33 protein-coding genes and 3 tRNA genes are annotated in these 43618 nt (G+C 69.2%); 27 read left to right on the top strand and 9 right to left on the bottom strand.

The genetic code is table 11. The features are described 5' to 3' along the window. Positions 1-149 precede the first annotated feature (149 nt). The gene (locus B8W67_RS15250; protein ID WP_085304812.1) at positions 150-1025 is read right to left on the bottom strand and encodes an LLM class F420-dependent oxidoreductase; all 876 of its coding nucleotides are present in this window, start codon (positions 1023-1025) and stop codon (positions 150-152) included. Between the two features lie 143 nt (positions 1026-1168). Beyond that, a tRNA-Arg gene (locus tag B8W67_RS15245) sits at positions 1169-1242 on the bottom strand. 241 nt (positions 1243-1483) lie between these two features. Between B8W67_RS15245 and B8W67_RS15240 the strand changes: the two genes are divergently transcribed. The 8 genes from B8W67_RS15240 to B8W67_RS15205 all read left to right on the top strand — a co-directional run bounded on the left by B8W67_RS15240 (position 1484) and on the right by B8W67_RS15205 (position 16819). Continuing rightward, positions 1484-2941, top strand: coding sequence for a wax ester/triacylglycerol synthase family O-acyltransferase (locus B8W67_RS15240; RefSeq protein ID WP_069393443.1), 1458 nt, complete (start codon positions 1484-1486; stop codon positions 2939-2941). Continuing rightward, positions 2938-4641: an HAD-IB family hydrolase/lysophospholipid acyltransferase family protein gene (locus B8W67_RS15235; protein ID WP_084229011.1), complete on the top strand. Its 1704-nt coding sequence runs from the start codon at positions 2938-2940 to the stop codon at positions 4639-4641. Before B8W67_RS15240 ends, B8W67_RS15235 begins: the two co-directional genes overlap by 4 nt. Next, on the top strand, positions 4638-7037 hold the full coding sequence (locus tag B8W67_RS15230; protein WP_085304810.1) for a glycerol-3-phosphate 1-O-acyltransferase: 2400 nt from the start codon (positions 4638-4640) through the stop codon (positions 7035-7037). The genes B8W67_RS15235 and B8W67_RS15230 overlap by 4 nt, the downstream gene beginning before the upstream one ends. Before the next feature lie 50 nt (positions 7038-7087). Next, a complete protein-coding gene (locus B8W67_RS15225) occupies positions 7088-9088 on the top strand; it encodes a bifunctional copper resistance protein CopD/cytochrome c oxidase assembly protein (RefSeq protein ID WP_069393441.1) in 2001 nt (666 codons plus the stop codon). Positions 9089-9227: 139 nt separating this feature from the next. Further along, positions 9228-9689 (top strand): single-stranded DNA-binding protein, encoded by a 462-nt coding sequence (locus B8W67_RS15220; RefSeq protein ID WP_085304808.1) that lies wholly within the window; start codon positions 9228-9230, stop codon positions 9687-9689. Positions 9690-9819: 130 nt separating this feature from the next. Beyond that, a complete protein-coding gene (ettA, locus tag B8W67_RS15215; RefSeq protein ID WP_069393439.1) occupies positions 9820-11496 on the top strand; it encodes an energy-dependent translational throttle protein EttA in 1677 nt (558 codons plus the stop codon). Positions 11497-11546: 50 nt separating this feature from the next. Then, complete coding sequence (locus tag B8W67_RS15210; RefSeq protein WP_372507477.1) at positions 11547-16406, top strand: NAD-glutamate dehydrogenase; 4860 nt, start codon at positions 11547-11549, stop codon at positions 16404-16406. Beyond that, positions 16403-16819 (top strand): acyl-CoA thioesterase, encoded by a 417-nt coding sequence (locus B8W67_RS15205; protein WP_069393438.1) that lies wholly within the window; start codon positions 16403-16405, stop codon positions 16817-16819. The genes B8W67_RS15210 and B8W67_RS15205 overlap by 4 nt, the downstream gene beginning before the upstream one ends. A 59-nt stretch (positions 16820-16878) precedes the next feature. Here the strand turns inward: B8W67_RS15205 and B8W67_RS15200 are convergent, their stop codons facing one another. Together B8W67_RS15200 and B8W67_RS15195 are read right to left on the bottom strand one after the other, a co-directional pair. Continuing rightward, a complete protein-coding gene (locus B8W67_RS15200) occupies positions 16879-18438 on the bottom strand; it encodes a glycoside hydrolase family 13 protein (RefSeq protein WP_085304806.1) in 1560 nt (519 codons plus the stop codon). Next, positions 18438-18842, bottom strand: a complete 405-nt coding sequence (locus tag B8W67_RS15195) for a globin (protein WP_069393436.1) — start codon at positions 18840-18842, stop codon at positions 18438-18440. Before B8W67_RS15195 ends, B8W67_RS15200 begins: the two co-directional genes overlap by 1 nt. Positions 18843-18942: 100 nt before the next feature. Here B8W67_RS15195 and B8W67_RS15190 point away from each other — a divergent pair, with 100 nt between their 5' ends. From B8W67_RS15190 to B8W67_RS15175, 4 genes are all read left to right on the top strand, one after another. Beyond that, on the top strand, positions 18943-19587 hold the full coding sequence (locus B8W67_RS15190; protein ID WP_085304804.1) for an HNH endonuclease: 645 nt from the start codon (positions 18943-18945) through the stop codon (positions 19585-19587). An 85-nt stretch (positions 19588-19672) separates the two neighbouring features. Continuing rightward, on the top strand, positions 19673-19903 hold the full coding sequence (gene ctaJ / locus B8W67_RS15185) for an aa3-type cytochrome oxidase subunit CtaJ (protein WP_069393434.1): 231 nt from the start codon (positions 19673-19675) through the stop codon (positions 19901-19903). Beyond that, positions 19890-20357 (top strand): DUF5130 family protein, encoded by a 468-nt coding sequence (locus tag B8W67_RS15180; protein ID WP_069393433.1) that lies wholly within the window; start codon positions 19890-19892, stop codon positions 20355-20357. The genes ctaJ and B8W67_RS15180 overlap by 14 nt, the downstream gene beginning before the upstream one ends. Positions 20358-20383: 26 nt before the next feature. Continuing rightward, the gene (locus tag B8W67_RS15175) at positions 20384-21163 is read left to right on the top strand and encodes a hypothetical protein (protein ID WP_234806778.1); all 780 of its coding nucleotides are present in this window, start codon (positions 20384-20386) and stop codon (positions 21161-21163) included. A 6-nt stretch (positions 21164-21169) separates the two neighbouring features. Here B8W67_RS15175 and pepN read toward each other — a convergent pair whose 3' ends face one another. Then, positions 21170-23728 carry an aminopeptidase N gene (gene pepN, locus B8W67_RS15170; RefSeq protein WP_085304817.1) on the bottom strand — a complete coding sequence of 853 codons (2559 nt, stop codon included), beginning with the start codon at positions 23726-23728 and terminating at the stop codon, positions 21170-21172. Positions 23729-23925: 197 nt separating this feature from the next. Between pepN and B8W67_RS15165 the strand changes: the two genes are divergently transcribed. The 3 genes from B8W67_RS15165 to B8W67_RS15155 are packed head-to-tail and all read left to right on the top strand — an operon-like array spanning position 23926 to position 25839. Continuing rightward, positions 23926-24549, top strand: coding sequence for a mycothiol-dependent nitroreductase Rv2466c family protein (locus B8W67_RS15165; protein WP_069393431.1), 624 nt, complete (start codon positions 23926-23928; stop codon positions 24547-24549). 13 nt (positions 24550-24562) lie between these two features. Continuing rightward, positions 24563-25042, top strand: a complete 480-nt coding sequence (locus B8W67_RS15160; RefSeq protein WP_085304815.1) for a ribose-5-phosphate isomerase — start codon at positions 24563-24565, stop codon at positions 25040-25042. 2 nt (positions 25043-25044) lie between these two features. Beyond that, a complete protein-coding gene (locus tag B8W67_RS15155; protein ID WP_085304800.1) occupies positions 25045-25839 on the top strand; it encodes an Fpg/Nei family DNA glycosylase in 795 nt (264 codons plus the stop codon). On the opposite strand, the gene B8W67_RS15150 is transcribed toward B8W67_RS15155, so the two are convergent. Together B8W67_RS15150 and B8W67_RS15145 are read right to left on the bottom strand one after the other, a co-directional pair. Next, on the bottom strand, positions 25840-27027 hold the full coding sequence (locus tag B8W67_RS15150) for a serine hydrolase domain-containing protein (protein WP_085304798.1): 1188 nt from the start codon (positions 27025-27027) through the stop codon (positions 25840-25842). Between the two features lie 33 nt (positions 27028-27060). Further along, a tRNA-Gly gene (locus B8W67_RS15145) sits at positions 27061-27131 on the bottom strand. 106 nt (positions 27132-27237) lie between these two features. On the opposite strand from B8W67_RS15145, the gene B8W67_RS15140 reads away from it, so the two are divergent. The 4 genes from B8W67_RS15140 to B8W67_RS15125 all read left to right on the top strand — a co-directional run bounded on the left by B8W67_RS15140 (position 27238) and on the right by B8W67_RS15125 (position 30113). After that, positions 27238-27314: transfer RNA gene (locus B8W67_RS15140), tRNA-Pro, on the top strand. Between the two features lie 48 nt (positions 27315-27362). Then, a complete protein-coding gene (gene tig, locus B8W67_RS15135; protein ID WP_085304796.1) occupies positions 27363-28775 on the top strand; it encodes a trigger factor in 1413 nt (470 codons plus the stop codon). Between the two features lie 94 nt (positions 28776-28869). Beyond that, positions 28870-29472 carry an ATP-dependent Clp protease proteolytic subunit gene (locus B8W67_RS15130; RefSeq protein WP_109470191.1) on the top strand — a complete coding sequence of 201 codons (603 nt, stop codon included), beginning with the start codon at positions 28870-28872 and terminating at the stop codon, positions 29470-29472. Between the two features lie 5 nt (positions 29473-29477). Then, entirely contained in the window at positions 29478-30113 is a 636-nt protein-coding gene (locus B8W67_RS15125) for an ATP-dependent Clp protease proteolytic subunit (RefSeq protein WP_069393426.1), read from the top strand. Positions 30114-30115: 2 nt separating this feature from the next. Here the strand turns inward: B8W67_RS15125 and mmuM are convergent, their stop codons facing one another. Continuing rightward, positions 30116-31018: a homocysteine S-methyltransferase gene (gene mmuM, locus B8W67_RS15120; RefSeq protein WP_069393425.1), complete on the bottom strand. Its 903-nt coding sequence runs from the start codon at positions 31016-31018 to the stop codon at positions 30116-30118. A 251-nt stretch (positions 31019-31269) separates the two neighbouring features. Here mmuM and clpX point away from each other — a divergent pair, with 251 nt between their 5' ends. Beyond that, the gene (clpX, locus tag B8W67_RS15115) at positions 31270-32553 is read left to right on the top strand and encodes an ATP-dependent Clp protease ATP-binding subunit ClpX (protein WP_069393424.1); all 1284 of its coding nucleotides are present in this window, start codon (positions 31270-31272) and stop codon (positions 32551-32553) included. Here clpX and fdhD read toward each other — a convergent pair. After that, entirely contained in the window at positions 32550-33413 is an 864-nt protein-coding gene (fdhD, locus tag B8W67_RS15110) for a formate dehydrogenase accessory sulfurtransferase FdhD (RefSeq protein ID WP_069393423.1), read from the bottom strand. The two genes, clpX and fdhD, sit on opposite strands and share 4 nt — an antisense overlap. 415 nt (positions 33414-33828) lie before the next feature. Here fdhD and B8W67_RS15105 point away from each other — a divergent pair, with 415 nt between their 5' ends. The 7 genes from B8W67_RS15105 to B8W67_RS15075 all read left to right on the top strand — a co-directional run bounded on the left by B8W67_RS15105 (position 33829) and on the right by B8W67_RS15075 (position 43589). Further along, positions 33829-35832: a 2-oxoacid:acceptor oxidoreductase subunit alpha gene (locus B8W67_RS15105; RefSeq protein ID WP_372507478.1), complete on the top strand. Its 2004-nt coding sequence runs from the start codon at positions 33829-33831 to the stop codon at positions 35830-35832. After that, a complete protein-coding gene (locus B8W67_RS15100; protein WP_069393422.1) occupies positions 35829-36896 on the top strand; it encodes a 2-oxoacid:ferredoxin oxidoreductase subunit beta in 1068 nt (355 codons plus the stop codon). Before B8W67_RS15105 ends, B8W67_RS15100 begins: the two co-directional genes overlap by 4 nt. An 8-nt stretch (positions 36897-36904) precedes the next feature. Beyond that, a complete protein-coding gene (gene mobA / locus B8W67_RS15095; protein ID WP_264033516.1) occupies positions 36905-37531 on the top strand; it encodes a molybdenum cofactor guanylyltransferase in 627 nt (208 codons plus the stop codon). Positions 37532-38491: 960 nt separating this feature from the next. After that, the gene (locus tag B8W67_RS15090; RefSeq protein ID WP_275080523.1) at positions 38492-38812 is read left to right on the top strand and encodes a transglycosylase family protein; all 321 of its coding nucleotides are present in this window, start codon (positions 38492-38494) and stop codon (positions 38810-38812) included. Between the two features lie 92 nt (positions 38813-38904). Further along, positions 38905-40161: a saccharopine dehydrogenase family protein gene (locus B8W67_RS15085; RefSeq protein WP_069393419.1), complete on the top strand. Its 1257-nt coding sequence runs from the start codon at positions 38905-38907 to the stop codon at positions 40159-40161. 74 nt (positions 40162-40235) lie between these two features. Further along, a complete protein-coding gene (locus B8W67_RS15080) occupies positions 40236-40814 on the top strand; it encodes a DUF937 domain-containing protein (protein ID WP_085304792.1) in 579 nt (192 codons plus the stop codon). A 54-nt stretch (positions 40815-40868) separates the two neighbouring features. Further along, positions 40869-43589 carry a valine--tRNA ligase gene (locus B8W67_RS15075; RefSeq protein WP_234806777.1) on the top strand — a complete coding sequence of 907 codons (2721 nt, stop codon included), beginning with the start codon at positions 40869-40871 and terminating at the stop codon, positions 43587-43589. Positions 43590-43618: the final 29 nt, after the last annotated feature.

The following is a 43618-nucleotide window of genomic DNA, read 5'->3' as shown; positions in this document are numbered from 1 at the left end:
GATCGCGTTGCGCTGCCCGGTCAGCTCCGACAGTTCAGCGAACAACGCCTCAAGACGCTCTCCCGGACGGGCATCCGGGCTGGTGGAGGTCGTGATCGAGGACATGCCACCAGCATCGCATCAGGGTCTGACAAAACCCGTTGGGCGGGTCAGCCCATCGTGGCCAACCGGGGCATCACCTCGTCGCCGAAGCGGCGGACGAACCCGGCCGGATCCGGATGTCCGGGCAGCGGGCCGACATGGATCAGGTCGATGCCCAGCGATGCGTAGCGCTCGACGGTGCGCAGGTACGCATCGAGGTCGGCGAACGGATCGTCGAACAGCCCGACGGTCTTGCGGATCTCCGCGGGATCACGCCCGATCGCGGCGCAGTGCTCACCGAGGACGGCGATCTTGTGCGCCAATCCGTCGGAGGCCAACACCGTGCCGTTACGGTTCCACACGTCGGCGTACCGCGCCGCCAGCCGCAGAGTCTTTTTCTCCCCACCGCCACCGATCACGATCGGCGGACGCCGCAGCGGCCGGGGCTCGCAGATGGTCTCGGCGAGCCGATAGTGCTTGCCCTCGAATGCGCCGTCATCGTCGCTCCACATCTGCAGGCAGATCTGCAGGGTCTCTTCCATCATCTCGAACCGGTCGCGCAGCGGCGGGAACGGCACCCCTAGCCCGGCGTGCTCGCGTTGATACCACGCGGTGCCCAGACCGAACATCGCCCGTCCCTGCGACAGCACATCCAAGGCAGCAACCGTTTTCGCCAGTACCCCGGGATAGCGGTAGGTCACGCCGGTGACCAGTGCCCCCAATGCGAGTCGCTGGGTCTGTCCTGCCACGAACCCCAGCGAGGTGTAGCACTCCAGGAACGGATCATCAGCAGGCCCGAGTTGTTCCATTTGGAAAAAATGGTCCTGCATCGTGAACATCGTCGCGCCGATCTCCTCGGCGGCCCGGGCGGTCGCCGCGAGCGAGGCGGCCATCCCCGCGGTATCGCCGCGCAGAAAGTCGACGAAGTGAATTCCCACATCCATCAGCGATGTCTCCCTGCCCGCGGCGCTGGCCCTGCATCGGGTCCGTGGCCATTCTACGAACCGCCGGCGGTCTGCCGACGTGCCGCGTGGGCAACGCCACAGCTCACGAACTCGCCGCCAGCCACGTCATACACCCTGGTGAGCGCCCCCGGGCGGACTCGAACCGCCGACCACGAGATTAGAAGTCACGTGCTCTATCCAGCTGAGCTACGGGGGCAATCGCGCAGGTCAGTGTAATCAACACCGTCGCACCTCGGGGGCATCGAGGCAGGGAGGCGATCCGGTGCGCCGCCGCCGACCCGGGACCGGCGTCGACAGGGTGGTCGCGGCGCGGCGAGGAGCACCCAATCGGCCAACGCGAGCGGCGTAACCCGACTAGCGTTATCGACACGGCAACGGCATGGATCGGAAGGGGTCGAGGGTGGCGGTGTATCGGACCGGCGGGGCGGGTGTGTGACGTGGGAAAGGATCTCAACGCCGCCGGCCTGCCCGTCGAATTGAGCGCTGTCGACTACTTACTGCACCGCGGCGAAGCCAACCCGCGGACACGGTCGGGCATCTTGAGTCTGGAGATCCTCGACACCACCCCGGACTGGGCACGGTTCCAGGCCACCTTCGAAGCGGCCTCCCGCAAGGCGTTGCGCCTCCGGGAGAAAGTGGTGGTGCCGACGTTGCCGACCGCGCCCGCCCGCTGGGTGGTCGACCCGGACTTCAACATCGACTACCACGTGCGACGGCTGCGGGTCGCCGAGCCGGGCACACTGCGTGAGCTTCTCGACTTGGCCGAGTTGATGTTGCAGGCGCCGATGGACACCTCCCGGCCGCTGTGGACGGCGACATTGGTCGAGGGACTCGCCGACGGGAAGGCGGCGGCCCTGCTGCACATGAGCCACGCGGTCACCGACGGCGTCGGCGGGATGGAGATGTTCGGTCAGCTCTACGATCTCGAACGCGACCCACCGGCGCGACGGGTCGCGCCCCTGCCGGTGCCCAAGGACCTGTCCCCGGAAGACCTCATGCGCGACGGGCTCAACCGGCTGCCGGGTTCGCTGCTCGGCGGCGTCCGCGAACTGGTCACCGGGTCGGCGCGGGCCGCGACACGGGTGGTGGGGGACCCGCTCGGCGCTGCCGCCGGCATCGTCGACTACGCCCGGTCCAGCCTGCGGATGATGCAGCAGGCCACCGAACCGTCACCGCTGCTGCGTCGCCGCAGCCTGTCCAGCCGTACCGAAACCCTCGACATCGACCTCGCGGACCTGCACCGGGCGGCCAAAGCGGCGCAGGGCTCGATCAACGACGCCTACCTGGCCGGGATGTGCGGTGCGCTACGGCGCTACCACGTCGCGCTCGGGGTGCCGATAGCGACACTGCCGATGGCGGTACCGGTCAACCTGCGCACCGGCACCGATCCCGCCGGGGGCAACCGGTTCACCGGCGTGAACCTGGCCGCACCGATCGGGGAGGCGGACCCGGCGACGCGGATCAGCAAGATCCGCGCCCAGATGACCCAGCGCCGTGAGGAACGGGCGCTCGGGCTCCTCGGCGTGATCGCCCCGCTGTTGAGCGTGCTTCCGACACCGGCGCTGGAGTCGCTGGAGGGATCGGTGATCGCCGCCGATGTGCAGGCCAGCAACATACCGATGTACCCGGGGGAGACCTACCTCGCCGGCGCGAAGGTGCTGTGCCAGTACGGGCTGGGGCCGTTGCCGGGCGTCGCGATGATGGCAGTATTGTTGTCGCGCAACGGTTTATGCACGATCAGCGTGCGCTATGACCGGGCGTCGATCACCGATGAGACGCTGTTCGCACGCTGCCTTCAGGAGGGATTCGACGAGGTGCTCGCACTGGCCGGCGATCCGGCACCTCGTTCGCGGCCCACGTCCTTCACCGCCTCGACCGGATCGGAGCGAGCATGACGACCCCACGGGATTTGCGGCTGCCAGGCTCGGTGGCCGAGGTCGCCGCCAGTCCGCCGGGCCCGAAGGTCGGCGCGTTCTTCGACCTGGACGGCACGCTGGTCGCCGGGTTCACCGGGGTGATCCTGACCCGCGAACGACTCCGTCACCGCGATATGGGTCTGGGTGAACTGGTCAGCACGATCGCCGCCGGGGTGAACCATCAACTGGGCCGCATCGAGTTCGAGGGGCTGATCAACACCGCCGCCGCCGCACTTGGCGGACGGCCGCTCAGCGACGTCACCGAAATCGGCGAACGGATGTTCACCCAGAAGATCGAGCCGCGGGTCTATCCGGAGATGCGGGAGTTGGTGCGCGCTCACCTCAACCGCGGCCACACCGTGGTACTCAGTTCTTCGGCCCTGACAATCCAGGTCGACCCGGTGGCCCGGTTTCTGGGCATCCCCAACACGTTGACCAACCGGTTCGAGACCGATGAGAACGGTGTGCTCACCGGCCGTGTGGTCGAACCGATCCTGTGGGGTCCGGGCAAAGCCGACGCGGTCCAACGGTTCGCGGCCGAGCACGACATCGACCTCAAGGACAGCTATTTCTACGCCGACGGCGATGAAGACGTGGCGCTGATGTACCTGGTCGGCAATCCGCGGCCCACCAACCCTGAGGGCAAGATGGCCGCGGTGGCCAAAAAGCGGGGTTGGCCGATCCTGCGATTCTCCAGTCGCAGCGGCATCGGGTTCACCGGTGCGGTACGCACCCTGGCCGGGGTCGGCTCCCTGGTGCCGATCGCCACCGGTGCGGTGTGGTGGGGACTGCTGACCGGCAGTCGCCGCCGCGGGGTGAACTTCTTCACCTCCAACTGGCAACGGTTGGTGCTGACAGCCGGTGGGGTCAGCCTCAACGTCCTCGGTGAGGAGAACCTCACCAAAAAGCGCCCGGCGGTGTTTATCTTCAACCACCGCAACCAGGTTGACCCACTGATCGCGGGCGCCTTGGTGCGCGACAACTACACCGGGGTGGGCAAGAAGGAGCTTGCCAACGATCCGGTGATCGGTGCGCTGGGGCGGGCGCTCGACGTCGCGTTCATCGACCGCGACGACAGCGCGGCGGCGGTGGAGGCACTGCACGAGGTCGAGGAACGCGCGCGCGACGGACTGTCGATCCTGATCGCACCGGAGGGGACCCGGCTGGACACCACCGCGGTGGGGCCGTTCAAAAAGGGAGCGTTCCGGATGGCGATGGCCACCGGGTTGCCGATCGTGCCGATCGTCATTCGCAACGCCGAGCAGGTCGCCTCCCGCGATTCGATCACCATGAATCCCGGCACCGTGGACGTCGCGGTCTTCCCGCCGATCTCGGTGGACGACTGGACGCTGACCAATCTCGATGACCGGATCGCGCGGGTGCGTCAACTGTATCTGGACACGATCGCCGACTGGCCGTCCGACGAACTTCCCGACGTCGACATCGGTGGACCCACCGCGCCGTCGGCCGCCAAACGTGCCGCCAAGAAATCACCGGCCAAGAAGTCACCGGCCAAGAAGGCGCCCGCCAAGCCCGGCGCGGCCAAGAAGACCGCCACCAAGTCCGGCGCCAAGAAGAGCGCCGCGACCCAGCGGAGCACGAAGAAATCCCCACCGAGATCCTCCGGCGAGCCCCCCGGTGGCCCGGCCGGCTCGGCGCGGCCGCGAGGCCGGCCATGAGCGCACCGCTGCCCAACCCGGCCGGGTTCACCACCGCCGACGACGCGTTGGTGCTCGCCTCGGTGACCTCCGAGGTGGAGGCGGACCTGATCGCCGAATGGCTGCGCCGTCAGCAGGCCAGCCATCCGGAGGCCCGTGTCGACGTGGTCACCCTGACCGGCGATGACGGCGAGTTCGGGCCCGGCGGTGACAACGCCGATATGGCTCGATTGGTCAACCAACTCGCCGCCGACGAGCAGCGCCCCGTCGTGCCGGTGCGGGTTTTTTGGATTCCGCGCGCCAACGCCTCGACCCTCAACCGGGTCGTGGCCTTGTTGCCGGGGCAGGACCCCTACCATCCCAGTGAGCGGGCCCAACGGCGGATCCTGCGCTCCGACGCGAGTCGCGCCCGCGTCGTCGCCGGCGAATCGGCGACGGTTGCCGAACTGCGTCAGCAGTGGCAGGAGACCACCGTCGGTGGCACCCCGCGCGACTTCGCGAATTTCGTGTATCGGCGCGCCGAATTGGCTTTGGAGCGAGCCGAATACCGCATCCTGGGACCGCAGTACAAGTCGCCGCGCCTGGTGACTCCGGAGATCCTGGCGTCAAGCCGGTTCCGCGCCGGGCTGGAGAAGATCCCCGGAGCCAGTCTCGACGAGGCCCGCAAGATGCTCGATGAGCTGTCGACCGGGTGGAGTCGGGTATCGGTCGACCTCGTCGGTGTGTTGACCAGGGCGCTCAGCCGGGGCTTCGACTCCGAAATCGACTATGACGAATACCAAGTGGCGGCATTGCGCGAGGCGCTGGAGACCCATCCGGCGGTGCTGCTGTTCTCGCACCGCTCCTACATCGACGGCGCGGTCATCCCGCTGGCGATGCAGGAGAACCGGCTGCCGCCGGTGCACGTGTTCGCCGGAGTCAACTTGTCATTCGGGGCGATGGGTCCGCTGCTGCGACGGTCCGGTGTCATCTTCATCCGCCGCAACATCGGCAACAACCCGCTGTACAAATACGTTCTGCGCCAATACGTCGGCTACGTGGTGGAGAAACGATTCAACCTGAGTTGGTCGATCGAGGGAACCCGGTCGCGGACCGGGAAGATGCTGCCACCCAAGCTGGGCCTGATGAGCTACGTCGCCGACGCATACCTCGACGGACGCAGCGACGATATTCTGTTGCAAGGAGTTTCGATCTCCTTCGACCAGCTACACGAGACCGACGAATACGCCGCATACGCGCGGGGAGCGGAGAAGACCCCCGAAGGGGTCAGCTGGCTGTACAACTTCATCAAGGCCCAGGGCGAGCGCAACTACGGCAAGATCTACGTCCGTTTCCCCGAAGCGGTGTCGATGCGCCAATACCTCGGACCGGCAGACGGCCCGATCGGGGCCGACCTCGACGCCAAACGGCTGGCGATGCACAAGATGGCCTTCGAGGTGGCCTGGCGGATCCAACGATGCACCCCGATCAACGCGACCGCGCTGGTCTCCGCGCTGCTGCTGACCACCCGAGGTCAGGCATTGACCCTGGGCCAACTGCACCACACCCTGCAGGACTCGCTGGATTACCTGGAACGCACCGACACCCCGATGACCAACAGCGCGTTGCGGTTGCGTAGCCGCGACGGGGTCCGCGCGGCCGTCGACGCGCTCTCCGGCGGGCACCCCATCACCCGCGTCGACGGCGGCTGGGAGCCGGTGTGGCGCATCGCCCCCGAGGACGAGCACGCCGCGGCGTTCTACCGCAATTCGGTGATCCACGCCTTCCTGGAGACCTGCATCGTGGAGTTGGCGCTGGCGCACGCCTGCGACGCCGACCCCGACGCCGGGGACCGGCTCACCGTGTTCTGGGACCAGGCGATGCGGGTACGCGACCTGTTGAAGTTCGAGTTCTACTTCGCCGACTCCGCGGCGTTTCGGGAACACGTCGCCGCCGAGATGGGATGGCAGGACGGCTGGGAGGACCGGGTGCGGGTCGGCGGTGACCAGGTCGAGGAGTTGCTGCGCGCCAAGCGGCCGCTGATGTCCAACGCCATGCTGCGGGTGTTCTTCGAGGCCTACGAGGTGGTCGCCGACGTGCTGCGCAACGCACCGACGGTCATCGACGCCGAGGAACTCACCACCCTCGCACTCGGGGTGGGACGCCAGTACATCGCCCAGGGGCGGGTGCGCAGCGCCGAACCGGTCTCGACGCTGCTGTTCGCCACCGCCTGTCAGGTGATGGGCGACCAGGGCCTGCTCGTCGGCGCCGACGAACAGGTTGACCCCGACGAGCTCAGCGAACGCCGGGTGGCGTTCCACCGTGAACTGCGCGGCATCCTGCGTGACATCGACCGTATCGAGCGGATCGCCCGGCAGCAGTTCATCGCCCGCGAAGCCCGGCGTCGGGCCGCCGCGGGTCACCAACCGCGCCCGTAGCGCCCGCTGCGGTGTGCGGGCCGAACCGGTGCGCGGCCTACCCTGGACGGGTGAGCGCCACCCGCACCTCAGCCCGTCCCCCCGTCGCCCCGCTGCTGCTCGGGGTCGCGGCGCTGGCCGGCGCGGTCGCCGCCGGGATCGGTGCCCTGTCGGTGGCCGCGGCGCTGACCGCGACCGGCCTGCCCGACCCAGGCACCGTCACCACCGTGGGGCTGCCGTTCGTGCGGGCGGCCGGTGAGGTGGCCGCCGCGGTGACCGTGGGGTCGTTCCTGCTGGCAGCGTTTCTGGTGCCGCCGCAGGCCAACGGGGTGCTCGACGCCGCCGGCTACCGGTCGCTGCGGATGGGCACCGTCGCCGCCGGCGTCTGGGCGGTGTGTGCGGCGTTGCTGGTGCCGTTGACGATCTCCGATGTCTCCGGTCGGCCGATCACCGAGCATCTCAACCCGGCGCAACTGTGGTCGGTGGCCGGTCTGGTCAACATCGCCTCGGCCTGGCGGTGGACGGCGATCCTCGCCGCGCTGCTCTGCCTGGCCAGCCTCGCGGTGCTGCGCTGGAACTGGACCCCGGCGCTGTTGGCGGGCTCGCTGATCACCCTGCTGCCGCTGGGGCTGACCGGGCACTCCGCCGCCGGCGGCTCCCACGACCTGGCCACCAACAGCCTGATCATCCATCTGCTGGCCGGTGCACTGTGGGCCGGTGGGCTGCTGGCGCTGCTGGTGCACGCGCTGCGCGGCGGTGAGCACGCCGATTTGGCCGCCCGACGGTTCTCCGCGGTGGCGCTGTGGTGCTTCGTCGCGATGGGACTCAGTGGTGTGGTCAACGCCGGGGTGCGGGTGCTGCCGTCGGACCTGCTCACCACCGACTACGGCCGGCTGGTGCTCGCCAAGGTGGCGGCGCTGGTGGCGCTGGGTTTCCTCGGCTGGCGACAGCGCCGCAGCGGGGTGGCCGCCCTGCAGGCCGACCCCGGCGCGCGCGGCGCACTGATCCGGCTGGCGTTGATCGAAGCCGTCATCTTCGGTGCCACGTTCGGCATCGCGGTCGGTCTGGGACGCACCCCGCCGCCCCCACCGCCGATCCTGAACCCGTCGATACCCGAGGTGCTGATCGGCTACGACTTCGCCGGGCCCCCCACGGTGGCCCGCATCCTGTTCGACTGGCGGTTCGACCTGGTGTTCGGCACCGCTTCGATCGTGTTCGCGGCGGTGTACCTGGTCGCGGTGAGGCGGTTGCGCCGCCGCGGCGACAGTTGGCCGCCGGGGCGCACCACCGCGTGGCTGCTGGGGTGTTTTTTCCTGCTGTTCGCGACGTCGTCGGGCCTGGGCCGCTACATGCCGGCGATGTTCAGCGTGCACATGGGCGCGCACATGCTGATGTCGATGCTGATCCCGATCCTGCTGGTGCTCGGCGCTCCGACGACCCTGGCGTTGCGGGCGCTGCCGGCCGCCGGACGCGGCCAACCGCCGGGGCCGCGGGAATGGCTGCTGGCCGGGCTGCACAGCAAGGTGTCGATCTTCTTCACCAACCCGATCGTCGCCGCGATCGTCTTCGTCGTCGGCTTCTACGGGCTGTACTTCGGCAGCCTCTTCGACGCGGTGGTGTCCAACCACGCCGGGCACGTCGCGATGAACCTGCACTTCCTGGCCAGCGGCTACCTGTTCTACTGGGTGGTGATCGGGGTCGATCCCACGCCGCGGCCGGTGTCGCACCTGACCAAACTGGTCGTGGTGTTCGCCTCACTGCCGATGCACGCCTTCTTCGGTGTGCTGCTGATGGGACGCCACACGGTCATCGGGGAGGCGTTCTACACCGCCCTGGGGCTGCCGTGGAACACCGACCTGCTCGCTGACCAGAGGTTGGGCGGGGGGATGGCGTGGGCGGCCGGCGAGCTGCCGTTGGTGATCGTGATGGTGGCGCTGCTCGCGCAGTGGCACCGCAGCGACGACCGCGCCGCCAAACGCATGGACCGCGCCGCCGACCGCGACGACGACGCCGAGCTGACCGCCTACAACGCGATGCTCGCCGAGTTGGCCCGCCGCGACGGCGGCGGCTGATCGGCGGGCGCGCCACCACGGTCCACAGTCGCCGGTTCATCCCCACCGTCTGTCGACTCACGTGCCCGGTGACGGCGCGGTGTCGGTGTCGCGGCGCTCAATGGGGTCACCCACCCGCATCGAGCCCAGGAGACACCTAATGTTCGAAACCCCGTTGACCGTGGTCGGCACCATCGTCGCCGACCTGCGCCGCCGCAACGCCGGCGACCAGGAAGTCATCAGCTTCCGGCTGGCCAGCAATTCCCGTCGGCGCACCCCGACCGGCGAGTGGGAGCCGGGCAACTCGCTGTTTCTCACCGTCAACTGCTGGGGCCGGCTGGTCACCGGGGTGGGCGCCACTCTGAGCCGCGGCGCGCCGGTGATCGCCGTCGGCCACGTCTACACCAGCGAGTACGACGACAAAGACGGCGTGCGCCGCTCCTCGCTGGAGATGCGTGCCACTGCCGTCGGCCTGGACCTGTCGCGGGCGATCGCGCGGATCGAGAAACCCGGCTACACCGGGGCCGCCGCGACCGGCGAACCGGCGCCGACCAGCGCCGCGCCGGCGCACACCGACGACGAAACCCCCGCCGAGGGCGACGGGCTGCCCATCAGCGCGTAGCGTCGCAGCTGCGCGCCGATCAGCGACGCCCACCGGCGACCCCACCGAGGGAGGCCCCGGGGTGAACCGGGGGCCACCTAGGATGGTGCGCGAGTACCCACCCCGCACGACCAGGAGGCAACACCGCGGCATGGCCGAATACATCTACACGATGAAGAAGGTCCGCAAGGCCCATGGCGACAAAGTCATCCTCGATGACGTCACCCTGAGCTTTCTGCCCGGCGCGAAGATCGGCGTGGTCGGCCCCAACGGGGCGGGGAAATCCAGCGTGCTGCGCATCATGGCGGGCCTGGACACCCCCAACAACGGTGAGGCGTTCCTGGCCAACGACGCCACCGTCGGCATCCTGCTGCAGGAGCCGCCGCTGAACGAGGAGAAGACCGTCCGCGGCAACGTCGAGGAGGGCCTCGGCGAGATCAAGGTCAAACTCGACCGGTTCAACGAGGTCGCCGAGTTGATGGCCACCGACTACACCGACGAGCTGATGGAGGAGATGGGCCGGCTGCAAGAGGAGCTCGACCACGCCAACGCGTGGGACATCGACTCCCAGCTCGAGCAGGCGATGGACGCCCTGCGCTGCCCGCCGCCGGAGGAGCCGGTGACCAAACTCTCCGGCGGGGAGCGCCGCCGGGTGGCGCTGTGCAAGCTGCTGCTGTCCAAACCGGATCTGCTGCTGCTCGACGAGCCCACCAACCACCTCGACGCCGAGAGTGTGCAGTGGCTCGAGCAGCACCTGGCCGCCTACGAAGGGGCGATCCTGGCGGTCACCCACGACCGGTACTTCCTGGACAACGTCGCCGAGTGGATCCTGGAGCTCGACCGCGGCCGCGCCTACCCGTATGAGGGCAACTACTCCACCTACCTGGAGAAGAAGGCCGAACGGCTCGCCGTGCAGGGCCGCAAGGACGCCAAACTGCACCGGCGGCTGCAGGAGGAGCTGGCCTGGGTGCGCTCCGGCGCCAAGGCCCGGCAGGCCAAGAACAAGGCCCGGCTGCAACGCTACGAAGAGATGGCCGCCGAGGCCGAGAAGACGCGCAAGCTGGACTTCGAGGAGATCCAGATCCCGGTCGGGCCGCGGCTGGGCAACGTCGTGGTCGAGGTGGAACACCTCGACAAGGGTTTCGGCGGACGCACCCTGATCAAGGACCTGTCGTTCACCCTGCCCCGCAACGGCATCGTCGGGGTGATCGGCCCCAACGGGGTCGGCAAGACCACGCTGTTCAAAACGATCGTCGGGCTCGAAGAACCCGACAGTGGCACCGTCAAGGTGGGGGAGACGGTCAAACTCTCCTACGTCGACCAGACCCGCGCCGGGATCGACCCGAAGAAGACGGTCTGGGAGGTCGTCTCCGAGGGACTCGACCACATCGTGGTGGGCCAGACCGAGGTGCCCTCGCGGGCGTATGTGTCGGCGTTCGGGTTCAAGGGCCCCGACCAGCAGAAACCGGCCGGTGTGCTCTCCGGTGGGGAACGCAACCGGCTCAACCTGGCGCTCACCCTCAAACAGGGCGGCAACCTGATCCTGCTCGACGAGCCCACCAACGACCTCGACGTCGAAACCCTCGGCTCGTTGGAGAACGCCTTGGACAAGTTCCCCGGCTGCGCGGTGGTCATCTCCCACGACCGCTGGTTTTTGGACCGCACCTGCACCCACATCCTGGCGTGGGAAGGCGACGCCGACAACGAAGCCAAATGGTTCTGGTTCGAGGGCAATTTCGGCGCGTACGAGGCCAACAAGATCGAACGTCTCGGTGAGGAAGCGGCGCGTCCGCACAGAGTGACCCACAGGCGGCTCACCCGCGATTAGAGTTGACTGCGTGACGGCGCCGAGTCGGCGCCGGGACAGGAGCAGTCGGCGTGCAGGACGATCCCGAAACCCGAAATGTCTGCAGCCTGAACGCTGATACCCGTCTCACCCGAGACGACGACATCCCGGACTGGATCACCGCCGCCTACACCGAGACCTATCGCGGTCCGCACACCGAAACCCCCGAACGCAACCACCCCGAGCGTCGCTGGGCGGGTCGCACCGTCAGCGCGGCGATGGTGGCTGCGCACTGCCGGCTCGGGCGACAGCGCCGCCCCGACGACATCCGCGTGGCGGTCTACGCCGCTGATGACCCGGTCGGATTCGGGCCGGCGCTGCAGGTGGTGACCAGTCACGGCACCATGCTGATGGATTCGGTTGCGGTGCTGTTGCATCGGCTCGGGGTGGGCTACAGCGGGATCATGAACCCGGTGTTCCGGGCGCGCCGCGACGCCGACGGGACGCTGCTGAGCATCGAAAAGCCCGCCCCGACCGCCGATGCCCCCTCCGGCGAGGACGAAACCTGGATCCACGTCCAACTCGTCCCCGACGTCGACGTGCGGGTGCTCACCGAAGCCGAGCACCTTCTGCCGGCGGTGCTGGCCGACGTGCGCCAGGTCAGCCTCGACTCCACCGCGATGACCGCCGCCCTCGAAGGGCTGGCGGTCAGCGTCGACACCGATTCGGCGGGTCGGTTCAGCGCCCCGGACCGCCACGACGTGGCGGCCCTGCTGCGCTGGCTGCTCGACGGCCACTTCATCGTGCTGGGCTATCAGCACGGGCTCGTCGACGGCGGGCGGGTGGCCGTCGACGCCGACAGTCGCCTCGGGGTGCTGCGGTTGCGTCAAGCCACCCGCACCCGGTTGGACCCCGATGGGGCGCTGCTGGCGTTGGCCCAGGCCACCGTGCCCAGTTATCTGCGGTTCGGCGCCTATCCCTACATCGTCGTGATCCGTGAGAGCGGCCCCGAACAGCTGATCGAGCACCGGTTCATCGGGCTGTTCACGGTGGCCGCGATGAACGCCAACGTGCTGGAGATCCCGGTGCTGGCGGGCAACGTGCGCCGTGCGTTGGAACTGTCCGAACGCGACCCGAGCCACCCGGGGCAGTTGCTGCTCGACATTTTGCAGACCGTCCCGCGCTCGGAACTGTTCGCGATGAACGCCGAGCAGTTGTTGACGATGGCGATGGCCGTGGTCGACCTGGGTACGCGGCGGCGAGTGCTGCTGTTCGCGCGCGCCGACCAGCGGGGACGTTTCGTGTCGTGCCTGGTCTATCTGCCGCGCGACCGCTACACCACCGCAGTCAGGCTGGCCATGCAGGACATCCTGGTGCGTGAATTCGGCGGCACCAGTCTGGAATACACCGCGCGGGTCAGTGAAGCCCCCTGGGCCCTGGTGCATTTCGTGGTGCGGCTGCCGGTCGGAGACTCGCCGTCCGCGGTGGACACGTCCGAGGCCAACCGGGCGCGCATCCAGGCTCTGCTCACCGAAACCGCCCGCACCTGGGCGGACCGGTTGCTGGCCGCCGCCGCGGAGGCGGGACTGCCGACGCCGGTCGCCGAGCACTATGCGGGCGCCTTTCCCGAGGTCTACAAACAGGCCATCGACCCCGAGGCGGCGATTGCGAACATCGCGGTCGTGGAGGAACTCGACGTCGATTCGGTCACCCTGATCGTCGGTGAGGACGACGACGGTTCTCCGCAACTCACCTGGTATCTGGGCGGGCACGGGGCCTCGCTGAGTGAACTGCTGCCGATGTTGCAGTCGATGGGCGTGGTGGTCTTCGAGGAACAACCGTTCACCGTCACCCGCGCGGACGGTCTGGTGGTCTGGATCTACCAGTTCAAATTCGAGCCGCACCCGACCATCGACCGCGCCCCGGACGGTCCGCAGCGCGAGATCGTCGCCACGCGGTTCGCCGATGCTGTCACCGCGATCTGGCGGGGCCGCGCCGAAGCCGACCGGTTCAACGAACTGGTTTTGCGCGCCGGGCTGACCTGGCAACAGGTCGCGGTGCTCAGAGCTTACGCGCGCTATCTGCGCCAGGCGCGCTTCCCTTACAGCCAGAGCCACATTGCCGCGGTCCTCAACGAAAACTCCGGCACCGCAGCCTCATTGGTGGCTTTGTTCGAAGCGTTGTTCGACCCGGAGGCCGGCCGGGTCGGTCGCGACGCCCACGCGGCAGCCGCAGCCGTCGCCGCTGATATCGATGCGCTGGTCAGTCTCGACACCGACCGGGTGTTGCGGGCGTTCGCCTCGCTGATCCAGGGAACGTTGCGCACCAACTACTTCGTCGACCGCTCCCACTCGGCGCGGGCCCACGATGTCCTGGCGTTCAAACTCGACGCACCCGGAATCGACGAACTGCCGCTGCCGCGGCCCAAATTCGAGATCTTCGTGTACTCCCCGCGCGTCGAAGGGGTGCACCTGCGGTTCGGCTACGTCGCGCGCGGCGGACTGCGCTGGTCGGACCGGCGAGAGGATTTCCGCACCGAGGTGCTCGGGCTGGTCAAGGCGCAGGCGGTGAAGAACGCGGTGATCGTGCCGGTGGGCGCCAAGGGTGGGTTCGTCGTCAAACAACCCCCCGCCCCCACCGGCGAGGCCGCCACCGACCGCGACGCCACCCGCGCCGAGGGAGTGGCCTGCTACCGGCTGTTCATCTCCGGGTTGTTGGACCTGACCGACAACATCGATCATGCGACCGGCGTGACCCACCCGCCAACGCAGGTGGTGCGCCGCGACACCGACGACGCCTATCTGGTGGTCGCCGCCGACAAGGGCACCGCCAGTTTCTCCGATATCGCCAACGAGGTCGCCGCGTCCTACGGGTTCTGGCTCGGTGACGCCTTCGCATCCGGCGGATCGGTCGGCTACGACCACAAGGAGATGGGCATCACCGCCCGCGGCGCCTGGGAGAGCGTCAAACGGCATTTTCGGGAGATGGGTATCGACACCCAGTCGCAGGACTTCACCGTCGTCGGCATCGGTGACATGAGCGGCGACGTGTTCGGCAACGGCATGCTGTGCTCACCCCACATCCGGCTGGTCGCCGCCTTCGACCACCGGCACATCTTCTTGGATCCCGACCCCGATCCGCGGCGCAGCTTCGTCGAACGTCAGCGGATGTTCGCTCTGCCCCGGTCGAGTTGGGACGACTACGACACCGCGCTGATCAGCACCGGCGGCGGAGTGTACGCCCGCGGTCAGAAGTCCATTCCCGTCACCGAGGAGGTGCGCGCGCTACTCGGGCTCGGTGACGAGGTGAGCGCGCTGTCGCCACCGCAACTGATCCGCGCGATCCTGCGCGCCCCGGTGGATCTGCTCTACAACGGCGGCATCGGCACCTACATCAAATCCGAGCGTGAATCCGATGCCGACGTCGGTGACCGCGCCAACGATGCCGTTCGTGTCAACGGAAATCAGGTGCGGGCCAAGGTGATCGGTGAAGGCGGCAACCTCGGGGTCACCCCGCTGGGCCGCATCGAATACGACCTAGCCGGAGGGCGGATCAATTCCGACGCTCTGGACAACTCGGCCGGGGTCGACTGCTCCGATCACGAGGTCAACATCAAGATCCTCATCGAGGCGGTGGTCACTGCCGGCGAGGTCGACAGCGCCGAACGCGCCGAGCTGCTGGCGTCGATGACCGACGAGGTCGCCGAACTGGTCCTCGCCGACAACGCCGCGCAGAACGACCTGATGGGCACCAGCCGCGCCAATGCGGCCAGTCTGCTGCCGGTGCACGCCCAGCAGATCCGCTCCCTGGTGGCCGATCACGGCCTCAACCGGGAGCTGGAGGCGCTGCCTTCGGACAAGGAGATCCGCCGTCGGCGCGATATGGGACTGGGGTTGACCTCGCCGGAACTGGCGACGCTGATGGCGCACGTCAAATTGGCGCTCAAAGCCGAACTGCTGGACACCGACGTGCCCGATCAGGACGTCTTCGCCGCCCGGCTGCCGCATTATTTCCCCGCGCCGCTTCGGAAGCGGTTCCCGCAGGCGATCCGCGCCCACCAACTGCGCCGCGAGATCGTGACCACGATGACCGTCAACGACCTCATCGACACCTGTGGCATCGCCTACGCCTACCGGCTCACCATCGACGTCGGCGCGTCGATGGTCGACGCCGCGCGCGCCTATGCGGCCACCGACGCGATCTTCGGCGTCGGCCGGCTGTGGCGGCGCATCCGCGCCGCGAGCACCGAGCAGAACATCCCGGTCGCGGTCTCCGACCGCATGACCCTGGATCTGCGCCGTCTCATCGACCGGTCCAGCCGTTGGCTGCTCAACAACCGGCCCCAGCCGCTGGCGGTCGGCGCCGAGATCAACCGGTTCGCCCAGAAGGTGTACATGCTCAGTCCGCGGATGGAGGAGTGGCTGCGCGGCGACGACGCGGCGATCGTCGCCCAACACGTCGGCGAGTACACCGCCGAGGGGGTGCCGGCCGATCTCGCCCGCGACATCGCGATCGGCCTGTACCGCTACAGCCTGCTCGACGTCATCGACGTCGCCGACATCGTCGAGCGTGACCCCGTCGAGGTCGCCGACACCTACTTCGCGTTGATGGACCGCCTCGGCACCGACGGTCTGCTCACCGCGGTGGCCGGTCTGCCCCGTGACGACCGGTGGCGCTCCCTGGCCCGCCTCGCCCTGCGCGACGACATCTATAGTTCGTTGAAGTCTCTGTGCATCGACGTGCTGGCGGTCGGCGAGCCCGACGAGGACGGCACCACCAAGATCGAGGAGTGGGAACACATCAACGGTTCACGGGTGCGGCGGGCCCAGCGCACGCTGGCGGAGATCACCGAGTCCTACAGCTCGGAGGACCTGGATCTGGCGGCGCTGTCGGTGGCCGCACGCCAGATCCGGTCGATGACCCAGGCGGCGCGGCGGGGAACGGCCGGATGAGCGGCGAGACCTTCGTGACGCCGGTCCATGTGCGGTGGTCGGACATCGACATGTACCAGCACGTCAACCACGCCACCATGGTGACGCTGCTCGAAGAGGCGCGGATCCCGTTCCTCACCCCGGTGTTCGGTGCGGAGATCATCACCACCGGGCTGCTCATCGCCGACGTGCGCATCTCCTACAAGGGCCAACTGCGCCTCACCGATTCGCCGCTGCAGGTGAGCATCTGGGTGTCGCGGCTGCGTGCGGTCGATTTCAACCTGGCCTACGAGGTCCGTTCGGTGTCCGCAGCCGGCGACTCACGCCCCGCGGTGATCGCCGAAACCCAGTTGGCCGCCTTCGATATCGAGGAGCAGCGCCTGGTGCGGCTGTCCGCCGAGCACCGCGAGTACCTGGGCCGCTTCGTGCGCTGAACGCCGGCCGGACCCCACCGAAAAACTGATACCGCCGGCCACCCGTTCCACCGCCCGGATCACCTCATCCAGAACGCAGTTGCCGGCGGCAACGACTGGCCGGTCAGCGGTCCGCTGGCACAGATCGCCGCGCCGTCCGGCAATGCCACCGGATGCTCGCCGGCGTTGAGGACGCACACCACGTCGCCGCAGCGGAAGCTCAGCACGGTTTCGGGTGAGGGCAACCAGGTCAGCTCCGCAGCCGGGGGACGCTCGGCGCGCAATGCCAGCGCCCGCCGATACAACTCCACCAGCGAATCGGGGTCGCCCTCCTGGTGCTGCACGGTCAGCTCCGCCCAGTCATCCGGCATCGGCAACCAGGTGCGGGCGGTGGTGGAGAACCCGTACGGGGCAGCATCACCGGACCAGGGCAGCGGCACCCGGGCGCCGTCGCGGCCCCGCTCGGTGTGCCCGGAGCGCTCCCACACCGGATCCTGCAACGCCGCGTCGGGCAACGCGACCTCCGGCAGGCCCAGTTCCTCGCCGTTGTAGACGAAAACCACTCCCGGCAGCGCCAACGTCACCAGCGCCGCCGCGGCGGCGCGGGCACGTCCCAGTTCGCCACCGCCGTACCGGGTCACGGTGCGCACCACGTCGTGGTTGGCCAGCGTCCAGGTCGGCGGCGCGCCGGCCAGTGCCGCCGCCGCCAGCGAGTTCTCGATGGCGTCGCGCAGGGAGGCGGCGTCGAAGGCGGCCTGCACCAGTCGGAAGTTGAACCCCAGATGCAGCTCGTCGGGGCGCAGGTAGGCGGCGAACGCGGCGTTGTCGTGCACCCACACCTCGCCGATGGTGACCGCGTCGGGGTAGTCGTCGACCACGGCGCGGATGGCCCGGTGGATCGCGTGCACGCCGGGCTGGTTGAACCGCGGGTCGTCGTCGCGGTGAGCGAGCAGCGCGATGTCGGTGGTGGGCATGTCCGGCAGCCCTTCGGGTTTGGCCATCCCGTGGGCGACGTCGATACGGAACCCGTCGACGCCACGATCCAGCCAGAACCGCAGGGTGCGGGTGAGGTCGGCGAGCACGTCGGGATGCGACCAGTCCAAATCGGGCTGTTCGGGGGCGAACAGGTGCAGATACCACTGGCCGGGCCGACCGTCGGCCTCGGTGACCCGGGTCCATGCCGGCCCGCCGAACACCGACACCCAATTGTTGGGCGGGTGCTCGCCGTGGCGGCCGCGCCCGTCCCGGAAGAAGTACCGGTCACGCGCCGGGTCGCCGGGGGCTGCGGCCAGCGCCGCGACGAACCACGGATGCGCGGCGCTGGTGTGGTTGGGCACCAGGTCCATGACCACCCGGATGCCCCGGTCGCCGGCGGCGGCCAGCAGCCGGTCCAGTGCGGCCAGCCCCCCGAACAGCGGATCCACCGCCCGCGGATCGGCCACGTCGTAGCCGTGGTCGACCATCGGGGAGACCATGACGGGGTTCAACCAGAGCGCATCCACCCCCAGGCCCACCAGATAGTCCAGGTGCGCCACGACACCGTCGAGGTCGCCGACCCCGTCGCCGTCGCTGTCGGCGAAGGAACGCGGATAGAGCTGGTAGAAGACCGCGTTGTGCCACCAGCGCGGATCCGCTCCCATCAGAACGGCGAGTTCACCAATGCGTGCGCCGCCATGTCCAGATACTCCAGCAGCTCGCGGCGGTGCTCATCGTCGAGGGTCGCGCTGTCGATCTCGTCGATCGCGACCCGCATGCAGCGCAGCCACGCGTCCCGCTCGTCGGGGCCGATCCGGTAGGGCACGTGGCGCATCCGCAGCCGGGGGTGACCGCGCTGCTCGGAGTAGGTGCGCGGCCCACCCCAGTACTGCTCGAGGAACATCCGCAGCCGGTCCTCGGCCCCGTCCATGTCGTCCTCGGGGTACAGCGGCCGCAGCAGGTCATCCTCGGCGACGAGCTGGTAAAACCGCGCGACCAGGGTGTGGAAGGTGTCGGCTCCGCCGACGGCGTCGTAAAACGTCTGCTGCGCGGAAGTCATCGCCTCCATTGTGCACGGGGGCGACCCCGCCCCGGATTGGGTAGCCGGCACGCGCGGAAATCGGGTGCGCACGGCGCCGAATCATGGTGAACTGTTGCGCGGAGGATTCATGGCGCAGCACACGAACCGCCGCGGCCACCGCAGTTCGGGTGCCGCACCGAGCCGGCCGGCGACCACCGGCGTCGCTCTGCGCAGCGTGCCTGCCCCCGTCGGGGCGACGCCGGCGTGGGGGCGCCGGCGGGTGCTGCTGCTCAACGCCTCCTACGAACCGTTGACCGCGCTGCCGATGCGGCGGGCGATCGTCATGCTGGTCTGCGGCAAAGCCGACACCGTGCACGAGGACACCTCCGGCGCGTCGAGCGGGCTGGTCATCCATTCGGAGACGCTCGCGGTGCAGGTGCCGTCGGTGATCCGGCTGCGCCACTTCGTGCGGGTGCCCTACCGGGCGCGGGTGCCGATGACCCGGTCGGCGTTGATGCACCGCGACCGGTTCTGCTGCGCCTACTGCGGCGGCCGTGCCGACACCGTCGACCATGTGGTGCCCCGCAGCCGCGGCGGGGTGCACGACTGGGAGAACTGCGTGGCGTGTTGCTCGGCGTGTAACCGCCGCAAAGCCGACCGGCTGCTGGCCGAGCTGGGATGGACGCTGCGGAACCCGCCGACCACCCCGACCGGCCAGCACTGGCGACTGCTGGCCGCGATTACCGATCTGGACCCGAGTTGGAGCCGGTATCTGGGGGAGGGCGCGGCCTGACAGCGCCCGACGGCGCCGACACGGGCTGTTTCCCCGACCTGCTGCACCCGGTGACAGCCGGTGGGATACGGTTTGCACCGTGAGCATGGCAGAGATCCACCTCTATTTCGTGGGCATCCCACTGGGGCTGACGCTGCTGTTGTCCCTGTGGATCTGGTCCCACAAGGGCGCACACGCGCCGACCTACCAGATGTCGGAGCCGTGGACGCATCCGCCGGTACTGTGGGCGGCCACCGACGAGGCCGCCCGGATGTCCGCCCACGGGCACGACAGCGCCGAGTTCAGTGTGGGAGGTGGCGCAAGTGGCAAGTGGTGACGTCGCGACGATCGATCCCGCCAGCCTGCCGGCCGGTTCGGTGATCACCAGCAGCGGGCGGGTCTCCGGAATCACCGAGCCCGGTGCGCTGTCGGTGGACTACCCGTTCCCGATCAAAGACCTGGTACGCCTCGACGACGCCTTGACCTACGGGTCGCGGGGCGCGCAGGCCGTGTTCGCGGTCTACATCGGTGAGCTGGGATCGGACACCGCGGCCCGCGCCCGGGAGATCCTCGGATCGGTGCCCACCCCGAACAACGCCGTGCTGGTGGCGGTCTCCCCGGACCAGCGTGCGGTCGAGGTCGCCTACGGCGCCGACCTGCGCGGGCGCGGCGCCGAATCAGCCGCCCCGCTCGGTGTCGCAGCCGGTGCGGCCGCCTTCGCCGAGGGCAACCTGATCGACGGACTGATCAGCGCGGTGCGGGTGATCAGCGCCGCGATCTCCCCGGGCTGACCCGCGGCGCCGGCTCCAGAGAACCGGTGCGTGACACCCCCGGGATGAGCGCGTCGGCGTTGCACCAGAAATGGTTGGCCAACGCCCGGCGCCAGCGCGTCGATCCCGCGGTGATCGACGCGCTGATCGATCGCCGTCGGATCGGCCCCGGCAGCTTCGTCGTGCTGGCGTCGATGATCGAGCTCGCCGATCCGCACGGCGCGTCCTACTTCCTGCTGCCGGCCGACACCACCGCGGTTCAGGCGCGCGCGGCGGTGCTGGCGACCTATCTGCTCAACGCCGGCACCGGCTACGGCGCCCGCGGCGGCCACACCGATTTCGCCCCCGCCGGGTACTCGGTGGGGGAGCTGGCCCGCATCGCCGACCGCCAGTGGGCCAACCGGTGGAGCTATCGAGCGGTGCGTCCGGTGCTGGCCTCCGCCGGGGCCCTGGCCACCACCCCCAACGGCATCCTGATGGGCCTGGCCGGCAGCAGGATGCACACCCGGTTCGCCCGCCGCGGCGGCACCACCTACGGGGACCTGTTCATGGCCAATCTGGATCATCGGCTCGGCGCGGAGTGGCAGCTGCGGACGATCATCGAATCCGGCCGGATGTGGTACCGCGGTGACGGCGCCCCGGTGCGCGGCGGGCTGGATCTGGACCGGGTCCTGCACCATGAGGAGCGGCACTGCCGGCAGTGGGCGCGGCTGGGACCGGTGCGCATGGCCGCCGGCTATCTCGGCGCCGAGGCCCGGGCCCGGTGCAGCGGCGGGGTGAACCGGTTCGAGGTCGAGGCGGGGCTCTCCGACGGCGGCTATCGCTGAGCGCGGTTACGTCGCGTCGGCCGCGCGGGCGCGCAACGCGCGCTGCACCCCGGCTTGTCCCTCGGTGACCAAGCGGCGCAACGCCGGCGGCACCTGCGGGTCGGCCAGAAACTCCTCGGCCGCCGCGACGGCCTCGACGCTGATGTCCCAGCTCGGGTACAACCCGATCACGACGGTCTGGGCCACCTCACTGGAGCGCCGCTGCCACACCCCGCCGATGTCGGCGAAGTAGCGGGCGGTCAACGGCGTGAGCAACTCGGCCTGACCGGGCTGCACGATGCCCGCGATGATCGACCGACCGGTGATGTTGGCCAGCGTGTCATCCTCGATGACCCGCTGCCAGGCCTGCTCTTTGACCGCCGCCTGTGGGCGTGCCGCGGCGGCCTGCGCCGCGGCACGCCGGCCGGCGGCCGTGGCGTCCCGGTCGGCCTCCGCGTCGATCTCGGCGGTGTCGACCCGGCCGCAGCGGGCCAGCGCGGTCAGGATCCGCCAGCGCAGGTCGGCATCGACGGTCAACCCGGGCAGGCCCTGCCCGGACGGATCGGCGTCGAGCAGCGCGGCGAGCACCTCGGTGTGCGCCTCGGACAGCACCGAGGCGCACAGCGCGTTGACGAACGCCAACTGGTGGTCCGAGCCCGCCTCGGCGGCACGGGCCAACTCCAGCAACCGGTCGGCGAAGGCCGGCCAGCCCTGCGCCGCCGCCCACTCCGGGTCGGCGTAGGAACCCAGCGCGGTCTGGGCCTGCATCAGCAACCGCTGCGCCACCCCCACCTCGCTCTCGGCGGCGATGCCCCGGGACACCAGGGCCACGAAGTCGCGGGCCTTCAGTTCGGCTTCCCGGGTCATCTCCCAGGCCGCCGACCACACCAGCGTGCGCGGCAGCGGCTCGGCGATGTCGGCGATGCGATCCAGCGCGGTCGCCAGCGAGTCGGCGTCCAGCCGCAGCGAACAGTAGGTCAGGTCATCGTCGTTGACCAGGATCAACGCGCCCCGCGGCACACCGACCAGGGCGGGCACCTCGGTGCTGGTTCCCTCGATGTCGAGTTCCTCGCGGTGGGTGCGCACCAGCCGACCGGTGTCGTCCTCGTCGTAGATCCCGACCGCCAACCGGTGCACCCGGGTCTCCCCGGCGCCCGGTGTCGCACCGGACTGGTCGATGGCGAACCGCGTGAACCTGCCGTCGGCGTCGACGTCGAAATCCGGCCGCAGCGTGTTGATGCCGGTGGTTTTGAGCCACTGCGCACCCCAGTCGGACAGGTCGCGTCCGGAGGCGCGCTCCAGCGCGGCGAGCAGATCATCGAAGGTGGCGTTGGCGAAGGCGTGCTTGGCGAAGTAGTCGCGCAACCCGGCGAGGAAATGCTCCAACCCGACGTAGGCGACCAGCTGTTTGAGCACCGAGGCGCCTTTGGCGTAGGTGATGCCGTCGAAGTTGACCTCCACCGCGGCCAGGTCCGGGATGTCAGCGGCGATCGGATGCGTCGAGGGCAGCTGGTCCTGGCGGTACGCCCACGACTTCTCCACGTTGGCGAACGTCGTCCACGCCTGGGTGTACTCGGTGGCCTCGGCCTGGGAGAGCACCGCGGCGAACGTGGCGAACGACTCGTTGAGCCACAGGTCATCCCACCAGCGCATGGTGACCAGATCGCCGAACCACATGTGCGCCATCTCGTGCAGCAGCGTCTCGGCGCGCCGCTCGTAGGAGGCCCGGGTCACCTTGGACCGGAAGACGTAGTCCTCCAAGAAGGTGACCGCACCGACGTTCTCCATCGCCCCGGCGTTGAACTCCGGGACGAACAACTGGTCGTATTTGCCGAAGGCGTACGGGATGCCGAAGTTGCGGTGGTAGAAGCCGAAGCCCTGTTTGGTCTCGGTGAACAACCGCTCGGCGTCCATGTGCTCGGCCAGTGAGGCCCGGCAGAACAACCCCAGCGGGATCTCGCCGTGCTCGTCGCGGTAGACGTCGTCCCAGCGCGCGTAGGGACCGGCGATCAGCGCCACCAGGTAGGTGCTCATGCGCTGCGTGGTGGCGAACGTGTGCACCCCGTCGCGCACCGCGGCGGTGGCGCCGTTGGACACCACCTCCCAGTGTTCGGGGGCGGTGACGGTGACCGCGAAGGTGGCCTTGAGGTCCGGCTGGTCGAAACAGGCGAACATCCTTTTGGCGTCGGCGGTTTCGAACTGCGAATACAGGTAGACCTCGTCATCGACCGGGTCGACGAACCGGTGCAAACCCTCACCGGTGTTGGAGTAGCTGCAGTCGGCGTCGACCTCCACGGTGTTGTGGTCGGCCAGCCCGCGCAGCGGGATACCGGTGGATTCGTCGTAGCCGCTGATGTCGATCTCGACACCGTTGAGGGTGGCGCGGTGAACCCGGTCGGCGGCAAGGTCGAGCACGGTGTCCGCGCCGGCCAGCGCCTCGAAAATCACCGTGGTGGTGGAACGAAACGTGCGCTCGCCGGGCCGGCCGGCGCCGTCGGTGAGGTCGAGGGCGATCTGGTAGCTGTCGACGGTGACCAGCGCGGCCCGCTCGGCGGCCTGATCACGGGTGAGGTTGGGAAGTGCCACGATCACTCACCCTAGCGGGGCGCGAGGGGAGCGCCGATGACTCGCCGGGCCGGATTGCTGCTGAGATCGACGCTCCAGTGGACACACCTCCCCGTTTTTTGCGGGTGTATGTCCGCTGGGGCATCGATCTCAGTTGTCATCGGCGGCGCGCGCCCGGCGGCGGTTACGGTTGTGGTGTCTGACGTGACGAGAACCCCATGGTTGAGGAGACCCCGGTGAAATCGAGAGCCGACTTCTGGTTTGACCCGCTGTGCCCGTGGTGCTGGATCACCTCACGGTGGATCCTCGAGGTGGAGAAGGTCCGCGACATCGAGGTGCACTTCCACGTGATGAGCCTGGCGGTGCTCAACGAGGGCCGCGACGATCTCTCCGAGGAGTACCGGGAGGGGCTGGCGAAGGCGCTCGGGCCGGTGCGGGTGGCGATCGCCGCCGAACAGCAACGCGGCGCGGAGATCCTCGCCCCCCTCTACACCGCGATGGGCACCCGCATCCACAACGAGAACAACAAGGACCTGCCGGCGGTCATCGCCGCCGCCCTTGACGAGGTGGGCCTGCCCGCGGAGCTGGCCGACGCGGCCACCTCCGAGAGCTACGACGAGGCGCTGCGCGCCAGCCACCACGCCGGCATGGATCCGGTCGGTACCGATGTCGGCACCCCCACGATCCACGTCAACGGGGTGGCGTTCTTCGGCCCGGTGCTCTCGCGCATCCCGCGCGGCGAGCAAGCCGGTGCCCTGTGGGACGCCTCGGTGACCTTCGCGTCTTATCCCCACTTTTTCGAACTGAAGCGGACCCGCACCGAGGGGCCCGAGTTCGACTGACACAATGACCGGCATGCGTGTCTACCTCGGCGCTGACCACGCCGGTTACGAACTCAAGCAGCAGATCATCGAGCACCTCACCGGCGCCGGGCACGAGCCGGTCGACTGCGGGGCGTTCGACTACGACGCCGACGACGACTACCCGGCGTTCTGCATCGCCGCGGCGACGCGCACCGTGGCCGACCGGGGCAGCTTGGGCATCGTGCTCGGCGGGTCGGGCAACGGCGAGCAGATCGCGGCCAACAAGGTCCCCGGGGCGCGCTGCGCACTGGCGTGGAGCGTGGAGACCGCCCAACTGGCCCGTGAACACAACAACGCCCAGCTGATCGGCATCGGCGGACGGATGCACACCGTGAGCGAGGCGTTGGCCATCGTCGACGCCTTCCTGGCGACACCGTGGTCGGAGGCCGACCGCCACCAACGGCGTATCGACATCCTCGCCGACTACGAGCGCACCCACACCGCACCGCCGGTGCCCGGCACCCCCGGATAGCCGTGCCCGAAGGGCACACCCTGCATCGGCTCGGGCGGCTGCATCAGCGCCGCTTCGCCGGTACTGAGGTGGTGGTGAGCAGCCCGCAGGGCCGGTTCGCCGACGGGGCGGCGCGGGTCAGCGGGCAGGTGTTCACCCGGGCCAGCGTGTGGGGCAAACACCTGTTCCACCACTACGGGCACGGCCCGATCGTGCACATCCATCTCGGCCTGTACGGAACGTTCGCCGAGCAGCCCACCCCCATGGCCGAGCCGGTCGGGCAGGTCCGGATGCGGCTTGTCGGCGCCGACTACGGCACCGATCTGCGCGGACCGACCGCCTGCGAGGTCATCGATGAATTGCAGGTCGCTGACATCGTCGCGCGCCTCGGCCCCGACCCGTTGCGCAAAGACGCCGATCCCGGACTGGCGTGGAAACGAATCACCAAGTCGCGCAGACCGATCGGCGGGCTGCTGCTGGACCAGCGGGTGATCGCCGGTGTCGGCAACGTCTACCGCGCCGAGTTGCTGTTCCGTCACGGCATCGACCCGCGGCGCGCGGGCACCGCGGTCGGCGAAGCCGAATTCGATGCGGCGTGGACCGATTTGGTGTCGTTGATGAAGGTGGGCCTGCGTACCGGCAAGATCATCGTCGTGCGCGCCGACCACGACCACGGTGCGCCTTCGTACGGGCCCGGCAAGCCCCGCACGTATGTGTACCGCCGTGCCGGCGACCCGTGCCGGGTGTGCGGAGATACCGTGCGCACCGCGGTGATGGAGGGACGCAACGTGTTCTGGTGTCCGACCTGTCAGAGCTGATCAGTCGGTGATCACACCCAGGGTGCGGTAGATCTCGTTGGACAGCGCCACGCTGCGCGGGTCGGCGTTGGCCTTGGTCTCATCGAACCGGTTCATCACATAGGCGTAGCCGATCCGGTGCTCCAGGTCGACGAACCCGAAGGAGCCGCCCAGTCCGCCGTGGCCGAAGATGTGCGGGTTGGGGCCGTTGACGCAGCGCTGGTTGAGCATGTATCCCAGCCCCCAGCCGTGGTCGGCGACCCGCGGGCCCAACACCAGGTCGGTGTCCAGCCCGCCCTGGCAGACCCGGACGCGGTCCATGTGCGCGCGGCTGAGCAGTTTCTCCTGGGCCAACGCGTTGTAGAACGTCGCGGTGCCCAGCGCCGAGACCTGCCCGTTGGTGCCGGGAAACTCCAGCTGCCGCCAGAGCGTCAGATCGTTGGTGGCGATCTCGTCGTCGGGGGCGAAGCCCATCGCCACCGCCAGGCCCGCTTTGGGATGGTCGGCCAGGCTGGTCGGATGCGTCGGGGCGTTGACCGACCCCAGCATCTGGCGGATGGTCGGCTTGTCGACCGGGTCGGCGCAGCGGTGCGGCTGCTCATCGGCGGGCACCCCGATGTGGATCTCCGCGCCGAGCGGACCGGCGACCTCGGCCTGCAGATACTCACCCACCGTGCCGCCGGTGACCCGGCGCATCACCTCGCCGACGATGAACCCGTAGGTGGTCATGTGATAGCCCTGGGCGGTGCCCGGCGCCCACCACGGCTCGGCGGCGGCGATCCGGGTGCAGACCAGATCCCAGTCGGTGACGTCCTGCCACGGCATCGGCGCGCGCGGCCCGATCACCCCGGAGCGGTGGCTGAGCACCATGGCCAGGGTGACGTCGGCCTTGCCCGCCTGGGCGAACTCCGGCCAGTAGCGGGCGATCGGGGCGTCGAGTTCGACCACGCCACGCTCCACCAGGTGGTGCACGCAGGTGCTGGTGATCCCTTTGGTGCCGGACAAGACGGTGGACAAGGTGTCGACGTGCCACGGCCGGGTGCCGGCCGGGTCGATCCACCCGCCCCACAGGTTGACGACGAGTTCCCCGTCGACGAAGGCGGCCACGGCCGCGCCGAGCTCCCCGCGGGCGGTGAAGTTGCGCGCGAACTCTTCGGCCACCCGCTGGTACGCCGGGGCGTACGAGCCGTGGATGTCGACGGCGCTCACGTCGCCTCCTGTCAAGGAGCGGCCCCTCCCTCGAGCGGGCGACGGGAATCGAACCCGCGTAGCTAGTTTGGAAGACTAGGGCTCTACCATTGAGCTACGCCCGCATGCATAACCAACGCCTGACTGTACCGGCGCGGTGCAGGTCAAATCCAATCGTGATGCCGCCGGGGTGTCGGTGTGGGGCGGGCCGTAGGATCGCCTGGTCAGCCGCGGGGTGTAGCGCAGCTTGGTAGCGCATCCGCTTTGGGAGCGGAAGGTCGCAGGTTCAAATCCTGTCACCCCGACCAGTCGCGACCACCAGACCGCCGGACATCGACCCGAGGAGTACACCGGACATGAAGAGCACCGTCGAACAGTTGAGCCCCACCCGGGTTCGCATCAACGTGGAGGTGCCCTTCACAGAACTCGAGCCCGACTTCACCCGCACCTATCAGCAGCTGGCCAAACAGGTGCGGCTGCCCGGCTTCCGGCCCGGCAAGGCCCCCGCCAAGCTGCTGGAGGCCCGCATCGGTCGGGGCGCGGTGCTCGAGCAGGTGGTCAACGAGGCGCTGCCGGCGCGCTACAGCCAGGCGGTCGCCGAGCTCGAACTCTCCCCGCTGGGCCAGCCCGACATCGACATCACCAAGATCGAGGACGGCGACGAGTTGGCGTTCACCGCCGAGGTCGACGTGCGTCCCGAGATCGAATTGCCGGACCTGTCGGCCCTGAAGATCCAGGTCGACCCGATCGAGGTCGCCGACGACGAGGTCGACGCCGAGCTGCAGTCGCTGCGGGCCCGCTTCGGCACCCTGACCGGGGTGGAGCGCCCGGTCGCCGACGGCGACTTCGTCTCGATCGACCTGTCGGCCACCGTCGACGGCACCGAGCTGGCCGAGGCGGCGACCGAGGGCCTCTCCCATGAGGTCGGCTCCGGTCAGCTCATCGAGGGGCTCGACGAGGCGCTCATCGGCCTGAAGGCCGGGGAGTCGGCCACCTTCACCACCACGCTGGCCGCCGGCGAGCAGGCCGGCAAGGAAGCCGAGGTCACCGTCACCGTCGGCTCGGTCAAGGAACGCGAACTGCCCGAGCCCGACGACGAGTTCGCGCAGCTGGCCAGCGAATTCGACACCATCGGCGAGCTGCGGGAGAGCCTCACCGAGCAGGTGCGCCGCACCAAGCGGGTCGAGCAGGCCGAGAAGATCCGCGACGCCGCCCTCGAGCAGCTCGTGGAGAAGGTCGAGGTGCCGCTGCCGGAGTCGATCGTGCAGGCACAGATCGACGACACCGTGCACAACGCCGTCCACGGCCTCGACCACGACGAGGAGAAGTTCGCCGAGCAGCTCGCCGAGCAGGGCTCCTCGCGGGAGGAGTTCGACGCCGAGACCCGCGCGAACGCCGAGAAGGGCATCAAAACCCAGCTGCTGCTCGACGCCGTCGCCGACGACCTGGACATCCAGGTCGGCCAGAACGAGCTCACCGAGCGGCTGGTGATGATGTCGCGCCAGTACGGCATCGAGCCGCAGCAACTGGTCGGCTACCTGCAGCAGAACAACCAGCTGCCGCAGGTCTTCGCCGACGTGCGGCGCGGGCTGACCATCGCCGCGGTGGTGGAGGCGGCCACGGTCACCGACACCGACGGCACCACGATCGACACCAGCGAGTTCTTCGGCCGGCCCGACGCGGCGGACGCCGAAACCGACGAGACCGCCGAGAGCCCCTCGGCCGACGAGGCCGACCAGGCCGACCAGCCCGCCGACGACTCCGAGTGACGCTGTCAGCGAACGCGCCGCGTTTGACGGCCGGTGCGTGGGTTCGGTTCGTTACTGTCGGAGCAGACGAAAAAGAGAAAGCAGGTACCCAACGGTGAGCGGTATGACTGACATGCGGTCGGACGGGCTGGGCTTCAACCTGACCGACTCGGTCTATGAACGGCTGTTGCGCGAACGCATCATCTTCCTCGGATCCCAGGTCGATGACGACATCGCCAACCGGTTGTGCGCGCAGATTTTGCTGCTGTCCGCCGAAGACCCCACCAAAGACATCGCGCTGTACATCAACTCCCCGGGCGGGTCGATCAGCGCCGGGATGGCGATCTACGACACCATGACGCTCTCGCCCTGCGACATCGCGACCTACGCGATGGGGATGGCCGCCTCGATGGGCGAGTTCCTGCTCGCCGCGGGCACCAAGGGCAAGCGCCACGCCCTGCCGCACGCCCGGATCCTGATGCACCAGCCGTTGGGCGGGGTGACCGGCTCGGCGGCCGACATCGCGATCCAGGCCGAACAGTTCGCCGTCATCAAAAAGGAGATGTTCCGGCTCAACGCCGAATTCACCGGCCAGCCCATCGAACGCATCGAGGCCGACTCCGACCGCGACCGGTGGTTCACCGCCCAGGAAGCGCTGGAATACGGCTTCGTCGACCACATCATCACCCGCGCCCACGTCAACGGAGCCTCCTCATGAACCCCATGAACCCTGCCATCACCCCCCAGGCGCGCTATGTGCTCCCGCAGTTCAGCGAGCGGACCCACCTCGGGGAGCGCATCGTCGACCCGTACGCGAAACTCTTCGACGAGCGGATCATCTTCCTCGGCGCCCAGGTCGACGACGTCTCGGCCAACGACGTGATGGCCCAGTTGCTGGTGTTGGAGTCCCAGGACCCCGACCGCGACATCACCATGTACATCAACTCGCCCGGCGGTGGGTTCACCTCGCTGATGGCGATCTACGACACCATGCAGTACGTGCGGGCCGACATCCAGACCGTGTGTCTGGGGCAGGCGGCCTCGGCGGCGGCGGTGCTGTTGGCCGCCGGAACCCCGGGCAAGCGGATGGCGCTGCCGAACGCGCGGGTGCTCATCCACCAGCCGCAGCTGGCCGGAGTGATCCAGGGCCAGTTCTCCGACCTGGAGATCCAGGCAGCCGAGATCGAGCGGATGCGCACCCTGATGGAGGCCACCCTGGCCCGCCACACCGGCAAGGACCCCGAGGTGATCCGCCGCGACACCGACCGCGACAAGATCCTCACCGCCAGCGAGGCCAAGGAGTACGGGATCATCGACACCGTGCTGGAGTACCGCAAGCTCTCGGCGCAGAACGCCTGAGTTCACCGCCGGCCCGGCGTCGCACGACCGGCGAGGCGGCGGGCCAGCGCGGCGATCTGCGTCGGGCCCACCCGGCAGCAGCCGCCGACGATGCGGGCGCCGGCATCCACCCAGTCGGCCGCCGCGGCGGCGGTGAACGTCGGCGGACCCGACCACCGACCGTGGTGCCACCGCTCGCCGCTGTTCGGATAGACGATCACCGGTGTGTCGGTGACGGCCGCGGCGATCTCGATCGCCGGGGCGACATCGGCCGGGTCGCAACAGTTCACCCCGACCGCGCAGACCTGATCGGCGGCATCGGCCAGCGCGAACGCCTCAGCCAGCGGTTGGCCGGCCCGGGTGCGCTGACCGGCGATGGTGTAGCTCAGCCAGCCCGGCGCATCGACCTCGGTGAGCAGGCCCACCAGCGCTTCGGCCTCATCGACGTCGGGGATGGTTTCGCAGGCCAGCACGTCGGCGCCGGCCGCGGCCAACACCTCCAGGCGGGGCCGGTGCCAGGCCGCCAACTGCGCCACACTCAACCCGTAGCGGCCCCGATACTCCGCGCCGTCGGCCAGTGCGGCGCCGTAGGGGCCGATGGAGGCGGCCACCGTACGCCGCCCGCCGATGCGGGTCGCGGCGCCGCGGGCCAGCGCGACACTGCGGTGCAGCACCGCGGTCGTCTGCGCGGCGTCGACGCCACGGTCGGCGAATCCGGCGAACGACACCTGATAGCTGGCGGTGGTGGCGATGTCGGCGCCGGCGCGGAAAAACCGCTCGTGGGTCGCGGTGATCGCGTCCGGGGCGTCCAGGAGTAGCCGCGCCGACCACAGCGGATCGGACAGGTCGAAACCGGCGGCCTCCAGCGTGGTCGCCAGACCGCCGTCGGCGACCAGGACGGTAGTGTTGGGCACGGCGAACCGCACGGCCTCAACTGTAGGGCCCCGCCGACAGGGTCGGCTTCTCGATCCGGTCACGGCTGCGACACGCCCCCAACACGGCGGCGCGTCCCGCCGGTCGTCGGCCGGGTCAGGGGATAGGTTCGACAGACACGCACAACCGGCGGCGCGATTCGGCATTATCAGTCGCGGGGCGGCGCAGCAAGCGGGTAGCGTCGAGGCAACCGTCCGGCGCTACCCGAGACCGACGGCGAACAGGAAAGTGGGAGCCCAGCACCATGGCACGCATCGGAGATGGTGGTGACCTGCTCAAGTGCTCGTTCTGCGGGAAGAGCCAGAAGCAGGTCAAAAAGCTCATTGCCGGCCCCGGGGTCTACATCTGCGATGAGTGCATCGATCTGTGTAACGAGATCATCGAAGAGGAACTCGCCGACGCCGACGACGTCAAACTCGACGAGTTGCCCAAGCCGGCGGAGATCCGGGACTTCCTGGAGAGCTACGTCATCGGTCAGGACACCGCCAAACGCACCCTGGCGGTCGCGGTCTACAACCACTACAAGCGCATCCAGGCCGGCGACAAGAACCGCGACTCCCGCTCGGGGGAGTCGGTGGAGTTGAGCAAGTCGAACATCCTCATGCTCGGGCCCACCGGCTGCGGCAAGACCTACCTGGCGCAGACGCTGGCCAAGATGCTCAACGTCCCGTTCGCCATCGCCGACGCCACCGCGCTCACCGAGGCCGGCTACGTCGGTGAGGACGTGGAGAACATCCTGCTCAAACTCATCCAGGCCGCCGACTACGACGTCAAACGTGCCGAGACCGGCATCATCTACATCGACGAGGTCGACAAGATCGCCCGCAAGAGCGAGAACCCGTCGATCACCCGTGACGTCTCCGGTGAAGGGGTGCAGCAGGCGCTGCTGAAGATCCTGGAGGGCACCCAGGCGTCGGTGCCGCCGCAGGGCGGGCGCAAACACCCGCACCAGGAGTTCATCCAGATCGACACCACCAACGTGCTGTTCATCGTCGCGGGTGCGTTCGCCGGCCTGGAGAAGATCGTCTCCGACCGGATCGGCAAGCGCGGCCTGGGCTTCGGCGCGGAGGTGCACTCCAAGGCCGAGGTCGACACCACCGACCACTTCGCCGAGGTGATGCCGGAAGACCTGATCAAATTCGGGTTGATCCCGGAGTTCATCGGGCGGCTCCCGGTGGTGGCGTCGGTGACCAACCTGGATCAGGAGTCGCTGGTCAAGATCCTCTCCGAGCCGAAGAACGCCCTGGTCAAGCAGTACACCCGGTTGTTCGAGCTCGATGGTGTGGAGTTGGAGTTCACCGATGACGCGCTGGAGGCGATCGCCGATCAGGCGATCCACCGGGGCACCGGTGCCCGTGGGCTGCGCGCCATCATGGAAGAGGTCCTGCTGCCGGTGATGTACGACATCCCCAGCCGCGACGACGTCGCCAAGGTGGTGGTCACCCGCGAGACCGTCGAGGACAACGTGTTGCCCACGATCGTGCCCCGCAAACCGTCGCGCACCGAGCGCCGCGACAAGAGCGCTTAGCGCGTCCTGCCCGGCCCCGGCGCGTCGTCGCGCACCCGGTCGGCGCGGCTGTAGACGTTCATCGATTCGCCGCGCAGAAACGCGACGAGGGTCACCCCCGCCTCGGCGGCCAGATCCACCGCCAGCGACGACGGTGCGGACACCGCCGCGAGCACCGGCACCCCGGCCATCACGGCCTTCTGGGTCAACTCGAACGAGACCCGCCCGCTGACCAACAGCACCGTGCCGGTCAGCGGGATGCGGTCGTGTTCCACCGCCCAGCCGATCACCTTGTCCACCGCGTTGTGCCGACCGATGTCCTCGCGCACCACCAGCAGGGTGCCGTCGGCGTCGAACACCGCCGCCGCATGCAGCCCGCCGGTGCGAGCGAACACGTTCTGCTCGGCGAGCAGCCGCGGCGGCAATCCGCTCAGGGTGTCGGCGCTGACGGTAACCGGGTCGACCGCCGGTCGGTGCCGGCTGGTCAGCTTCACCGCTTCCAGCGACGACTTACCGCACACCCCGCACGAGGAGGTGGTGTAGAAGTTCCGCGTCACGCCCGGGTCGGGCGGCGCCACCCCGGGGGCCAGCGTCACGTCGAGCACGTTGTAGCTGTTGACGCCGTCTGCGCCCTCGCCGCGGTCGGCTCCGGCGCAGAACTGGGCCCGCTGCACGTCCTCGCGTGCGGTGATCACCCCTTCGGTGAGCAGAAAGCCCTGCGCGAGTTCGACGTCGGAGCCCGGGGTGCGCATCGTGACGGTCAGCGGGGCGTGGTCGACCCGGATCTCCAGCGGCTCCTCGACGGCGAGGGTTTCGCTGCGCTCGGTCGCGCCGTGCGGGCCCAGTCGCCGGATCCGCCGGCGCGCGGTCAGCCGCCCCATCGCGGCGCGGCCTTGACCGGGGTCGCCGGGGTCACCGGACAGGCGGGGCGCAGGGGCATGGCCTCCATTGTGGTCCGCGGTGGGCCCCGGAAGCCAGCGGGGCCGCCCCGGGAGAGGCCGCCGACCGCTAGCAAACGTTACTTGCGGGTAGATCAGTTTCTTAATCTTTGCCGCCGCGCAAACGTGACCAAAACCACATCGGCGCAAAAAAGGGCTCCTGATCGTGCGGCTGAGCTGGATGTTTGCTGAAAGTTCCGCGGCGTGTCCCCCGGGGTGGGCATCGCTGTAACCCTAAGAAGAGTGCAATAATCGGTACCGGCAGTGACATAAAAACTTGGCGGGCACCCTCCGGCGGCGCGGATTCGCGCCTGTGAAGCCGAGTGTTCGCGCGTAGACCAGCAGGAAAGGCAGCGGCGTGGAGCCGAACGTGGAGCCGAACATCGACAGCGGAGCCAACGCAACCAACGGGTCTGGAGCCGCATCGTCTGCGGCACCGGGTCGGCAGAAGATCGAGAAGGTCGTCATTCGCTTCGCCGGGGACTCCGGCGACGGGATGCAGCTCACCGGTGACCGGTTCACCTCCGAGGCCGCGCTGTTCGGCAACGACCTGGCCACCCAGCCGAACTACCCTGCCGAGATCCGGGCCCCGCAGGGGACCCTGCCGGGGGTGTCGTCGTTCCAGATCCAGATCGCCGACTTCGACATCCTCACCGCCGGCGACCGCCCCGACGTGCTGGTGGCGATGAACCCGGCCGCGCTGAAGGCCAACATCGAGGACCTGCCGCGCGGCGGGATGGTGATCGCCAACTCCGACGAGTTCACCAAGCGCAACCTCGCCAAGATCGGATACGAGGCCAACCCGCTGGAGACCGAGGAACTCTCCGACTACGTGGTGATCCCGGTGGCGATGACCTCGCTGACCCTCGGGGCGGTCGAGTCGATCGGGGCGACGAAGAAGGACGGCGCTCGAGCCAAGAACATGTTCGCGCTGGGCCTGCTGTCGTGGATGTACGGCCGGCCCATCGAGACCAGCGAGACGTTCATCCGGGAGAAATTCGCCAACAAGCCCGACATCGCCGAGGCCAACGTGCTGGCGCTGAAGGCCGGCTGGAACTACGGCGAGACCACCGAGGCGTTCGGCACCACCTACGAGGTGTCGCCGGCCAAGCTCGCCCCCGGCGAATACCGGCAGATCTCGGGCAACACCGCGCTGGCCTACGGCGTCGTCGTCGCCGGCCACCTGGCCGACACCCAGGTGCTGCTGGGCACCTACCCGATCACCCCGGCCTCCGACATCCTCCACGAGCTGTCCAAGCACAAGAACTTCAACATCCTCACCTTCCAGGCCGAAGACGAGATCGCCGGCATCGGCGCCGCCCTGGGCGCCTCCTACGGCGGCGCGCTGGGGGTGACCAGCACCTCCGGTCCGGGGCTGTCGCTGAAGTCCGAGGCGCTCGGGCTCGGCGTGATGACCGAGCTGCCGCTGCTGCTCATCGACGTGCAGCGGGGCGGACCGTCGACCGGTCTGCCCACCAAAACCGAGCAGGCCGACCTGTTGCAGGCCCTCTACGGGCGCAACGGTGAATCCCCGGTGGCGGTGCTCGCCCCGGCCACCCCGTCGGACTGCTTCGCGGTGGCGATCGAGGCCGTGCGGATCGCGTTGACCTACCGCACCCCGGTGATCCTGCTCTCCGACGGCGCCATCGCCAACGGGTCCGAGCCCTGGCGGATCCCCGACATCGCCGACCTCGCACCGATCGAGCACACCTTCGCCCGCGCGGAGGAGCCGTTCGAGCCCTACGCGCGGGACCCGCAGACGCTGGCGCGGCAGTTCGCCGTGCCCGGCACCGCCGGCCTGGAGCACCGCATCGGCGGGTTGGAGAAACTCAACGGCACCGGCGACATCTCCTACGACCCGAACAACCACGACCTGATGGTGCGGTTGCGGCAGGCCAAGATCGACGGCATCGAGGTGCCCGACCTGGTGGTCGACGACCCCAGCGGCGAGGCCGAGCTGCTGATCATCGGCTGGGGCAGCTCCTACGGGCCGATCGGGGAGGCCTGCCGGCGGGCCCGGCGCGCGGGTACGCCGGTGGCTCACGCCCACCTGCGCTACCTCAACCCCTTCCCGGCCAACCTCGAAGACGTGCTGAAGCGCTACCCGAAGATCGTGGCGCCGGAGATGAACCTCGGTCAGCTCGCGCTGCTGCTGCGGGGCCGCTACCTCGCCGACGTGCAGTCGGTGACCAAGGTCGCCGGGCGGGCCTTCCTGGCCGACGAGGTCGAGGAGATCATTGCCGCAGCGCTCGACGGGACGCTGCGGGCGCAGGAGGACGAGAAGGCCGACCTGGCGCGAGCCGCGGCCGTCACCATCACGAGTCAAGCAGAAGCCGCGGAAGCGCTAGGAGCGAAGGCATGACCGACCTGACCGATCGGGAGCTGCCGCTGACCGCCGTCAGCGGGGTGCCCACCACCGACGAGCCGCAGAAGGGCAAGGACTTCACCTCCAACCAGGAGGTGCGGTGGTGCCCCGGCTGCGGCGACTACGCCATCCTCAACACGATCCGCAACTTCTTGCCGCAGGTCGGCCTGCGGCGGGAGAACATCGTGTTCGTCAGCGGCATCGGCTGCTCCAGCCGGTTCCCGTACTACATGAACACCTACGGGGTGCACTCCATCCACGGTCGCGCGCCCACGTTCGCCACCGGGCTGGCCGCCGCCCGTGAGGACCTGTCGGTGTGGGTGGTCACCGGGGACGGCGACGCCCTGTCGATCGGCGGCAACCACCTGATCCACACGCTGCGGCGCAACGTCAACCTCACCATCTTGTTGTTCAACAACCGGATCTACGGGCTGACCAAGGGGCAGTACTCGCCGACCTCGGAGACCGGCAAGGTCACCAAGTCCACGCCGATGGGCTCACTGGACAACCCGTTCAACCCGGTCTCGCTGGCGATCGGGGCGGAGGCCACCTTCGTCGGCCGTGCGCTGGACTCCGACCGCAAGGGCCTCACCGAGGTGCTGCAGGGTGCGATGCAGCACCGGGGGTCGGCGCTGGTGGAGATCCTGCAGGACTGCCCGGTGTTCAACGACGGCTCCTTCGACCTGCTGCGCAAGGAGGGCTCGGAGGACCGGCTGATCCACGTCCGCCAGGGCGAGCCGGTCATCTTCGGCGCCAACGGCGAATACTGCGTGGTCAAGGCCGACTACGGCCTCGAGGTCGCCAAGACCGCCAACGTCGCCGCCGACCAGATCGTGGTGCACGACGCGACCCTGGAGGACTCCTCCTACGCCTTCGCGTTGTCGCGGCTGTCCGACCAGCATCTCGCGCACTTCCCGATGGGAATCTTCCGCCAGATCAACAAACCCACCTACGACGACCAGGCGCGCGCGCAGGTCGCCGCCGCCCGCGAGGCCACCCCGCACGACTCGGCGGCCCTGCAGTCGCTGCTGCGGGGACGCGACACCTGGACCGTCGACTAGAGGCCGACGTGAGCTCCCCGCCGCGCACGCCCGCGGGGATCGTCCTGGCCGGCGGGGCATCGCGGCGCATGGGCGTCGACAAGGCGACCCTTCCGGCCCCGGCCGGCGCCGCCACGATGGTCGAGCAGACCGTGGCCACCGTCGGTTCCCGCTGCCGCCCGCTGTTCGTGGTGGCTGCCCCCGGCCAACCCCTGCCCGACCTCGGAGCGCAGATCCTGCGTGACCGCGAGCCCGGCCTCGGACCGCTGGCCGCCACCGCCGCAGGGCTGCAGGCGGCCCACGCCGCCGGCGCCGACTGGGCGTTCGTGGCGGCGGTGGACCTGCCGCTGCTCACCGCGGAGTTCCTGGACCGGCTGATCGGTGCGACCGCAGCCCACCACGGCGAGGTGGTGCTGCCCTGGGACGGTCGCGCCCACTACCTGGCCGCGCTGTATCGCACGGCGCTGGGGGAGCGTGCCGCGGCGTTGGTGGCCGCCGGGCACCGCAGCATGCGATCGCTCGTCGAGGCCGCCGACACCCACCGCGTCGCGGTCACCGCGCCCGGCGAGACCGGCGGCCTGCCGGAGCTGACCAACGTCAACTCACCGGCCGACCTGCAGGCGCTGAGCGCCCGGCAAGCAAATAGAGCAAATTGACACTGCGGTGAGACATCGAATCATCGACCATTGTTTCGTGGCACTCAAAACGTATTAATCGCGACGAATTCACTGACATGAAGTAATTCACGCTTTATGAAAGCGTTATTCGAACGCGGGGAAAACCATCGCCGTGGGCCGTGATCGCCTCCCGTCGGCCCTCTCGGTCCGGTAAACGCTGTGGCGCACAGTGAGTTTCGGCGTTGTGGCGACCCGGCGGGCCCGGCTGCGGCGCGACGACAGGCGATCGCGACGACGTGGCGGCTTCGGCGCCACCGCCCGGCGGCGCCCAAGCGCGGCCGATGGGCCGGCGTGGGCGGACGGGGTCTGCCGATGGGGCGGAAAACTGCGGTGGGCAAACTACGCGACAGCAGACCGACGACGGGAAACCTGCAGCACAACCGGGGTGAGGGGCCCGTGTGGGCCGAGCTGGCGCGCCGCGACGACGGCGGCGGCTCGATGCGGCCCGGCGGCGGCGCGCGCGACGGTGGGCCGGGTCACAAAAACACCGTGAGTTGACTCACAATAACGTTTCGGCGTGTCGGAGAAGGTGTCTCTCCCATCGCCCCGGCTGACCTGCAGAGATCATCCCATGACCTATCCGTGATCACGTCGTTATCTGTTCGAGATATCCGTGTCGCCGAGATGACGAAGGGCCAGAAGTTCTTCTACCGTGCTTTTCGTTCCGATTTGGAGCAAATAAAACTAAATCCACGGATCCGCGTGTGAGCAGGGCTGGGACACCGCCAAGGGACCCCGCCAACCCGTCGTCAGCGTTCTCGAGTGCCTCGAGTTCGGTTCGCCTGGGTGGGCCAGCGCCGGGACGCCCGCTGCCGGGCCCCCGACGGGCTCCTGACAGGCCCCCGCCTGCCCCTGCTGCCGTGCCTGACCGAGACGGCACGTCCCGCCCCTTCCCGCCCGGCCCCGGGCAGCGGTGCACGCCCCGCGAAAGGAACGATGTTGAAGAACCTCCGCAAGACCCTGACCGTCGCCGCCTTCTCCGGCGGCATGGTGCTGGCCCCGCTGGCCCTGTCGACCGCCACCGCCAACGCGGACGTCGACTGGGACGCGGTCGCGGCCTGCGAGTCCGGCGGCAACTGGGGAACCAACACCGGAAACGGCTACTACGGTGGGCTGCAGTTCGCGCCGGGCACCTGGTCGGCCAACGGTGGGGCTGGTCTGCCGCACAACGCCAGCCGCGAGGAGCAGATCCGGGTGGCCGAGAACGTGCTCGCCACCCAGGGGATCGGCGCCTGGCCGGTCTGCGGTGCGCAGGGCTGACGCTCGCCATCGACAAACGCTGACGACGGTGCCGGACCCCGCGGGGGTCCGGCACCGTTCTGTATTCCCCGGCGCCGAGTAACGTCGGCGCCATGCCCGAACCGCAACGTGAATTCGATCTGGTGCTCTACGGCGCGACCGGCTTCGTCGGCACGCTGACCGCGCAGTATCTGGCGCGGGCCGGCGGCGCGGCCCGCATCGCGCTGGCCGGCCGCAACGAGGACCGGCTGCGCGCGGTGCGCGACGCGTTGGGTCCGCCCGCCGAGTCCTGGGCGATCCTGCACGCCGACGCCTCCGAACCGGCCTCGTTGACCGAGATGGCCGAACGCACCCGGGTGGTGGTCAGCACCGTCGGGCCCTACACCCGCTACGGGCTGCCGCTGGTCGCGGCCTGCGCGGAGGCCGGCACCGACTACGCCGACCTCACCGGGGAGGCGATGTTCGTCCGCGCCAGCATCGACGGCTACCACAAACAGGCCGTCGACACCGGCGCGCGCATCGTGCACGCGTGCGGCTTCGATTCCATCCCGTCGGACCTGAGCGTGTACGCGCTGCACCGGCAGGTGGTGGCCGACGGCGCCGGGCAGATGCTCGACACCGACTTCGTGCTGCGCCGGTTCCGTGGGGGCATGTCCGGCGGAACGATCGCCTCGGGCATGGAGATGATGCACACCGCCTCCAGCGATCCCGAGGCACGCCGGTTGGTCAGCGACCCCTACACCTTCAGCGCCGACCCGGCCGCCGAGCCGCAACTGGGTGCCCAGCCGGACTTCCCGTGGCGGCGCGGTGGGGAGATCGCCCCCGAACTGGCCGGGATCTGGACCGGCGGGTTCTTCATGGCGCCCTACAACACCCGGGTGGTGCGCCGCAGCAACGAACTTCTGGGCTGGGCCTACGGTCGGCGGTTCCGCTACAGCGAGCAGATGAGCCTGGGCTCCTCGAAGCTGGCGTCGGCGGCCGCGGCGCTGGTCACCGTCGGCAGCAAGGCGGCCGTGGCGATGGGCAACCGCTACTTCCGGTTGCTGCCGCGCCGCTGGGTGGAGCGTCTGGCCCCCAAGCCCGGCACCGGCCCCAGCGAAAGCCTGCGGGAGACCGGCTTCTACCAGGCGCAGACGTACACGATCACCACCACCGGGGCGCGCTACCGGGCCAGCCTCTCCCAACAGGGTGATCCCGGCTACAAGGCGACTGCGGTGCTGCTCGGCGAGAGCGCTCTGGCGTTGGCGCTGGACCGCGACCGGCTCTCCCCGCTGACCGGGGTGCTGACCCCCGCGGCGGCCATGGGCGACGCGCTGCTGGAGCGTTTTCCGGCCGCTGAAGTGATGTTGGAGGTCAGCCGCTTGGGATAGGGTCGTCGCCGTAGGCGCGACGACGTGGCGCCCCCTTTGACCCGACGAATTGACCCGACGAAAGTAGGCGCACCATGGCCGGTCTCGACGACCTCTTCGCGCAGATCCCCACCCAGCAGATCGCGGCCAAACTCGGCGCCGATGAGGGCGAGGTCAACACCGCCATCCAGACGCTGGTCCCGGTCCTGGTCGGGGGCCTGCAGCAGAACGCCCAGGACACCGATCACGCCTCGGAGATCGAGAACGCCGCGACCAGCCACGCGGCGCGCGGCCTGCTCGACGCCGGCGTCTCGGTCGACCAGGTCGACGAAAACGACGGGCAGAAGGCGATCGCGAAGATCTTCGGCGGTAACGGCGCCGACGAGGTTGCCGCCGCGCTCGCCGGCGGGGGTGCGGGCAACAACGAGTTGATGCAGAAGCTGCTGCCGATCCTGGCCCCGATCGTGCTGGCCTACATCGGCAAGCAGCTCGGCGGCAAGACCGAGGCCGAACCCCAGTCCTCCTCGGGCGGGCTCGGCGAGGTGCTCGGCAGCATCCTCGGCGGGGGCGGCAACAACAATGCGCTGGGCAGCATCCTGGGCAGCGTGCTCGGCGACAACAAGGGCGGCGTGCTCGGCAACATCCTCGGCGGGCTGCTCGGCGGCAAAAAATAGCCCGACCCGCCCGGGTGGCCGGTGGCGTTCGGACGGCTTCCTAGAATCAGACGGGTGACCGTCAGCTCAAACCGCCCCATCGCCGAGGACGCCGCCGCCCTACCCAAATCCTGGGACCCGGGTGCGCTGGAGGGTGCGATCTACCAGCGGTGGGTTGAAGCCGGCTACTTCACCGCCGACCCGCACAGCGCCAAGCCCGGCTACTCGATCGTTCTGCCCCCGCCGAACGTGACCGGCAGCCTGCACATGGGTCACGCCCTGGACCACACGCTGATGGATGCGCTGACCCGGCGCAAACGCATGCAGGGCTACGAGGTGCTGTGGCTGCCCGGCATGGACCACGCCGGCATCGCCACCCAAAGCGTCGTGGAGCGCCAACTCGCCGCCGCCGGCACCCGCAAGGAGGAACTCGGCCGCGACCGCTTCATCGAGCAGGTGTGGTCGTGGAAACGGGAATCCGGCGGCGCCATCGGCGAACAGATGCGCCGGCTCGGCGACGGTGTGGACTGGAGCCGCGAACGGTTCACCATGGACGACGGCCTGTCGCGCGCGGTGCGCACCATCTTCAAACGCCTCTACGACGCCGGGCTCATCTACCGGGCCGAACGACTGGTCAACTGGTCGCCGGTGCTGGAGACCGCGATCAGCGACCTGGAGGTCAAATACTCTGACATCGAGGGGGAGCTGGTCTCCTTCCGGTACGGCTCCCTCGACGACGCCGAACCGCACATCGTGGTCGCCACCACCCGGGTGGAGACCATGCTCGGTGACACCGCGATCGCGGTGCACCCCGACGACCGCCGGTACCGCGACCTCGTCGGCACCACACTGGCGCACCCGTTTCTAGACCGCGCGATCGTCGTCGTCGCCGACACCCACGTCGACCCCGAATTCGGCACCGGCGCAGTCAAAGTCACCCCCGCCCACGATCCCAACGACTTCGAGATCGGGCTGCGCCACCAGCTGCCGATGCCGTCGATACTCGACACCAAGGGCCGGATCGCCGACACCGGAACACCCTTCGACGGCATGGACCGGTTCGAGGCGCGCGTCAAAGTGCGTGAGGCGCTGGCCGAGCAGGGCCGCATCGTCGCGGAGAAACGCCCGTATGTGCACAGCGTCGGGCACTCCGAACGCAGCGGTGAGGTGATCGAACCGCGGCTGTCGCTGCAATGGTGGGTCAAGGTCTCGCAGCTGGCGGCCGCCGCCGGCGACGCGGTGCGCCACGGCGACACCGTGATCCATCCGGCCAGCCTGGAGCCGCGCTGGTTCGCCTGGGTCGACGACATGCACGACTGGTGCATCTCCCGGCAGCTGTGGTGGGGTCACCGCATCCCGATCTGGCACGGCCCCGACGGCGAGGTCGTCTGCGTCGGCCCCGACGAGACCCCGCCGCCGGGCTATGACCAAGACCCCGACGTGCTCGACACCTGGTTCTCCTCGGCGCTGTGGCCGTTCTCGACGATGGGCTGGCCGCAGCGCACCCCGGAGCTGGCGAAGTTCTACCCGACCAGCGTGCTGGTCACCGGCTACGACATCCTGTTTTTCTGGGTGGCCCGGATGATGATGTTCGGCACCTTCGTCGGTACGGACCCGACGATCACCGGGGAGGCGACACCGGCCGGCCCGGCCGGCCCCGGGCGCCCGACGGTGCCGTTCGACAACGTGTTTTTGCACGGGCTGATCCGCGACGAACACGGCCGCAAGATGAGCAAATCGCGGGGCAACGGCATCGACCCGCTGGACTGGGTGGAGCAGTTCGGCGCCGACGCGCTGCGGTTCACCCTCGCCCGCGGCGCCAACCCCGGCGGAGACCTGTCGATCGGTGAGGATCACGCCCGGGCGTCGCGCAACTTCGTCACCAAACTGTTCAACGCCACCCGGTTCGCGCTGCTCAACGGCGCGTCGACCGCGGTGGCGGCCCCCGCCCCGGGGGCCCTCACCGACGCCGACCGCTGGATCCTCGGCCGGCTCGAACAGGTGCGCGCCGAGGTCGACGCGGCCCTCGACGGCTACGAATTCGGCAAGGCCTGCGAAGCGCTGTACCACTTCACCTGGGACGAGTTCTGCGACTGGTACGTGGAGTTGGCCAAGGTGCAGCTCACCGAGGCGGCCGACGCGAAAGCCCACACCGCCGCGGTGCTGGCCACCGTGCTCGACACCCTGCTGCGGTTGCTGCACCCGATGATCCCGTTCGTCACCGAGACCCTCTGGCAGGCGCTGACCCGCCCCGGCGGCGGCGACGCCGAGTCGCTGGTGATCGCGGCCTGGCCGCAGCCCTCGGGCGCGGAGCTGGACCCGGTGGCCGCCCAGCGGATCACCGACGTGCAGAAGCTGGTGACCGAGGTGCGCCGCTTCCGCAGCGACCAGGGCCTGGCCGACCGCCAGAAGGTGCCGGCCCGCCTGGCCGGGGTCGACGACGCGCAGCTGAGCGACCAGCTGGCGGTGGTGCGGTCGCTGGCCTGGCTGACCGAGCCGGGCGACGGGTTCACCCCGTCGGCGTCGGTGGAGGTGCGGCTGGCCCGCGGCACCGTGATGGTCGAGGTGGACACCTCCGGCACCGTCGACGTGGCCGCCGAGCGCCGCCGGCTCAGCAAGGACCTGGCCGCCGCGGAGAAGGAACTGGCCACCACCACCGCCAAACTGCAGAACCCGGCGTTCGTGGACAAGGCGCCGGCCGCGGTGGTCACCAAGATCCGCGACCGCCAACAGCTGGCGCGCGAGGAGACCGAGCGCATCAGCGCGCGGCTGGCCGGTCTGGCGGAGCCGACGTGACCGACCCCGGAGACCCCGCAGACCCCGGC

Origin of the sequence: Mycolicibacillus koreensis, assembly GCF_002104795.1 — a bacterium.
Classification (GTDB): Bacteria; Actinomycetota; Actinomycetes; order Mycobacteriales; family Mycobacteriaceae; genus Mycobacterium; species Mycobacterium koreense.
The sequence above is the reverse complement of the archived record's forward strand: the minus strand, read 5'-3'. Positions and strand labels throughout refer to the sequence as shown.

Coding starts and splice junctions, on each gene's coding strand:
- B8W67_RS15205 (WP_069393438.1), top strand. CDS start 16,403: ATGAGCGGCGAGACCTTCGTGACGCCGGTCCATGTGCGGTGGTCGGAC.
- B8W67_RS15080 (WP_085304792.1), top strand. CDS start 40,236: ATGGCCGGTCTCGACGACCTCTTCGCGCAGATCCCCACCCAGCAGATC.
- clpX (WP_069393424.1), top strand. CDS start 31,270: ATGGCACGCATCGGAGATGGTGGTGACCTGCTCAAGTGCTCGTTCTGC.
- B8W67_RS15125 (WP_069393426.1), top strand. CDS start 29,478: ATGAACCCTGCCATCACCCCCCAGGCGCGCTATGTGCTCCCGCAGTTC.
- B8W67_RS15085 (WP_069393419.1), top strand. CDS start 38,905: ATGCCCGAACCGCAACGTGAATTCGATCTGGTGCTCTACGGCGCGACC.
- B8W67_RS15165 (WP_069393431.1), top strand. CDS start 23,926: ATGGTTGAGGAGACCCCGGTGAAATCGAGAGCCGACTTCTGGTTTGAC.
- fdhD (WP_069393423.1), bottom strand. CDS start 33,413: ATGGGGCGGCTGACCGCGCGCCGGCGGATCCGGCGACTGGGCCCGCAC.
- tig (WP_085304796.1), top strand. CDS start 27,363: ATGAAGAGCACCGTCGAACAGTTGAGCCCCACCCGGGTTCGCATCAAC.
- B8W67_RS15195 (WP_069393436.1), bottom strand. CDS start 18,842: ATGGAGGCGATGACTTCCGCGCAGCAGACGTTTTACGACGCCGTCGGC.
- ettA (WP_069393439.1), top strand. CDS start 9,820: ATGGCCGAATACATCTACACGATGAAGAAGGTCCGCAAGGCCCATGGC.
- B8W67_RS15220 (WP_085304808.1), top strand. CDS start 9,228: ATGTTCGAAACCCCGTTGACCGTGGTCGGCACCATCGTCGCCGACCTG.
- B8W67_RS15230 (WP_085304810.1), top strand. CDS start 4,638: ATGAGCGCACCGCTGCCCAACCCGGCCGGGTTCACCACCGCCGACGAC.
- B8W67_RS15200 (WP_085304806.1), bottom strand. CDS start 18,438: ATGGGAGCGGATCCGCGCTGGTGGCACAACGCGGTCTTCTACCAGCTC.
- B8W67_RS15235 (WP_084229011.1), top strand. CDS start 2,938: ATGACGACCCCACGGGATTTGCGGCTGCCAGGCTCGGTGGCCGAGGTC.
- B8W67_RS15100 (WP_069393422.1), top strand. CDS start 35,829: ATGACCGACCTGACCGATCGGGAGCTGCCGCTGACCGCCGTCAGCGGG.
- B8W67_RS15250 (WP_085304812.1), bottom strand. CDS start 1,025: ATGGATGTGGGAATTCACTTCGTCGACTTTCTGCGCGGCGATACCGCG.
- ctaJ (WP_069393434.1), top strand. CDS start 19,673: ATGGCAGAGATCCACCTCTATTTCGTGGGCATCCCACTGGGGCTGACG.
- B8W67_RS15160 (WP_085304815.1), top strand. CDS start 24,563: ATGCGTGTCTACCTCGGCGCTGACCACGCCGGTTACGAACTCAAGCAG.
- B8W67_RS15190 (WP_085304804.1), top strand. CDS start 18,943: ATGGCGCAGCACACGAACCGCCGCGGCCACCGCAGTTCGGGTGCCGCA.